Annotated in this window: 63 protein-coding genes and 1 pseudogene (2 of these 64 only partly in view); 61 read left to right on the top strand and 3 right to left on the bottom strand. The window is 51.6% G+C overall.

Features of this window, described 5'->3' with window-relative positions:
* The 18 genes from ffh to AC27IT_RS02700 form a co-directional block, all read left to right on the top strand.
* On the top strand, positions 1-1007 hold the 3' portion of the coding sequence (ffh, locus tag AC27IT_RS02785; RefSeq protein ID WP_007777724.1) for a signal recognition particle protein. The gene continues 409 nt to the left of window position 1, outside the view; 1007 of the gene's 1416 nt are visible here — the last part of the coding sequence; its start codon lies off the left edge, out of view; its stop codon occupies positions 1005-1007.
* A gap of 112 nt (positions 1008-1119) precedes the next feature.
* Entirely contained in the window at positions 1120-1392 is a 273-nt protein-coding gene (gene rpsP / locus AC27IT_RS02780; RefSeq protein ID WP_005834322.1) for a 30S ribosomal protein S16, read from the top strand.
* A 23-nt stretch (positions 1393-1415) separates the two neighbouring features.
* A complete protein-coding gene (locus AC27IT_RS02775; protein WP_005834320.1) occupies positions 1416-1643 on the top strand; it encodes a KH domain-containing protein in 228 nt (75 codons plus the stop codon).
* Positions 1644-1714: 71 nt separating this feature from the next.
* A complete protein-coding gene (locus AC27IT_RS02770) occupies positions 1715-2143 on the top strand; it encodes a YlqD family protein (protein ID WP_005834319.1) in 429 nt (142 codons plus the stop codon).
* Between the two features lie 15 nt (positions 2144-2158).
* Positions 2159-2677 carry a ribosome maturation factor RimM gene (rimM, locus tag AC27IT_RS02765; RefSeq protein ID WP_005834317.1) on the top strand — a complete coding sequence of 173 codons (519 nt, stop codon included), beginning with the start codon at positions 2159-2161 and terminating at the stop codon, positions 2675-2677.
* Positions 2678-2689: 12 nt separating this feature from the next.
* Positions 2690-3436: a tRNA (guanosine(37)-N1)-methyltransferase TrmD gene (trmD, locus tag AC27IT_RS02760; RefSeq protein WP_005834315.1), complete on the top strand. Its 747-nt coding sequence runs from the start codon at positions 2690-2692 to the stop codon at positions 3434-3436.
* 160 nt (positions 3437-3596) lie between these two features.
* Positions 3597-3944 (top strand): 50S ribosomal protein L19, encoded by a 348-nt coding sequence (gene rplS / locus AC27IT_RS02755; protein ID WP_429778485.1) that lies wholly within the window; start codon positions 3597-3599, stop codon positions 3942-3944.
* A gap of 91 nt (positions 3945-4035) precedes the next feature.
* Positions 4036-4599 carry a signal peptidase I gene (gene lepB / locus AC27IT_RS02750; protein WP_005834311.1) on the top strand — a complete coding sequence of 188 codons (564 nt, stop codon included), beginning with the start codon at positions 4036-4038 and terminating at the stop codon, positions 4597-4599.
* Between the two features lie 30 nt (positions 4600-4629).
* Positions 4630-5523, top strand: coding sequence for a ribosome biogenesis GTPase YlqF (ylqF, locus tag AC27IT_RS02745; RefSeq protein WP_025846162.1), 894 nt, complete (start codon positions 4630-4632; stop codon positions 5521-5523).
* An 87-nt stretch (positions 5524-5610) separates the two neighbouring features.
* Entirely contained in the window at positions 5611-6387 is a 777-nt protein-coding gene (locus AC27IT_RS02740) for a ribonuclease HII (RefSeq protein WP_429778483.1), read from the top strand.
* Between the two features lie 34 nt (positions 6388-6421).
* A complete protein-coding gene (locus tag AC27IT_RS02735) occupies positions 6422-8335 on the top strand; it encodes a hypothetical protein (RefSeq protein ID WP_487091568.1) in 1914 nt (637 codons plus the stop codon).
* The gene (locus AC27IT_RS02730) at positions 8332-8622 is read left to right on the top strand and encodes an EscU/YscU/HrcU family type III secretion system export apparatus switch protein (RefSeq protein ID WP_005834305.1); all 291 of its coding nucleotides are present in this window, start codon (positions 8332-8334) and stop codon (positions 8620-8622) included. Before AC27IT_RS02735 ends, AC27IT_RS02730 begins: the two co-directional genes overlap by 4 nt.
* Positions 8619-8993, top strand: a complete 375-nt coding sequence (locus AC27IT_RS02725) for a YraN family protein (RefSeq protein WP_025846155.1) — start codon at positions 8619-8621, stop codon at positions 8991-8993. Before AC27IT_RS02730 ends, AC27IT_RS02725 begins: the two co-directional genes overlap by 4 nt.
* Before the next feature lie 333 nt (positions 8994-9326).
* Positions 9327-10679: an Ig-like domain-containing protein gene (locus tag AC27IT_RS02720; protein WP_283857889.1), complete on the top strand. Its 1353-nt coding sequence runs from the start codon at positions 9327-9329 to the stop codon at positions 10677-10679.
* A gap of 175 nt (positions 10680-10854) precedes the next feature.
* Positions 10855-11628: a nucleotidyltransferase domain-containing protein gene (locus AC27IT_RS02715; protein WP_283857888.1), complete on the top strand. Its 774-nt coding sequence runs from the start codon at positions 10855-10857 to the stop codon at positions 11626-11628.
* Positions 11629-11679: 51 nt separating this feature from the next.
* Positions 11680-12333: a hypothetical protein gene (locus tag AC27IT_RS02710; protein ID WP_283857887.1), complete on the top strand. Its 654-nt coding sequence runs from the start codon at positions 11680-11682 to the stop codon at positions 12331-12333.
* Positions 12334-12455: 122 nt separating this feature from the next.
* Complete coding sequence (locus tag AC27IT_RS02705) at positions 12456-12647, top strand: hypothetical protein (protein ID WP_007777738.1); 192 nt, start codon at positions 12456-12458, stop codon at positions 12645-12647.
* 389 nt (positions 12648-13036) lie between these two features.
* Positions 13037-14584 (top strand): YifB family Mg chelatase-like AAA ATPase, encoded by a 1548-nt coding sequence (locus AC27IT_RS02700; protein ID WP_005834294.1) that lies wholly within the window; start codon positions 13037-13039, stop codon positions 14582-14584.
* A gap of 341 nt (positions 14585-14925) precedes the next feature.
* Here AC27IT_RS02700 and AC27IT_RS02695 read toward each other — a convergent pair whose 3' ends face one another.
* Entirely contained in the window at positions 14926-16179 is a 1254-nt protein-coding gene (locus tag AC27IT_RS02695; protein WP_283857886.1) for a hypothetical protein, read from the bottom strand.
* Between the two features lie 650 nt (positions 16180-16829).
* Positions 16830-17072, bottom strand: a complete 243-nt coding sequence (locus AC27IT_RS02690; protein WP_430640781.1) for a helix-turn-helix domain-containing protein — start codon at positions 17070-17072, stop codon at positions 16830-16832.
* Between the two features lie 128 nt (positions 17073-17200).
* Between AC27IT_RS02690 and AC27IT_RS02685 the strand changes: the two are divergent.
* Positions 17201-17323 (top strand): annotated as a pseudogene (locus AC27IT_RS02685) (ATP-binding protein); the annotation flags it as partial.
* Between the two features lie 33 nt (positions 17324-17356).
* Positions 17357-17680, top strand: a complete 324-nt coding sequence (locus AC27IT_RS02680) for a magnesium chelatase subunit ChlI family protein (RefSeq protein WP_283859300.1) — start codon at positions 17357-17359, stop codon at positions 17678-17680.
* 248 nt (positions 17681-17928) lie between these two features.
* On the opposite strand, the gene AC27IT_RS02675 is transcribed toward AC27IT_RS02680, so the two are convergent.
* Positions 17929-18237, bottom strand: coding sequence for a protease inhibitor I42 family protein (locus tag AC27IT_RS02675; RefSeq protein ID WP_026557325.1), 309 nt, complete (start codon positions 18235-18237; stop codon positions 17929-17931).
* 464 nt (positions 18238-18701) lie between these two features.
* On the opposite strand from AC27IT_RS02675, the gene AC27IT_RS02670 reads away from it, so the two are divergent.
* The 41 genes from AC27IT_RS02670 to AC27IT_RS02470 all read left to right on the top strand — a co-directional run.
* The gene (locus AC27IT_RS02670) at positions 18702-19424 is read left to right on the top strand and encodes an EAL domain-containing protein (protein WP_025846142.1); all 723 of its coding nucleotides are present in this window, start codon (positions 18702-18704) and stop codon (positions 19422-19424) included.
* Between the two features lie 15 nt (positions 19425-19439).
* Positions 19440-19811 carry a hypothetical protein gene (locus tag AC27IT_RS02665; RefSeq protein ID WP_235694688.1) on the top strand — a complete coding sequence of 124 codons (372 nt, stop codon included), beginning with the start codon at positions 19440-19442 and terminating at the stop codon, positions 19809-19811.
* The gene (locus tag AC27IT_RS02660; RefSeq protein WP_005834288.1) at positions 19808-20617 is read left to right on the top strand and encodes a GGDEF domain-containing protein; all 810 of its coding nucleotides are present in this window, start codon (positions 19808-19810) and stop codon (positions 20615-20617) included. The genes AC27IT_RS02665 and AC27IT_RS02660 overlap by 4 nt, the downstream gene beginning before the upstream one ends.
* A 156-nt stretch (positions 20618-20773) precedes the next feature.
* Positions 20774-21088, top strand: a complete 315-nt coding sequence (locus tag AC27IT_RS02655) for a YbjQ family protein (protein ID WP_005834287.1) — start codon at positions 20774-20776, stop codon at positions 21086-21088.
* Between the two features lie 181 nt (positions 21089-21269).
* Complete coding sequence (locus AC27IT_RS02650) at positions 21270-21629, top strand: SCP2 sterol-binding domain-containing protein (RefSeq protein WP_005834285.1); 360 nt, start codon at positions 21270-21272, stop codon at positions 21627-21629.
* Between the two features lie 142 nt (positions 21630-21771).
* A complete protein-coding gene (locus AC27IT_RS02645; RefSeq protein ID WP_007777751.1) occupies positions 21772-22665 on the top strand; it encodes an AlbA family DNA-binding domain-containing protein in 894 nt (297 codons plus the stop codon).
* Between the two features lie 39 nt (positions 22666-22704).
* A complete protein-coding gene (locus AC27IT_RS02640; protein WP_025846138.1) occupies positions 22705-23763 on the top strand; it encodes a hypothetical protein in 1059 nt (352 codons plus the stop codon).
* A 188-nt stretch (positions 23764-23951) separates the two neighbouring features.
* Complete coding sequence (gene sucC, locus AC27IT_RS02635; protein ID WP_122903357.1) at positions 23952-25112, top strand: ADP-forming succinate--CoA ligase subunit beta; 1161 nt, start codon at positions 23952-23954, stop codon at positions 25110-25112.
* 44 nt (positions 25113-25156) lie between these two features.
* Positions 25157-26059 carry a succinate--CoA ligase subunit alpha gene (sucD, locus tag AC27IT_RS02630; protein ID WP_005834278.1) on the top strand — a complete coding sequence of 301 codons (903 nt, stop codon included), beginning with the start codon at positions 25157-25159 and terminating at the stop codon, positions 26057-26059.
* Positions 26060-26190: 131 nt separating this feature from the next.
* Positions 26191-27306, top strand: a complete 1116-nt coding sequence (dprA, locus tag AC27IT_RS02625; protein WP_025846135.1) for a DNA-processing protein DprA — start codon at positions 26191-26193, stop codon at positions 27304-27306.
* Between the two features lie 109 nt (positions 27307-27415).
* Positions 27416-29494: a type I DNA topoisomerase gene (topA, locus tag AC27IT_RS02620; RefSeq protein ID WP_005834274.1), complete on the top strand. Its 2079-nt coding sequence runs from the start codon at positions 27416-27418 to the stop codon at positions 29492-29494.
* A gap of 39 nt (positions 29495-29533) precedes the next feature.
* Positions 29534-30838: an FADH(2)-oxidizing methylenetetrahydrofolate--tRNA-(uracil(54)-C(5))-methyltransferase TrmFO gene (gene trmFO, locus AC27IT_RS02615; protein WP_005834272.1), complete on the top strand. Its 1305-nt coding sequence runs from the start codon at positions 29534-29536 to the stop codon at positions 30836-30838.
* A gap of 73 nt (positions 30839-30911) precedes the next feature.
* Entirely contained in the window at positions 30912-31853 is a 942-nt protein-coding gene (gene xerC, locus AC27IT_RS02610) for a tyrosine recombinase XerC (protein WP_025846129.1), read from the top strand.
* A gap of 15 nt (positions 31854-31868) precedes the next feature.
* Entirely contained in the window at positions 31869-32411 is a 543-nt protein-coding gene (gene hslV, locus AC27IT_RS02605) for an ATP-dependent protease subunit HslV (protein ID WP_005834269.1), read from the top strand.
* A 19-nt stretch (positions 32412-32430) separates the two neighbouring features.
* On the top strand, positions 32431-33828 hold the full coding sequence (gene hslU / locus AC27IT_RS02600) for an ATP-dependent protease ATPase subunit HslU (protein WP_005834268.1): 1398 nt from the start codon (positions 32431-32433) through the stop codon (positions 33826-33828).
* 41 nt (positions 33829-33869) lie between these two features.
* Positions 33870-34649 carry a GTP-sensing pleiotropic transcriptional regulator CodY gene (codY, locus tag AC27IT_RS02595; protein ID WP_005834266.1) on the top strand — a complete coding sequence of 260 codons (780 nt, stop codon included), beginning with the start codon at positions 33870-33872 and terminating at the stop codon, positions 34647-34649.
* 363 nt (positions 34650-35012) lie between these two features.
* A complete protein-coding gene (flgB, locus tag AC27IT_RS02590) occupies positions 35013-35426 on the top strand; it encodes a flagellar basal body rod protein FlgB (RefSeq protein ID WP_007777766.1) in 414 nt (137 codons plus the stop codon).
* Between the two features lie 2 nt (positions 35427-35428).
* The gene (flgC, locus tag AC27IT_RS02585; protein WP_005834262.1) at positions 35429-35887 is read left to right on the top strand and encodes a flagellar basal body rod protein FlgC; all 459 of its coding nucleotides are present in this window, start codon (positions 35429-35431) and stop codon (positions 35885-35887) included.
* A gap of 19 nt (positions 35888-35906) precedes the next feature.
* Complete coding sequence (fliE, locus tag AC27IT_RS02580) at positions 35907-36206, top strand: flagellar hook-basal body complex protein FliE (RefSeq protein ID WP_005834260.1); 300 nt, start codon at positions 35907-35909, stop codon at positions 36204-36206.
* Positions 36207-36235: 29 nt separating this feature from the next.
* The gene (fliF, locus tag AC27IT_RS02575) at positions 36236-37822 is read left to right on the top strand and encodes a flagellar basal-body MS-ring/collar protein FliF (RefSeq protein WP_005834259.1); all 1587 of its coding nucleotides are present in this window, start codon (positions 36236-36238) and stop codon (positions 37820-37822) included.
* A 12-nt stretch (positions 37823-37834) separates the two neighbouring features.
* The gene (gene fliG, locus AC27IT_RS02570; RefSeq protein WP_005834258.1) at positions 37835-38848 is read left to right on the top strand and encodes a flagellar motor switch protein FliG; all 1014 of its coding nucleotides are present in this window, start codon (positions 37835-37837) and stop codon (positions 38846-38848) included.
* Positions 38832-39650 carry a flagellar assembly protein FliH gene (fliH, locus tag AC27IT_RS02565; RefSeq protein WP_487091567.1) on the top strand — a complete coding sequence of 273 codons (819 nt, stop codon included), beginning with the start codon at positions 38832-38834 and terminating at the stop codon, positions 39648-39650. Before fliG ends, fliH begins: the two co-directional genes overlap by 17 nt.
* Entirely contained in the window at positions 39647-40966 is a 1320-nt protein-coding gene (fliI, locus tag AC27IT_RS02560; RefSeq protein WP_007777772.1) for a flagellar protein export ATPase FliI, read from the top strand. The genes fliH and fliI overlap by 4 nt, the downstream gene beginning before the upstream one ends.
* A 1-nt stretch (position 40967) precedes the next feature.
* On the top strand, positions 40968-41414 hold the full coding sequence (gene fliJ / locus AC27IT_RS02555) for a flagellar export protein FliJ (RefSeq protein ID WP_005834253.1): 447 nt from the start codon (positions 40968-40970) through the stop codon (positions 41412-41414).
* A gap of 12 nt (positions 41415-41426) precedes the next feature.
* Complete coding sequence (locus AC27IT_RS02550; protein ID WP_005834251.1) at positions 41427-42341, top strand: MotE family protein; 915 nt, start codon at positions 41427-41429, stop codon at positions 42339-42341.
* A gap of 64 nt (positions 42342-42405) precedes the next feature.
* Positions 42406-43647 carry a flagellar hook-length control protein FliK gene (locus AC27IT_RS02545; protein ID WP_487091566.1) on the top strand — a complete coding sequence of 414 codons (1242 nt, stop codon included), beginning with the start codon at positions 42406-42408 and terminating at the stop codon, positions 43645-43647.
* 24 nt (positions 43648-43671) lie between these two features.
* Entirely contained in the window at positions 43672-44067 is a 396-nt protein-coding gene (locus AC27IT_RS02540) for a TIGR02530 family flagellar biosynthesis protein (protein ID WP_005834248.1), read from the top strand.
* Between the two features lie 102 nt (positions 44068-44169).
* Complete coding sequence (flgG, locus tag AC27IT_RS02535) at positions 44170-44988, top strand: flagellar basal body rod protein FlgG (protein WP_007777776.1); 819 nt, start codon at positions 44170-44172, stop codon at positions 44986-44988.
* 70 nt (positions 44989-45058) lie between these two features.
* Entirely contained in the window at positions 45059-45280 is a 222-nt protein-coding gene (locus tag AC27IT_RS02530) for a flagellar FlbD family protein (protein ID WP_005834244.1), read from the top strand.
* A 14-nt stretch (positions 45281-45294) separates the two neighbouring features.
* On the top strand, positions 45295-45750 hold the full coding sequence (locus AC27IT_RS02525; protein ID WP_005834243.1) for a flagellar basal body-associated FliL family protein: 456 nt from the start codon (positions 45295-45297) through the stop codon (positions 45748-45750).
* Between the two features lie 41 nt (positions 45751-45791).
* Positions 45792-46787 (top strand): flagellar motor switch protein FliM, encoded by a 996-nt coding sequence (gene fliM, locus AC27IT_RS02520; protein WP_005834241.1) that lies wholly within the window; start codon positions 45792-45794, stop codon positions 46785-46787.
* Positions 46780-48141: a flagellar motor switch phosphatase FliY gene (gene fliY, locus AC27IT_RS02515; RefSeq protein WP_005834240.1), complete on the top strand. Its 1362-nt coding sequence runs from the start codon at positions 46780-46782 to the stop codon at positions 48139-48141. Before fliM ends, fliY begins: the two co-directional genes overlap by 8 nt.
* Positions 48142-48179: 38 nt before the next feature.
* On the top strand, positions 48180-48542 hold the full coding sequence (locus tag AC27IT_RS02510; RefSeq protein ID WP_005834238.1) for a response regulator: 363 nt from the start codon (positions 48180-48182) through the stop codon (positions 48540-48542).
* 32 nt (positions 48543-48574) lie between these two features.
* Positions 48575-49222 (top strand): flagellar biosynthetic protein FliO, encoded by a 648-nt coding sequence (locus AC27IT_RS02505; protein WP_309478681.1) that lies wholly within the window; start codon positions 48575-48577, stop codon positions 49220-49222.
* Entirely contained in the window at positions 49219-49980 is a 762-nt protein-coding gene (fliP, locus tag AC27IT_RS02500) for a flagellar type III secretion system pore protein FliP (RefSeq protein WP_005834235.1), read from the top strand. The genes AC27IT_RS02505 and fliP overlap by 4 nt, the downstream gene beginning before the upstream one ends.
* A 31-nt stretch (positions 49981-50011) precedes the next feature.
* Positions 50012-50281, top strand: coding sequence for a flagellar biosynthesis protein FliQ (gene fliQ / locus AC27IT_RS02495; protein WP_005834233.1), 270 nt, complete (start codon positions 50012-50014; stop codon positions 50279-50281).
* A 3-nt stretch (positions 50282-50284) separates the two neighbouring features.
* Positions 50285-51067: a flagellar biosynthetic protein FliR gene (gene fliR / locus AC27IT_RS02490; protein WP_025846110.1), complete on the top strand. Its 783-nt coding sequence runs from the start codon at positions 50285-50287 to the stop codon at positions 51065-51067.
* The gene (gene flhB / locus AC27IT_RS02485; protein WP_005834229.1) at positions 51064-52161 is read left to right on the top strand and encodes a flagellar biosynthesis protein FlhB; all 1098 of its coding nucleotides are present in this window, start codon (positions 51064-51066) and stop codon (positions 52159-52161) included. The genes fliR and flhB overlap by 4 nt, the downstream gene beginning before the upstream one ends.
* A gap of 19 nt (positions 52162-52180) precedes the next feature.
* Positions 52181-54223 carry a flagellar biosynthesis protein FlhA gene (gene flhA / locus AC27IT_RS02480; RefSeq protein WP_005834227.1) on the top strand — a complete coding sequence of 681 codons (2043 nt, stop codon included), beginning with the start codon at positions 52181-52183 and terminating at the stop codon, positions 54221-54223.
* Positions 54220-55566: a flagellar biosynthesis GTPase FlhF gene (flhF, locus tag AC27IT_RS02475; protein ID WP_007777789.1), complete on the top strand. Its 1347-nt coding sequence runs from the start codon at positions 54220-54222 to the stop codon at positions 55564-55566. Before flhA ends, flhF begins: the two co-directional genes overlap by 4 nt.
* A gap of 5 nt (positions 55567-55571) precedes the next feature.
* Positions 55572-55715, top strand: partial view of a MinD/ParA family protein gene (locus tag AC27IT_RS02470; RefSeq protein WP_005834223.1) — the start only. The gene runs 723 nt beyond the window's last position; the window shows 144 of its 867 coding nt (coding positions 1-144); the start codon lies at positions 55572-55574; its stop codon lies beyond the right edge, outside the window.

Below are 55715 nucleotides of genomic sequence, written 5' to 3'. Positions count from 1 at the left end.
CCGACATTTACCGTCCGGCTGCGATCAAGCAGCTACAAGTTTTGGGGGAGCAACTGAATGTTCCCGTCTTCACTCTCGGAGATCAAGTCAGTCCTGTTGACATCGCTCGGCAAGCGATTGAACACGCGAAAGCCAATCACCTCGACGTTGTGATTCTCGATACGGCAGGTCGCCTGCATATTGATGAAGCGTTGATGGACGAGTTGAAGCAAATTCGCGAAGTTGCCAAGCCCGATGAGATTTTGCTCGTCGTGGACGCGATGACAGGTCAGGACGCCGTCAATGTGGCGGAGAGCTTCAACAGCCAGCTCGAACTGACTGGCGTGGTTCTCACCAAGCTCGACGGGGATACCCGAGGCGGTGCGGCACTATCCGTCAAAGCTGTCACTGGCAAGCCGATCAAGTTCGCGGCGATGGGTGAAAAGCTGGATGCGCTCGAACCGTTCCATCCGGATCGCATGGCTTCCCGCATTTTGGGAATGGGTGATGTACTCAGCCTGATCGAAAAGGCGCAGGCGTCCGTGGATGAAGAAAAAGCGCGCGACATGGAGCGCCAGATGCGTCAAGGGGAATTTACCTTCGACATGTTCCTGGATTCCATGCAGCAGTTGCGCAATTTGGGGCCTTTTGAGGACATTCTCGGCATGCTGCCCGGAATGAACAAGATGAAAGGTAAAATGAACGTGGACGAGAAGCAGATTGCCCGCGTGGAAGCAATCGCCAAATCCATGACCAAGGCAGAGCGTGCCAACCCCGATCTCTTGAACGCCAGCCGCCGCAAGCGCATTGCGAGCGGAAGCGGCACGAGCATTCAGGAAGTGAATCGGTTCATCAAGCAGTTCGAGGAAATGAAAAAAATGATGAAGCAATTCACGGGCGTCGCCGACAAGATGGTCAAGAAGTCGAAGAAAAAAGGCGGCTTCGGACTGCCGTTCATGGGCAAAGGCGGAGGAAACAACCAAGGCGGCATGAACTTCCCCTTCAATTTCAAACCACCGTTCAAGTAAAGAGGCATGATCTCTTCGCGCCGCTGACTTGTCAGACAGCGCGATGGTTCAGATATAGTAGCACCAACGCAGATGTTTATCTCGCGTTGATCCATACAGGAGGTGACACAACATGGCAGTTAAAATCCGTCTGAAACGCATGGGTTCCAAGAAAGCTCCTTTCTACCGTGTAGTAGTAGCTGACTCCCGTTCCCCACGCGATGGCCGTTTCATTGAAGAAATCGGTTACTACAATCCGGTTGCTCAACCGGCAGTGGTGAAAATTGATACCGAAAAAGCGGTACAATGGATCCTGAATGGTGCAGCTCCGACTGATACCGTTCGTAACCTTCTCTCCAAAGAAGGCGTTCTCGCAAAAGTGCACGAAACCAAATACGGCAAATAAGTCGGTCATCTGGAGGTCTGATGATGAAAGCGCTGGTCGAAACGATCGCTAAAGCTCTCGTCGATCATCCGAATGAGGTTCGTGTGAATGCAGTGGACAAAGAGCGCACTCTCGTCTTTGAATTGTCGGTGCACCCTGATGATATGGGGAAGATCATCGGCAAGCAAGGACGGATCGCCAAAGCCCTGCGCACTGTCGTGATGGCGGCATCCGTGGAAACGGACAAGCGCGTCACGGTTGAGATTGTTTGACAAAAAGGCTGGGAGCTTTCCCAGTCTTTTTTGGTTGATATGAACTGATACGTCGAAAGGAGTGACAGGACATGCTCACGATTTTTCGGTCGGTACAGGTCAAACTCATCATGACAGAAGCATCCCGCGCTGTGCTGATTGACCAGTACAGCAGACAGCTTCGCCAGCAGCGCGAAGAATGGGAGCAATGGCAGTTCCAATCGAAAAAAATATTGGCCGAAGCGAAGAAAAAGTCTGCGGATACATATGCGCTCGCGCAAGAAAAGATTGCCCAGGAAGAGCGGCGGCGCAAGGAAAAAATCGCCCAGCTCTCTTTTGCCTTGCAGCAGGCGGAGAGTCTTCCCGAAGGCAGTGAGATGGATTATCAGACTGTGCAAAGTCCCGTCACAATCCAAGTAGGCGATGTTTGGGATGAAATCATGGCAGGAACGGAAATCATGATAAAAGATGGACGAGTGCATGAGATTCGACAAACGGCAGGACATGCAGCCGATGAATAGAAGGAGTGAATACGCTTGGGCAACCAAAAGTTTTACACGGTGGGCAAGCTGGTCAATACGCACGGGCTCAAGGGAGAAGTGCGCGTAACCTCGACGACGGATTTTCCCGATCAACGGTTTCGCAAAGGCAGCGAGCTGTTTTTGTTTCACCCGTCTCTTTCCGAGCCAGTGAAGCTGAAAATCGCGACTCGTCGCGCCCATAAAGACTTTGAGATTTTGAGCTTCGAGGGTTATGGACACATTAACGACATCGAAAAATACAAGGGCGGCGAGCTGAAAATTCCGGAAGACGCGCTGATGGAGCTGGAAGAGGACGAGTTTTACATCCATCAGTTGATCGGCTGCGAAGTCGTTACGGACGAAGGGGAAGAGCTCGGAAAAATCGTCGATGTGATGCAGCCGGGAGCAAACGATGTGTGGGTCGTAAAAGGGCGGCGCGGAGAGATTTTGCTGCCGTTTATCGATGATTGCATCAAGGAAGTGGACATCGCCAACAAACGCGTGGTTTGCCATCTGATGGAAGGCTTGCTGTAGGAGGTACTTCTGATGCGGATTGACATTTTTACGCTGTTTCCCGAAATGTTTGCGGGCGTCTTGTCCAGCAGCATTTTGGGAAAAGCCCGCGAGAAGGAGCTGGTCGACTTTCACGTCACCAACTTTCGCGATTTTTCCGAGAGCAAGCATGGCACGGTTGACGATACGCCATACGGCGGCGGCGGGGGCATGGTGCTCAAACCCGAGCCGTTGTTTCGGGCGGTAGAGGCGCTCGCGGGGGAAAAGAAGCCGCGTGTGATCCTCATGTGCCCGCAAGGCGTGCCGTACAACCAAAAGCTGGCCGAGGAGCTGGCCCAGGAGGAGCATCTCGTGTTCATCTGCGGCCATTACGAAGGCTATGACGAGCGCATCCGCGAGCATTTGGTCACGGATGAAATCTCGATTGGCGATTACGTGCTGACAGGCGGCGAGCTGGCCGCGATGGTCGTGATCGACAGTGTCGTGCGCTTGCAGCCGGGTGCTCTGGGAAACCAGACGTCAGCCGTCGAGGATTCGTTTTCGACCGGGTTGCTCGAATACCCGCACTATACGCGGCCGGCGGAGTTTCGCGGCTGGAGGGTCCCGGATATTTTGCTCTCCGGCCACCATGCCAACATCGAGCGCTGGCGCCTGAAAGAATCGTTGCGCCGAACGAAGGCGCGCCGTCCCGATCTCTTGGCGAAGCTTGAGCTGACAGACGAAATGAAAAAGCTGCTGGCAGAGCTTGAGCAGGAGCAAAACATGGAAGGAAAATTGTAGAACAGGCCTTGTAGTTTCCTGCCTACTATGTTAATATACTTCTTGTGGCAATTTTGCCCGCTGACTAAGGCGGTCCGCTACTCGTAATTCGGTCCCTGTTGGGTGACCGGGCCAAACTGGCGAGACGAGTAAGAACGTCTATCGGAAGGAGGGAATTGAAATGAACCAAGTTATCCGTGAATTGGAAAAAGAGCAATTGAAACAGGATATTCCTGCGTTCCGACCTGGTGACACTGTTCGTGTACACGTTAAGGTTATCGAGGGTCAGCGTGAGCGTATTCAGCTGTTCGAAGGCGTAGTGATTCGCCGTCGCGGTACAGGTGTCAGCGAAACATTTACTGTTCGTAAGATTTCTTACGGCGTAGGTGTTGAGCGTACGTTCCCAGTACACACGCCTAAGATCGACAAGATCGAAATCGTGCGTCATGGTAAAGTACGTCGTGCGAAACTGTACTATCTGCGCGATCGCGTAGGTAAAGCAGCTCGTATTAAAGAAATTCGTCGATAAGCGAAGCGCTTAAAAAGGGGACTGGTCTGCTTGCCAGGCCTCTTTTTTCCATTTACAGGGTTGGACGAGCCAGCTTGGGAGGGCGTAAGTGATGAACGAAGAAGTATCCTCCGGTCGCACGAAAAAAAATGAGCTATGGGAATGGACGAAGGCGCTCGGCATTGCCTTGATTCTCGCTTTTCTCATTCGAACCTTTTTGTTTGCCCCGTTTATTGTCGAGGGCGAGTCCATGGAAACGACGTTACATAACAGCGAAAAACTGGTCGTCAACAAGGCCATTTACTATTTGCAGGAGCCGAAGCCGGGTGACATCATCGTGTTTCACGCAGAGAAAACGCGCGACTACATCAAGCGCGTCATCGCTGTGGCGGGAGATACCGTCGAGGTGAAAGGCGATCAGCTCTACATCAACGGCAACATGGTTGAAGAGCCATATCTTGCACAACATAAGGAACAGGCGAAACAACAGGGAGAGCCGTATTTTACGAACGACTTCCCACCCGTCACGGTACCGGCAGGCCACATTTTTGTAATGGGCGACAACCGTCCGAACAGCCATGACAGCCGGGCCATCGGTCCTGTCGCTGTCAGCACGGTGGTTGGCAGAGCGGAGTTTACGTTCTGGCCGATTGCAAGCATTCGCATGACGAGATAATCGCAATAGCTTCAAGGTAGGTGAGACAACATGACGATCCAATGGTTTCCCGGACATATGGCCAAGGCGCGCCGGCAAGTTACGGAAAAGCTGAAATTGATTGATGTGGTGATCGAGCTTCTCGATGCGCGGCTTCCCCTTTCCAGCCGGAATCCGATGATTGACGAGATTGTCAGTGACAAGCCACGATTAATTTTGCTGAACAAAGCCGATCTCGCAGACGAGAAGGCGACAGAAGAATGGATTGCCTATTTCCGCAAAGAGGGCATTCGCACGCTGCCGATTGATGCCTTGAGCGGAAAAGGCGTAAACAAACTGCCTGAGCTGTGCAAGGAGCTGGCGGCAGACATGCTGGCGAAGCGCAGCGAACGCGGAATGCAAGGACGCGCGATCCGCATCATGATTTTAGGAATCCCCAACGTCGGAAAATCGTCGCTGATTAACCGTCTGTCCAAGCGCTCGGTAGCGGCAACGGGCGACCGCCCGGCCGTCACGAAGGCGCAGCAGTGGGTGAAGATGGGCGACACGCTTGAACTGCTCGATACGCCGGGGATTCTCTGGCCCAAGTTTGAAGACCAGATGGTTGGATTGCGCTTGGCGGCGAGCGGTGCGATCAAGGACGAGCTGATTGACTTTACAGAGGTAGCGCTGTTTGTCATCAGCTATATGATGCACTACTATCCGGAACGCTTGATCGAGCGTTTCAAGCTGAAGGAGCTGCCGGACGATCGCGTTGCCATGCTGGAGGAAATCGGGAAAAAGCGCGGCTGCCTCATTTCGGGCGGCAACATCGATTACGACAAAGCGGCGGAAATCTTTTTGCGCGAGCTGCGCTCAGGGAAGCTCGGGCCGATCTCCGTGGAACGCCCGATTGACTGGGAAATGGACGAACCGATCGGCAAGCCGCTCTCGCTTATGGAATAGCGTAACGTTTTGCCGCACACGCACACGAAAAGCCTGTCTATCGATTGCTGATAGACGGTTTTTTTCGTAAGAAGGAGAAATGAGTCAATGAATCTGGCGGATATGTCGATAAAAGAAATACGGATGGCGATCGAAAAATTGGACGAGGTACCTAGTGATTTTTTACAATGTTTGCAAGCGGACAAACGGGCAGGCGTGCAGGCGCTGGCGAAGCAGGTAGAAGCCGCGAAGGCTCGCCAGGCCAAGCTTCAGCAACTGTGGACCGAGATGAGTACATATGAACGCGCACTCTATGCCGACGGGCACCAGCACGTTTTTGGGGTGGACGAGGTAGGGCGCGGGCCTTTGGCCGGGCCTGTCGTGGCGAGTGCCGTTTGCTTGCCGAAAGATTTTTATTTGCCAGGCTTGAACGATTCCAAAAAGGTTCCGGTAGCTACGCGCGAGGCGTTTTACGAGGTGATTATGCGGGATGCCGTTGCGGTCGGAATCGGCATGGTCGATGCTCGGCGGATCGATGCGATCAATATTTTGAACGCTACCAAGGAAGCGATGAAGGCAGCCATCGAAGACGCCGGAGTGCCCGCTGATGTGCTTTTGATTGACGCTGTGCAACTGACAGGGGTGTCCTGCAAGCAAATCCCGATCATTGGCGGCGATGCGAAATGCGTATCGATCGCAGCAGCGTCCATCGTGGCAAAAGTGACGAGAGACAGGATGATGGCTGAGTACGCCAAACAGTACCCGCAGTACGGCTTCGATAAAAACGCGGGCTACGGTACAGCCGAGCATCTCGCAGCGATTGCCGCATACGGGCCGACGCCGCTTCACCGTATAACCTTTACCGGGGTGAAAGAACAAGCCTGACCAACTGCTTAGCACTTTCGAAGGAGGGGAGTCCATGCTATCCACGTCGCAAATCATGTCGTCTTTCGTGCAAAAGACACCTTCGGCAAACGTCAAGCCGGTAGAGCTGACGCCCGGACAAGTATTCAAAGGCACGGTGGTCAAGCATTATCCGGACCAAATGGCGCTGGTCCAGATCGGCGGAATGCAGGTTCAGGCCAAGCTGGAGGCGAATCTCGAAGCGGGTCAAAAGGCGTGGCTGCAGGTTCAGCCTTCGAACGGAGTCGTAACCTTGAAAGTGCTGGACACGTCTGCGGAAGCGACAGGAAAGGAAGCATCGCTGGAAAGCTTGATGCGTTCTCTCGGCATTGCGGAGACAAAAGAAAGCAAGGCAATCGTACAGGCGCTCGTGAACGCCAATTTGCCTGTCACCAAGGAAATCGCCCAGGCTTTTTCGCAGGTGGCGCAGCGCATCGGGATGGATGACAGCACAGTCGATGCGTTTCTCTTGGCGATGAAGCGGAATTTGCCGCTGACGCCAGATTCGGTTTCGGGACTGAAGGCGTTTGTGTCCGGCAAACCGCTGGGCCAGGCGATTCAGCAGTTTTTGCAGGAAGCGACGTTGTTTTTGAACCAGGAGGAAAATGCCGCCAAGCAGCCTGGACAGCCTTCCGCTTCCGGCACAGGGGCACCGTCTGGCGCGATGAGCGCGGATGTTCGGCAAGTGGTCGGCCAACTGAAAGAAAAGCTGGCTGCGCTGCCGTTGTTGCTGCCGACAGCGGAAAGCGCGGAAGGTGCGGCTATCTCCACCAAACCAGTCCCGCAAGGAAATGCAACCAGTCAAGGCACAGCGCAAGCGGCGGCAGGCAATGCCAGCCAGTCCACTCTCCAAGCGCTTTCTTCAAACGCGCAAGGGACGGCGTCCAACGCTTCTGTAGCTCCCGGATCAACCGGACTACAGGCGGCGGGAGCGCAAGTGCCAGCCAGTCAGCCGTCTGACGGTACGGGAAAAGCGACCAGCCTGCCAGGTGCTGTGCCACTCGCAGGGGCGGGTGAAGCGCCTTCCAGCGCAGCTTCGGCAAATGCCATGCGCCAAGCGGGAGCTGTGCCTGAGCAGACAAGCTCCGCTTTTCCAGCGGGAGCAGCTTTGGAAGGGACGAAAAACAGCCAGCAGCCGTCTGGACTTTTTCCCCAGCAAAATCAGTGGCCAAATATCGAGCTTCCCGCTACAGCCAGGCCAATCGCCACCCCCGGCGGACAACAGGCGAATGGCGCAGTGCAGCCGCCTGTGACGGGGACTGTAACAGGCTCGCCCTCCGCCAACCCGCTCGTCGAACTGTTTCGACACTTGGGCATCAACCATGAACGCGAATTGATGGGCCAGGCGCTTGGACAGCAACAAGCCGATCCGGGAGCGCGCAAGCAGCTCGAAACAGTGAAATCGTTGCTTTTGCAGATCAGTCAGGCGCCTGCGCAATCAGTGCCGACTGCGCTGCGCGAGGCAGCCGATCAGTTGCTGCAGCAAGTCACCGGACAGCAGTTGATGATGGTCCAGCCAGGCAGTCACACCTTGTCGCAAATCGTGCTGCAAATTCCGATTCGCCAGGCAGATGGCGAGGAGACGGCTTTTGTGCAGATCGAATCGAAAAAGCAGGGAAGCGGCAAGCTGGACCCGGAAAACTGCCGCTTGTTTTTCCATCTGGAGCTGAAAGGCATGGGGACGACGATGATCGACGTCGGAATTGTGAACCGGATCGTCAACCTGCAAATCTTCAATGATTCTCCTTGGCTGGAAGCACTGGCCCAGGGGACGAAGGAGCAGTTTGCGAAGCAATTGCACGACGTGGGCTATCATTTGTCCGCCATGCGCATTCAGCCAGTTCCCGACAGGCAGAGCAGCAAGCCGGGAGCGAGCCAGGCCAAAGGAGCGATTTTTGCCGATTACAAAGGGATGGATGTGCGCGTATGAACCAATCCGGCACCCCTGACAACAAGCGCAAGCAGGCTGTAGCCCTCAAATACCAGGCTGGCGCCATGGAAGCGCCAAAAGTGGTCGCAAAGGGGAAAGGCTTCGTTGCCGAGAACATGCTGAAAACGGCCAAGGAGCACGACATCCCTATTCAGGAAGACCCTTCTCTCGTAGAAGTGCTGGGGAAGCTGGATTTAGACCAGCAGATTCCCCCTGAGCTGTATCAGGTAGTGGCGGAAGTGCTCGCTTTCGTGTACCGCCTGGACAAAGGGGGAGCCAAAAGATGAGCAACCGCCGCAGACTTCTCGGACAAAAAGGCGAGCAGCTCGCGAAGCGTTATTTGCTGCAAAAAGGGTACGAGATCGTCGCGCAAAATATACGCACGAGACAGGGCGAGATTGACCTGATTGCCCAGGATGGCGAAACGCTTGTCTTTGTAGAGGTGCGCACCAGGAGCAGTCTTGCCTGCGGCACGGCTGCCGAATCCGTGACGTGGAGGAAAAGACAGAAGCTGCGTGAGCTGGCTGTCGCTTATTTGCAGGCACAGTCGCGGCATGTGCCGTCCATTCGCTTTGACGTCGTCGCCATTTTCCAGCCCGCCTCGGCCGATGGCGAGCAAGCAGCGCCGACGATCGAGCATTTTGTGGGGGCTTTTTAAAAAAACGGGCTCCAGGCTACCTGGATAATGGGGATATGTCTACAGCAACGGTCACCGCACCTGCGTACAATGTACTGTACTCGACGCGATGAAACTCCTCCAAGCATCATCATTCGCCTTCCAGGCATAGGCTGGAAGGCATTTTTTCTTTTTCCGGCATAAGCCACAAGTCCGATCAGCCTGTGTTGCCAAACGAAAGAAACGATTGCCTTTCGCGCTAAATTAAAGTTTTTTAGAAAAACAAATGTTTTTCTAAAAAACTTGTGATTCAATGTGACATTTTTCCATTTCATTCGTCTTACTCGGTGAAGGAAACAATGTGGAGGGTAAAACATGAAGCTGACAAAAAGCAATGTAATGAAAAACGTCTCACTCACTGTCGCAGCTATTTGCGCCGTTCAGTTTTCCGTAACGGGCATTGCGTCTGCACAAGTATCCACAGCCCAAGCTGCGAGCAGCTATGTAGCGAAAGCCGATGCAAGCGGCCTTGAGGCAAGCTCGTATTATGCGGAAGTAACCATCGGGCAGCCGCTGACCTTGAAAGTTACATACAATGGCCGCCCGCTGGATGGCGCGCTTGTAAGCTGGACAACTTCCAACAGCTCGATCGCAACGGTTCGCAATGGAGTCGTAACCGGATATAAGACAGGCATGGTCATCATTAATGGGAAATACAACGGCGATTCGATCCGCATCCGCGCTTCCGTCATCAAAGAGCCGACATTGGAAGCATCCAGCACTTCGGTAAGCCTGAAAAAAGGCGACACGAAAACGGTTTCCCTCCAATACGGAGGCAAAGCGCTTTCCGGCCTCGATGCATACTGGGTATCTTCTGATGAATCGGTGGCGACGGTAAAAAGAGGCGAAATTACGGCGAAAGCAAACGGTACCGCAGTTATAACGGCTGAGTACAAAGGAAAGTCCATCAAAATTAACGTGAAAGTGTCCGGCAATCAATCCGGCAAGCTCGAAGCCAATGAGAGCAAAATTTCGCTGAAAAAAGGCGAGAAAGAAACGATCAAGCTCACCTATGACGATGAAAAGCTCGCTGGATCGAAAGCAACCTGGAAAACATCCAAATCTTCCGTAGCAACTGTATCGGATGGGGTCATCACGGCGAAAGCCAAAGGTACGGCAACCATCACAGCGGAATACAAAGGCTACAAGGTAGAGATCGAAGTCAGCGTCGACAACGGCAGCTCGGCTTTGCTGGAAGCAAACGAGACTAAGCTGAAGATGAAAAAAGGCCAGGAAAAAACGATTACCCTCCGCTATGACGACGAAAAGCTCAACGGCTCCAAAGCAGAGTGGAAAACATCCAAATCATCTGTAGCGACTGTTGACGACGATGGCGTTGTCACAGCGAAAAAGAAAGGGACCGCAACGATTACGGCTACGTACAAAGGTGAAAAAGTCGAAATCGAGGTTACGGTAGACGACAAAGGCAGCAGCCTGCTGAAAGCGGACGACACCAGCCTGAGCCTGAAAAAAGGGGATTCGGAAACGATTACGTTGACCTATGATGGAACAAAGCTCACCGGCTCCAAAGCGAGCTGGAGCACGTCCAAGTCTTCCGTAGCTACCGTTTCCACGAGCGGCAAAGTGAAAGCGAAGGCGAAAGGAAAGGCAACGATTACAGCCAAATACAAAGGCGAAGAAGTAGAGATCAAAGTAACGGTAAAATAATAACGCCCGCGAAAACGCTCGCTGAATCCAGACCATCTGGTTCAGCGAGTTTTTTTAGGTCCGCACACAGTAGCCGGATGAAGACGCACTTGCTACAATCAGGAAAGACGGTAAAAATTCGGACGACACGTCAGCGTTTGTTTTGCGCTCGCGACTGTCGGGAGGGGGATGGCAGATGCAGGAACTCATCAGGCAAAAGCTGCTGGAAATCGAAAAAGAACACGAGCTGAAGGTGCTGTTTGCCGTCGAGTCCGGGAGCCGTGCCTGGGGCTTTCCTTCGCAGGATAGCGACTATGATGTACGGTTTGTGTACGTGAAGAAGCCCGAGTGGTATCTTTCCATTGATGACAAGCGGGATGTCGTGGAGCTGCCCATCGATGAAACGCTCGATATAAGCGGCTGGGATATACGAAAGGCGTTGAAGCTGTTTCGCAAATCCAATCCGGCTCTGCACGAATGGCTGGCTTCCGGTATCGTTTATCGGGACGAGCTCGGATTTCGAGCGGAACTGATTCAGATGCGCAACGAGTTGTTCTCGCCAAAAACAGCCTTGCTCCACTATTTGAGCATGGCGAATGGAAACTACCGCAAGGATTTGCAGGGTGACCACGTGCGGATCAAAAAATATTTTTACGTCCTGCGCCCGATCTTGGCTTGCGAATGGATCGAAAAGTACAGGACAAACCCTCCGCTCCTGTTTCAGCAGTTAGTAGCCGAGCTGGTGACAGATGCGGACCTGCGGCGGGAAATAGACGAGCTGCTGCACCGGAAAATGGCGGGAGACGAGCTTGATCTGGAACCGAGGATAGATGTGATTCACGCGTATATCGACGACAGACTGGAAAGACTGAGCGCCTGTGCGAGCGAATACGCAGGCAGCATGCCCGATCAGACGGCCAGGCTGGACGAGCTGTATCGCCGCTATTTGCGCTTGGCCTGGCCGGAGTGATGCGAGTGCCGTAGGAGCAGCGAAAAGAGCACAGGGATGGGGGAGCAGCCAATGACAAAGCTGCCTGAGCATATCCGCGAGGAACTGAAGCGCAAGGACAAGTTGGGCGAGCCTGCAAAGTCCGCAAAGCCCGCAAAGCCCGCAAAGCCCGCATGTGTCCAAGCGACCGCCTTCATGCAGCGAAACACCACTTGCTGGGAGCCAGGCGTGACGGAGAGAGGTTCGGCAGCAGCGTGTTCAAAGCGTTTGCATCCGACAGACTTTCCAGCCTGCAAGCGATTTGTCATTGCTCCTTACGTCGGGGCTGGAGTGATTTTGCTTGGCATGAGCCGGGAGGAAGCGGACGATGCCATGCAGTTCATTCCGCGACCATTTCGCACGTTTCAGCAGCCTTTGGACAGTGACGATTTCTCGTGTTGCTTTGTTTCCTACCAACCTCCCGGCGTTTGTGAGGCGGTGGAATTTCATCCGAATGTTGAAGTTCTTTTTTACGGAAAAAATTTGCTGGGGCAGCCGTATAAGGAAGTAGAAGCGTTCGTTCGGGAGCATGATCCTGATTGGCAGGCGACAGGCGACGGTTTTACTTCGTTTCGCTACGGCTTTGGCGTCTACGCTCCCTATGCGTTTGAAGATGTGTGCCAGCCTGTGGAATCTGTCATCGTCTTTGAAAAAGGCTACTACGCGCAAGCACCTGGAAGCGGCTAGATTGTAGCGGACGCATTGAAAAGCAAGCTCACAGTCGATTGCCCGCCAATTATTTGGTATAATGCCGTAGGTACATACGATCTTTTCCAACCATTATTTTTTCGTGCAAAGTGAGGATTTCCATGATGAAGAAGCTGGTACTCGTATTAGACGTAGAAAAAGCAGACAAAATCGACATGCAAAAGCTGGCCGACTCGATGTCGGAAGCCATTCAAACTGTAGAGGGCATCGTCTTGCACGACCTCGTCATGTTTGACAACGACGAAAACAATGCCGACAAGCTCATTGCCAATGTGAAAAAGGAGCTTTCCTAAAACGAACAGCGCTGCGCCGCGCAAGTGACGGCTTGCCGCCAGGGTGTAGCGGCTGCAGGGACAAAAGAACAGCCATGCCAAGACTCGCGTATTGTGTAGCGGGTCTTTTTGTGTTTGGACAGATTTGTTGCAAGACACAGCCAGTTGCAAGAGAAGGGAGGCAGTCTGTGAGAAACGGATATGCGGCAGGTTTGGAAGATTTTCTGCCGCTGCGATAAACTTTCGTACTCAGCTTGCTTTTCCACTGTTGCGCTAAACCTGCGTGTACCTCGCTTTCATTCTCACTGCTGAGCTAAACCTGCGCACCTCGCGTTTTCATTCCCGCCACTGTAATAAACTTGCACATCCCCGCTATCTTTTCCTACGCTACTAGCAAAGGGGGAGAGAATATGTACGCATGCAGCTTTTCCGGGACTGTTCTCGGCATAGACGGGATGATTGTGAGCGTGGAAACGGACATTGCCAATGGACTGCCGCAGTTCGACCTGGTCGGGCTGGGCGGCTCTGCCGTGAAGGAAGCGAGGGACCGCGTTCGTGCTGCCTTGCGCAATGCAGGCTACGATTACCCGATGCAGCGAATTACGGTCAATCTGGCGCCAGCGGACCAGCGCAAGGAAGGCTCTGGCTTTGACCTGGCCATCGCGTTTGGCATTTTGCTTGCCTCCAAACAAATACTGCCCCGACCAGAGCGAATTTTGATCCTCGGAGAGCTTGCCCTCGATGGCTCCCTGCGTCCCGTGCCGGGCGTTCTCCCCATCCTGCTGGAAGCGACGAAGGCAGGCTTTACCCACGTCATTTTACCCGAGGCAAACGCCGCCGAAGCGCATCTGGTCGAGATTATCGTCTTGCCCGCCGCCAATTTGACGGAAGCGGTGCAGTATTGGAAAGAAGGACTACAGCCCAAAAATCCGCAGGCTGCGGCGTCTGCATCAACGCGGACTAGCCAAACCCCTGTGACCCCGCAGGCACCGGATTTTGCGCATGTGTACGGCCAGCGCTTCGTCAAACGCGGGCTGGAGATCGCGGCAGCCGGTTTTCACAACGTCATTCTGGTCGGACCGCCCGGCTGTGGCAAGACGCTGCTGGCCACCTGTTTGCCAGGCATCATGCCAAAAATGACGACGGACGAATCGTACGAGGTCACGAAAATATACAGCATTGCAGGACAACTGAAGCGCGAGGGCGGACTCATCCAAGAGCGGCCGTTTCGCGCTCCGCATCATACGATTACAGCTACAGCTCTGATCGGGGGAGGGGCACAAATTCCCCGACCGGGCGAATGCAGCCTCTCGCATGGCGGGATTTTGTTTTTGGACGAGATGCCCGAGTTTTCCCGTCACGTCCTTGAGGTGCTGCGCCAGCCACTGGAGGCAGGGATTGTGACGATTGGCCGCGCCAAGCAGGTGTTTTCCTTTCCGGCGAGATTTTTGCTGATCGGCTCGTGCAATCCTTGTCCGTGTGGATTTTTCGGCACCCGGGAGAAGCAGTCGTGCTCCTGCTCCCCGCAACAAATATACAAATACCGCTCCAAGCTGTCCGGGCCGCTTTTGGACCGGATTGACCTGCATATCGAAGTCCCGCGTGTGCCCGTACAACTGTTGCACAACCGCTCCATGGAGGAATCGTCGCGGGACATTCAGGCGCGAGTAGAACGGGCGCGCGCCATTCAATGCGACAGATATCGGCATCGCCCCGCCAGCCCCTTCAATAGCATGATGAACGCCGAAGAGCTGCGCAACTACGCCAAACTGGACAAAGAAGGACAAGAAATGTTGCAGCTTGCGTTTGAGACGCTCGGTCTGAGCGCGAGAGCCTACGACAGAATCGTCAAGGTAGCGCGAACGATTGCAGATTTGGAGGGAGCAGCGAAGATTGAGGCCGCGCACGTCGCGGAGGCGATTCGGTACAGGGCGTTGGACAGAGGGGTGCCGTTTTGACCGCGTGCAGCAGGTGGGCAAGTGCGGTTGAGCGCTTTGGCAGGGAATGTAAATTTTTTTGTGTAAATGGGTTTTTAACAGGCGGATGGTTACGTGGGCGGCTTCACATGGAGGGGCGGGCATGATAGGCTCGTTTGCCATGCGATGCATGGATCAAGGCAAGCAGGTATGGTCGTGGACGCTATGGGAGAATATGCATATGTACGACGAAGCCCTCCTTCTGGATTTTTCTCCAAGGGAGGGCTTTGTTAAATGACAAATTGGTTGGAGGTAAGTCAAACTTGATTGACTGGGTGTAATTAAATTAATCTTGTTGTTCAAACAAATTGTAATTCAGTAAATTAATAATCGTACCTAATACTAATTGATTGATCTGCATCAGTTTCGACATCGATTCCAGCGAAGAAGTAAACAGTATGCTCAATGTCGATAGCAGCGTATGTTCCTGTAGAAGCCCAAGCTGTTACAAATTCATAATCATCTTTGTCGGATTCAAGTTCGCTACCAGTAACTACCCACTCTGAATAATCCTTTTCTTTATTCAGGGTGAGGTCGATCTTTGGTTCTGTTTCAAGTTGGTAACTGTAAGACACACTGAAAGGATACCCTAAAGATATAGTATAAGGGTTCTTGGATCTGTCATTAGGTTCCGCATCGTCAAGTTCGTCACTGCTAAACACTAACTCATGTCTGACACGGAATTCTTCAGCATCCCAAGACCATTCATAGGTCTGAATTGAACTTGTATCCTTAACAAAAAAGTAGTCATATTTATCATCATCTTCATCATTATTCTTATACAGTTTCCAATGGGAATTTATTGATCCTGCTTTTTTTGTTAAATACCATGCAGATGCGGTTATATCATAAGCACTTTTTACAACACGATTAGAAGATGTAGTAAATTCACTTTTATCAATGTCTTTATTTTCGTGTTCTAATATCTCCTGTAAAAATATCTCATCACTGGGTATTGTTTTACCCTTTTCATCATAGCGGTTAATGTCGGAAATAAACAGTTTATATGGGGCATTTTTATCTAGGGTGTAACCGATAATTTCATGTTTGTTGTAGTCTGGCTTCCGCTCCATATCATCTTTTTGTTTCTTTTCCTTTTTCTCATCTCCTTCAATATCATAAAAAGAAACATTTACTGTTTCTTTAGTATCATCCAGTTCCATTTGGGCATTGAGTCTATCTATGTTTAATAATTCGCAGTACTCTTCAAGCGTAAGACCACCATATAAGTATACTTTTTTTCCGTCAGCGAGAGCAGATTGCAATGCTTTTTGTAATTTCTTATCCTTTTTTACATCTTTATAATTGTAAGCAATCGAATCATAGTCGGAAAAGTCATTTGTATCTTTGGGATACGTTGCTACTAATTTGATTTTTCTATTATTAAGTGCACTCATTGAATTCTTATTTGAAGTTACAAATTCATCTAATTCTTCGAGATTGGTTTTTGAAGCAAATAGCAGTTCTCTAGTATCTGATTTTGCATATGTGCTAGATGAGGAGGGGAATGAGATAACTGAAGCGAGTAATCCAACAAATGCGAGACAACCAAATTTTCTTTTGAAACTAATAGACATAACAACACCTCATTTACCACATTTTTGAAAATAAAGAAACTTTAGTATATAATGTAACATATAGATTTGTAGTTGTGAAGAATGAAATGTAAAAAATGTAATTTGGAGGGATGACCTTGTTCAATAACAAAATTTTTGGATGGATCATAACTAGTTGTTTTGTAGTTATTGCAATATGCAATGTTTACATTGCTATAGAATTAGTAGAAATTGTAGATAGGTTAGAAATCATTGCCGAATTCATAGGTAATACTGGGAGCTAACTAACGAAAAAGTTTTTGGGAATTTTCAATTACGGATTCACCAAGTAATTAAGATGAAGGGACTTGGCTTGATCGAGAGCGTTTTGACGCCGAGTTGCTACTGTCACTACTTGTGCCGTATGACCCTGCGCAGATGCGGGCGTATCCAGTATCAGCAATGGTGGGAACCCCAAAGAATGACTCGCCAGATTGTATAAAGGAAATAACTGAACCAGCATAAAAATGCCCGCCTTTACAACTGGTAGAGGCGGGTTCATTTCATATGTTGGATTGGTACCAAATACTAAATGGTTTCGATCAAGATTGAAAGGTAATCGTTTAATAATGGAAAATGCTTATTCGATGGAAGAAACTCGTCTTTTTCCCACCCGAATATCATTCGGCTACTTAAACCCAAAAATCTTGCGAACTCACTCTGTGTATAACCATGATATAACCTTGCTTTTCAATCCTTTGACCGAGAGTATCTTCTGATAGGCTTTCGAAGCAACCAAGGTATGCAACGGATACTCCAAGTACACTTGCTATAATTCTGAGGTTTGTAGGAGTGAGTGATGTCCGGTTCTGCTCTGCAAGTCGTAACGATACGACACTAAGCCCGGTGGCTTTGGCGAGGTCAACGAGACACATGTGTTTTGACAGGCGTGCATGACGGATTCGTCCACCAGGAGTATCGACTTCTGTTGCTGGTAAAGCAGGTGCCAAAGAAGCATCCTTTTTAATAGAAATTCCCAAGGTGCTATCTTCACCCTTGTCCGTGTGGATTTTTCGGCACCCGGGAGAAGCAGTCGTGCTCCTGCTCCCCGCAACAAATATACAAATACCGCTCCAAGCTGTCCGGGCCGCTTTTGGACCGGATTGACCTGCATATCGAAGTCCCGCGTGTGCCCGTACAACTGTTGCACAACCGCTCCATGGAGGAATCGTCGCGGGACATTCAGGCGCGAGTAGAACGGGCGCGCGCCATTCAATGCGACAGATATCGGCATCGCCCCGCCAGCCCCTTCAATAGCATGATGAACGCCGAAGAGCTGCGCAACTACGCCAAACTGGACAAAGAAGGACAAGAAATGTTGCAGCTTGCGTTTGAGACGCTCGGTCTGAGCGCGAGAGCCTACGACAGAATCGTCAAGGTAGCGCGAACGATTGCAGATTTGGAGGGAGCAGCGAAGATTGAGGCCGCGCATGTCGCGGAGGCGATTCGGTACAGGGCGTTGGACAGAGGGCTGCCGTTTTGACCGCGTGCAGTAGGTGGGCAAGTGCGGTTGAGCGCTTTGGCACGCAACCGCTGCAAGCAACTACAACACCTACTGCAAGCACCTACCCAAACATCTAGCTACAAACCTCATTCTGGCAAACAAGCGCAAGCGAATACTCTCTGTACCGCTTGGCAAACGCCTTGCTTAACCCAAGCCTTTTACAAATCGCCTTTTTCTAAGCAACACGAAAACCCAGCTTCACTCACCCCATACCCAACCACTAAAACTCACACAACCGTAACGACATAAAAAACAAAGCTGGCACAATCAGACGGCTCCCACGGACGGCAGTACTTGAACGAAAGCGAAGTCACACCCCGGCGCAGCGCCCGAAAAGTGAACCGCTGCTGACCGCCTTGCCCAATCCGAGCGGGCTGCGAAGGCGGAACAAATTCACTGGATTGCAGAAACAGAAACGTCTCGTCCACCGAATTGGACAGTGCCCACTGGTACCCAGTCGTCGGATTTGCGTCGAGCGTGACCGCAAACGGCTGGCCGCTCTGCACCTGAAGCGTATAAGTCGAGATCATCGCCATTTTCATCATCCTTTCCTCTGCAAAACACCTTTCCCCAAACTGTATGAAAAAAACGGCAAAGTGCCTAAGCAATCCGAGTGGAGAGCGGCGAAAGGAGAGCAACTGGAGAGCGACAAAGCCAAAAATAATTGTTCCATATAGGAAAAAACGGCATGCCTCGCGCAGAAAATTATGCCGAGCTATCCAAAAGCTGCTTTTTTTTCAGCAGAAATTTAGTATGATTTGGAAAGGGATATGCAAAACAATGGCGAATAACTAGGAACAAAGACATATGTTGTCGAATAGACTGGAGATTTTGTGATCTCTTTTACCTAGTTTTCGCGCCGAAAACTTCTAGGGTTTGCGGTCTTACTGGTCGTTGAACTTCCCAGCACTTCCAATGAATTGGGCGTACATCCTATGCACCTCACACTTGGGAAGCTTTCTCTGTGTTCATATTTGCTAGGAAAGGGAAAGGAAAATTGATGGAGAGCATTGCGGAACTATTTGAGAAAAGAGAGTATTATCATGCGTTTCAGCCCATATGCCAATTCCCTGATAAAAAAAGAATAGGGTATGAGGTGCTGCTCCGCAGCAAAGCGGGACTAAACCCGGAACTGTTGTTTTCGATGGCCAAGGAAAAAAGAAAGTTGCCGGAGCTGGATACCCAGTCATTTCGGCATGCGCTTTTGTCTTTTTTTCGTTCATCCAAGGAACACACCCAGGAGCTCCTGTTTGTCAATATTTTTCCGTCCACGATCGTGGAAGATTCGTTTCCGGGATTCATCGAGGAAATCAAGCAAGCTTTTTTTCCGTATTTGAAAAGAATCGTACTGGAAATAAACGAATCGATCATGGAAGGGGAATGCTGGCATGAGCCCGTTTTTACCAATCGCATTGGCGAATTGAAAAAGATGGGTTTTTTGATCGCGTTAGATGATGTAGGGGATGCAGCAAATATTTTTCATAAAATAACTGATCTTTCGCCTGATTTCATCAAAATCGATCGTTTCTATTCCAAGGAGCTTTCGACTTCGCAAGAAAAACAGACAGTCGTCAAGCTGTTTGTTGACTTTTGCAAGTACGAACCTCAACTCATTCTTGAAGGAGTTGAAGAAGAAGAAGATTTTGCTTGCGCCTCTTCATTGGGAATTGCAATGGGACAAGGATACCTTTTTGGGAAACCAGATCGCCTGCGAGAAGATTAAGAGGGGAGAGCAGAATTGGAGGAATTACTGATGTTTGGTGATAGTAGCGTATATTCTAGGAAAGCCACTCTTTCCTTAAAAATATCCGAGTTTGAAGTCCCTCCGATGCAGGATATGCTGATTATCGGCAGAAAAGCGCCGATCGGACCGGAAGCAGTACGGAGGATGGCAGAGGCACTGTCTCCGGAGCAGTTTACCCTGCTGAAAATCGATCATCCGAAGATCGAGGCGGTGTTGCTGAGAAACTCGCTCCTGCAGATGATGGACGAAAAACTGCTGATGAAAATTATTCTTGAGGAATCAGAGCGGATGATTAGCGAATCAATGGTGTTGCGTTCTGAGCTGAAAATTGCGTTGTCTGTACAGCGAGAGGTGGATTTGCTATGAACATCTCCGAAATCATGAACCCGACGATCCATTCCATTTCCTCTGACAAATCCGTTTCCCATGCTGCAAGGCTCATGAGTGAGTATCAGATGGATTCGCTGGTCGTCATTGACCATGGAGAGGTCGTAGGTTTAGTGACTTCCCGAGATGTCCTGACTGCGCATCCAAACCGGATTGTCGCCGATGCGATGTGCAATCAGGTGCATTACCTGCTGGCGGATCAAAACATTTGGGAGGCGCACCATTACTTTCTCAATGAAAATGCCAGACTGGCGATTATCCTGGACGACGAGCAAATAAGCGGGATGATTACGAAAGAAATCGTGGAAATGCAAATTGCCCAATACAAAGACCCGCTGTCCGGTCTGTATCGGGCGCCTTATATCCAGTTTATCGGGGAGAGCTATTTGCAGAAAAAAATTCCGTTTCACCTGCTGTTCATCGATTTGAACGATTTCGGCAGAATTAACAAGCAATACGGGCATCCGTTCGGCGATGACGTCATCCGCACTTATTCGGCTGTGCTTTCCTCGATCGCCGAGGATCAGGGAGATCATCTGTGTCGGTATGCAGGGGATGAATTTGTCTTGATCTCTACTGCTCCTGACGCGCTCGTCGAGCAGTATATCGAGCTGATTTCGCGTCCGACCGACGTGCTGGACATCACGGTTTCGGCCGCAGTCGGCCATGTGAACGGCTACAGTGAGCCTGATTTCTTCGCCCACTCCTGGAGGGAGCTGATCGCGCAAGCAAGCCTTGCCTCGTCTGCGATCAAGGCACAGAAGACGGCGTCTACGTTTTCCTGATCGTTACGTAAGCACGCTGCTGGATAAGGGCATGGTTACAGGCACACACTTTGAGTAAGCCGCCCGCTAAAAAAGGGGCAACTGAAACCGCCGCAAAGTTCATTCGTATTACATATTGTCAGAGTGAAATGAATTCGGTTAGAGGAGGCCTTTTCCATGATTATTACCACAACCAGCACGTTGCAAGGTAAAGAAATTGAAGCCTATTTGGATATCGTCAGCGGAGAAGTCATCATGGGGGCGAACGTGGTTCGCGACTTTTTGGCAGGAATCACGGACATCATCGGTGGCAGAAGCGGCTCCTACGAAAGCAAGCTGGCAGAAGGACGCGAAATGGCGCTGCAAGAAATGAAGGAAAAAGCGCGCGCGCTCGGGGCAAACGCAGTCGTTGGAGTCGACCTCGACTTCGAAACGCTCCGAGAAGGCATGATGATGGTCATCGCGACTGGAACCGCTGTTCGAGTAAAATAAGCCGGCAAATGCCCGGCTTTCTTTTTTTGTGCGAACACTTGCGAGCGCTTCAAGCCAATGAGAGCGAGAGCGAAGCGAGCGACGTTCCCCGACTGGTGTAAACGGTGCTGGTACGAAAAGCTGACGAAAGGGCGCCTCGCCTCTTCGCACGGCGTATAGAGGAAGCGGCGACAAAAGGGTGATGAACGTGTCTGTAGCAGATACACTGATAGAGCTGGCGCAAAAAATCAAAGCGAATCCGAAGCCGATCCGCAACTTTTCTGCCGTCTATCATTTTGTGCTTGCCGGAAAAGAGGGCGGTACGTACGAAATCAAATTTGCCAATGACGAAGCGACCTATCGCCTCGGGGCTACCGAACAGGCGGGCTGTACGCTGGAATTGTCCGATGAAAATTTCATCAAACTTGTCCGTGGTACACTCAATCCTGCCGCAGCTCTTGTCACGGGCAAGCTGAAAATAAAAGGGGACATGGGACTGTCTTTGAAGCTTCAAACATTGCTGTACGCCTACCAGTCCCGCCCTGAAAAAGCAGGAAACTAGACGGCGGCGCCTGTCTTTTGGCGGGCGTTCCGCTGTCGCTTTCCGGGCGATTGCATAAAAAAACTGGTCAACCTCCAAATAGTTGCGTTAAAATTATGACCAAACAATGACAAGGATTCCAAACAAAAGAACGAGGGAAAACATGCGCCATATTTGTTCCTTACTCGCCGTTGTCCATGAACTGACAGAACAATCTGTGCGTTTCGACTTGTACCAGGAGATTCGAAGGTCTACGGTTGACCGAGAGCTGCTGCGGCAAAATGCCCAGTTGCCTAGGCACTATTTTGACTTTTTGTTTCATTCCGGCGTCCTGGAAGTGGAGAACGATCCCCCTTATCAACCAGGGATTACGAAGCCTGCTTCCATCGGAATGAACATTCGATCACTCGGCGGCAACGTATTGTTTGACATGTGCTTCGCTCCACAGACGTATAAATTATGGCAGAATACAGATGCGAGTCTGGAAGACCTGTCTTTGCCGGCTGATATCTTTGAAGAGTACGTATATCGCTTGGGGGCGATCAGCAGGTTTCGCTATCTCGGGCGGGTAGACGATCCGCTCGTGGCAACCTCGCTTGGCGAAAACGACATGATCGAATTCAAGCGCGACTTTTTGCTGTCCAAAGGCGGAATTATTAAAACTGTCGTAGCATTTGCCAACTCGAACAACGGCAATCTCTTTTTGGGGATTACGGATGAAGGTACCATTTGCGGCATCGATCACGAAATCGAGCAATACGGCGACCCGGATAAATACATTTTGGCCATAACACAGTACATTCAGGACAAAACATCGCCATTTTTAACCCCTTTTCCTAAAATCTCCCTGAAAAAAGTGGACGGCAAGCATGTCGTCGCGATTTTTGTGGAGGTTTCCTCCGAGCTGATTTGCGGACTGGATAAAAACGGTGAGAAGTACGTTGTCATCCGCACGAACAATCGCTCGGTTGTGGTCAAAGACCCGCACCAAATAGGCGAAATTTACGTCAAACGAAAACTTGGCAGTGAGATCAGCCGACGATTGGGACTTTTGTAGAATCATCGGGCACGATTGATACTCGAAGGAGGGTGCTGCATGGTATCGTCTTTGCGTGCTTACCTGTTAATTGTGATGGTCGCAAGTATGATGATTTCCGGTTGTGCGCAGCCTGACAAGGTGCCGGCCGACATGAGTAACCGTATCGAGAAAGAGCTTGGTGCGGTAGAAAAGGTAACCGTCATGTCAACAGATGGGCAGGAAGTGATGCTGGATTTGCCGACATTCATGAAGGAGCTGTCTGGGCAAGGCAAAGATTTGCAGCTTTCAGAAACAGCCTTGAAGCAGGAAGACGTGCGCTTTACGCTCGTGCTCTACCGCAAGCAATTAGCCCCTCTCGTCGTGGCCGTCGGAGAAGGAGCCAGCCAGTTTGGCGAAAATACATATCGCGGTGCAGGCGCTGTCGCTTTTTATCACTGGATTCAAAAGCTGACAGGAAAAGGACTGCTGTCGCAAAAAATCGACACGGTCCTGCTCTCGGCTGAGGACCTCGCCAAGACACGGGTGCTTGGCGAGACGGAGATAGAAGACATCCGCAAGACGTTGGCAGCGGCTGTGCCAGAGACGGGAGCGAGCCTCAAGCAGTATCCGCTCTACCCGAATTATCGCTTGCGCATCAATTCAGCAGAAAGGCCGCTGGAAGTGACCGTGCTGACCCCTACCTTAATCAGTGTGCCGTTTGGAAAAGAAACCCACACGTTTCACGTGGACGGCGGGCTGTTTTCCAAGCTGACAGAATGGATTCCGCCAACGGACAAGAAGGAAGAAAAACGGCTTGAGCAGCTATTCAAGGCGAGCCGGATTCGGATTGCCGCAACAGGTGCGATGGCTGTAGAGAGCCTTGAACTGGAAGTCCGAAAAACGACCGTGGAGCAAGGGATTGCGCACCAGGCCGTGCGTCTTTTGCAAACGGCAGAGCTGCTGAAGGAAGCACCGAAAGATCCGGGACCGGAGCAGTATCGCTTGTTCTTTACCGTCAATGGGAAAGAGCGCGAAGTCATTTGGTATGCCAAGTATTTTCAATTGGATGCAAATTGGTTCACTCACAATGAAATGGCCGAAGCGCAGTGGAAATTGTTGCAAAGTCTTAGAAAATGATGGGTTTTCCTCATGAAGTTTCGAAGTTCTGGTCACGATAAAGAGAACATATTACTACCACTTTTGCAATTTTTGTCGTAGAATAGTTACGTTGCACTGATAGTGGAGGCTTTCGACCGGAAGAAGACAGATGTCTTTGTGCCGGTCTAAAAGCTTGCCGATCTTTATCTGCCATAGGAGGATGGAGAATGAACATTCATGAGTATCAAGGTAAAGAGATACTTAAGCAGTACGGTGTAAAAGTTCCTGAAGGTCGCGTAGCTTTCACAGTGGATGAAGCTGTTGAAGCGGCGAAAGAACTGGGCACCCAGGTTGTTGTCGTAAAAGCGCAAATCCACGCTGGTGGCCGCGGTAAAGCTGGCGGTGTAAAAGTGGCGAAAAACCTGGATGAAGTTCGTACATATGCCAGTGAAATTCTTGGCAAAGTGCTGGTAACTCATCAAACAGGTCCGGAAGGCAAAGAAGTAAAACGCCTCTTGATCGAGCAAGGCTGCGATATTAAAAAAGAATACTACGTGGGTGTCGTTGTTGACCGTGCAACAGGTAGCGTTGTCATGATGGCTTCTGAAGAGGGCGGTACGGAGATCGAGGAAGTAGCAGCAAAAACTCCGGAAAAAATCTTCAAAGAAGTGATCGATCCGGTAACTGGCCTGAACGCGTTCCAGGCACGCCGTCTGGCTTATGCAATCAACATCCCGAAAGAACTCATCAACAAAGCAGCGAAGTTCATGATGAGCCTGTACCAGGCATTTGTTGACAAAGACTGCTCTATCGCGGAAATCAACCCGCTTGTTGTTACTGGCGACGGTGAAGTAATGGCACTCGATGCCAAACTGAACTTCGACAGCAACGCTCTCTACCGCCATCCTGACGTTGTAGCTCTGCGCGACCTGGATGAAGAAGACGAGAAAGAAATCGAAGCGTCCAAATACGATCTGTCCTACATTGCTCTCGATGGTAACATCGGCTGCATGGTAAACGGCGCTGGTCTTGCGATGGCTACCATGGACATCGTGAAATTTTACGGTGGAGATCCAGCCAACTTCCTCGATGTAGGTGGCGGTGCGACCGAAGAAAAAGTAACCGAAGCGTTCAAAATCATCCTGCGCGACGAAAAAGTAAAAGGCATTTTCGTCAACATTTTCGGCGGTATCATGAAATGTGACGTTATCGCAAACGGCGTTGTGAATGCAGCGAAACAAATCAAACTGGACAAACCGCTCGTTGTACGTCTCGAAGGTACAAACGTAGACCTCGGCAAGAAAATCCTCAACGAATCCGGTCTGAACATCGTTGCGGCTGAATCCATGGCTGATGGCGCTGAGAAAATCGTATCCTTGGTAAAGTAAGCAATTGCGAGTAGATACGTAAAAAAAGGTGGGAAAAAAACGCGATGAGTATTCTCGTTAATAAAAATACAAAAGTAATTACACAAGGGATTACCGGTGCAACAGGTTTGTTCCACACTCGCGGAGCCGTTGAATACGGTACACAAATGGTTGGCGGCGTGACTCCAGGTAAAGGCGGAACCGAAGTAGACGGTATTCCAATTTTCAACACCGTAGCAGAAGCGGTAGAAAAAACAGGCGCAAATGCTTCCGTTATCTACGTTGCTCCTCCTTTTGCTGCTGACGCGATCATGGAAGCGGTTGACGCTGAACTGGATCTGGTCATCTGCATCACCGAAGGTATTCCTGTCCTCGACATGGTAAAAGTAAAACGTTACATGGAAGGCAAGAAAACCAAGCTGATCGGACCTAACTGCCCAGGCGTTATCACTCCAGGCGAGTGCAAAATCGGTATCATGCCAGGCTACATTCACACCCCTGGTAAAGTGGGTATCGTATCCCGCTCCGGTACCTTGACTTATGAAGCTGTACATCAAACTTCCACTCGCGGCATCGGTCAATCCACTGCTGTAGGTATCGGTGGCGACCCTGTAAAAGGGATGGAGTTCATCGATGTACTGAAAATGTTCAACGAAGACCCAGACACTGAAGCCGTTATCATGATCGGTGAAATCGGCGGTACGGCGGAAGAAGAAGCGGCTGAATGGATCGCGGCGAACATGAAAAAACCAGTAGTAGGCTTCATTGGCGGACAAACTGCTCCTCCAGGAAAACGCATGGGCCACGCTGGTGCGATCATCTCCGGCGGTAAAGGTACAGCCGCTGAGAAAATCGCGAAGCTCGAAGAGTGCGGCGTTCGCGTAGCGAAAACGCCAGCAGTAATCGGTGAAACACTGGTAGAACTGCTGAAAGAGCGCGGCATGCTGGAGAAAGTGTTGAACAAGTAATCGTTTTGATAGCAGAAGTGGACAGGCAGATGCTTGTCCACTTTTTCTTTTTTTGAAAGAGGCCGCTGTCTTTCGCTACAATAGCACTCGAAGCCGTCCAAGGTAACGCTTGGATGCAAGGAGGGTGTTTGATGGGCAAACCGCAAATCAGTGAGCGAGATTGGCTGTATGTACTGGCGATGACACCGGGGTTGGGACGTCGAACAATCAGGAAAATTAGCGAAACAGCAGGGTCTTTTCAGAATGCTGTCGATCATTGGCTTTTGATCGGGGAAGAGTTGGGGCTTTCTGTCGAGCTTGTGCAACAAGTTGATATGCAAACAAATGCCGCGGCTGTCATGCACCTGTTAGCAAAACGGGAGGCGAGTCGGACTCGCTTTCTTTGCATCTTTGACGAAGACTATCCCTCCTTGCTGCGGCATATTCCTGACCAGCCGCTGACGCTGTTTTGCCGAGGCGATCGCAAGCTGCTTGCAGAGGCGGCCATCGGTGTTGTCGGCTCGCGCAAGCCAACGCCGTACGGCCGGGCGAGCTGCGCGTATTTGGTGAAAGAGCTGGTGCAGGCGGGGCTTGCGATTGTATCCGGTCTGGCCTATGGCATAGATGGCGAAGCGCATCAGACGGCGCTTGCGGCTGGAGGAAAGACCATCGCCGTATTGGGCTGCGGGCTGAATCATGTGTACCCGCCAAGGCATCGCATGCTCTACGAAAAAATTGAATCTTTTGGACTACTTTTGTCCGAATACCCGCCAGATACTCCGCCCGTCCCAGGGCTGTTCCCCGAGCGAAACCGCATTATCAGTGGACTCAGTTTGGGCGTAGTAGTCGTGGAAGCAGCAGAAAAAAGCGGATCGCTGATTACAGCGGACTGTGCGCTGGAGCAAGGACGCGACGTTTTTGCCGTTCCAGGCCCGATTTTTTCCTTGATGAGCGCAGGGCCGCATAACTTGCTCAAACAAGGAGCAAAGCTAGTAACAAGACCCTGCGATATCTTGGAGGAGTTGCCGCGGGCTTATGCGAGCGGTGCTGAATCAGCGTCTGTCGCCGGAAAAGGCAGCAGTTCCATGACGCTTACCGCAGAGGAAAGCGTGATTGTGGAGGCGATCACTTACGAAGGCGTGCACGTGGATGAGCTTGTACAGCAACTGGAGCCTGACCGGCGCAAAAACGTGCACCAATTGCTTGTCCGACTGGAGGCAAAAGGGGTGCTTGCGGCACTGCCAGGGGGGTATTTCGCGCGGCGCTAAGGCATGTTTGACCTTTCCCGGGAATCCCCTAAAGCTTGCAAGTGTTTGACAAATCGGATAAGCATATTTAATAATAGGGAAGATTCCTTACTAAAAGGGGAGGAAAAAAATGGCTGATACGCTCGTAATCGTAGAATCCCCTGCGAAAGCGAAAACCATTGGAAAATATCTGGGTAGCAAATATATCGTGAAAGCGTCCATGGGACATGTGCGCGACCTCCCGAAAAGTCAGATGGGGGTAGATGTCAATCATGGCTTTGAACCCAAATACATAACCATTCGCGGCAAGGGCGATGTACTCAAGGGCCTGAAGGATGCCGCCAAAAAAGTAAAGAAAGTCTATCTGGCAGCCGACCCGGATCGCGAAGGGGAAGCAATTGCCTGGCATCTGGCCCAATATCTCGGACTCGATTTGAACCAGCCGCTTCGCGTGGTGTTCAACGAGATTACCAAAGACGCGATCAAGGAAGCGTTCAAGCATCCGCGCCATATCAACATGGATTTGGTGAACGCCCAACAGGCGCGGCGTATTTTGGACCGGCTGGTCGGCTACAACATCAGCCCGATCCTGTGGAAAAAAGTGCGCAAAGGTTTGAGCGCCGGACGCGTCCAGTCTGTCACCGTCAAGCTGATTATGGATCGGGAGCGCGAAATCCAGCAATTCATTCCCGAAGAGTACTGGACGATTGCCACCAAGCTCGCTAGCAACGGCAAAGAGTTTGAGGCGAAGTTTTACGGCTATGAGGATGAAAAAGTCGAGCTGAAGTCGGAAGAGGACGTCAAGCGCGTGCTGGACAAAATGAAGGATCAGTCGTTTGTCGTGCAAAAGGTAACAAAGCGCGAGCGCAAACGCAATCCTGCACCGCCGTTTATCACCAGCTCTCTGCAACAGGAAGCCGCGCGCAAGCTCAATTTCCGTACCGCCAAGACGATGCGGATCGCCCAGGAGCTGTACGAGGGGATTGACGTCGGCAACAAGGAAGGCGCAGTCGGTTTGATTACGTATATGCGTACAGACTCCACCCGCGTATCCGAAACCGCGCAAAATGAGGCGAAAGAGTACATACTGGAAAAATTCGGCGCTGACTACATACCGGCAGAACCTCGTGTCCAGGTCAAAAAAGAAAACGCTCAGGACGCGCACGAGGCGATCCGCCCAACTTCGGTCGCACGTACGCCGGATGAGATCAAGGAATTTTTGTCGAGAGATCAACTGCGCTTGTATCGACTCATTTGGGAGCGGTTTCTGGCGAGCCAGATGTCTTCCGCTGTACTCGATACCATGAGTGTAGATATTGATGCAGGGGGCGTCATGTTCCGGGCGACTGGCTCGAAAGTGAAGTTCCCTGGATTTATGAAGGTTTATATAGAAGGAAATGATGACGGCACGGAAGAAGAGAGCTTCCTGCCGCCAATCGCTGAAGGCCAGACGCTGGAACAGCGAGAAATAACGCCGGCGCAACATTTTACCCAGCCGCCGCCGCGTTACTCGGAGGCGCGTCTCATCAAGACGCTCGAAGAAGGCGGCATCGGCCGTCCCTCTACGTACGCTCCAACGCTGGAAACTATTCAGAAGCGCGGCTATGTCGCGCTGGAGGAAAAGCGGTTCATCCCGACAGAGCTGGGCGAAATCGTCATTACGCTGATCGAGGAGTTTTTTCCGGAAATTCTCAATGCGGAGTTTACCGCCCATATGGAGTCCGATCTCGACGAAATCGAGGAAGGCACAGCGAACTGGGTTCAAATTCTCGATGCGTTTTACGGTGACTTTGCCAAGCGAGTGGCCGTAGCGGAAGAAGAAATGAAGGAAGTCGAGCTGAAAGACGAAGAGTCTGACGAGACTTGCGAGCTGTGCGGCCGCGTGATGGTCTACAAGCTCGGGCGCTTCGGCAAGTTCCTCGCTTGTTCCGGGTTCCCGGAATGCCGCAACACGAAACCGATCGTCAAAGAAACAGGGGTAAAGTGCCCGCAATGTGAAACTGGACACATTATCGAACGTAAATCTAAGAAGAGCCGTATTTTTTACGGCTGCAACCGATATCCGGAATGCGATTTTGTATCGTGGGACAAACCGATTGCCCGTCCTTGCCCGAAATGCGCAAGCCTACTCGTGGAGAAAAAGCGCAAGAAGCAAGGGGTTAGCGTTGTCTGCACCAAATGCGACTATCAGGAAGAAGCAGACTCCTGATTGGACGAGGTAGAATTTGTAGCTTGGAGGAAGAACAGCATGACAACACCAACTATTACTGTAGTAGGCGCGGGTTTGGCCGGAAGCGAGGCTGCCTGGCAAATTGCCAAGGCAGGCATTCCCGTCAAGCTGTACGAAATGCGGCCTAAGACCCAGACACCTGCCCATCATACCGACAAATTCGCGGAACTGGTCTGCAGCAACTCCTTGCGCGCGAACTCCTTGGCCAATGCCGTCGGCGTATTAAAGGAAGAAATGCGCCGTCTAGGCTCGGTCATTATCGAGGCTGCTGACCGTTGCGCCGTTCCGGCAGGGGGAGCGCTTGCGGTAGACCGGCATGAGTTTGCTGGCTATGTCACGGATGCTGTGAAAAATCATCCGCTGATCGAGGTTATCACCGACGAGATCACCGACATTCCCGCGGATGGCATCGTCGTCATTGCGACAGGACCACTGACATCGCCAGCGCTTTCCCAAAAGCTCAAGGAGCTGACTGGGGAAGAATACCTATATTTTTATGATGCTGCAGCACCAATTATCGAAAAAGACTCGATCGACATGAACAAAGTCTTCGTGGCGTCCAGGTACGATAAAGGGGAGGCTGCTTACCTGAACTGCCCGATGACGGAGGAAGAATTTAATCGCTTTTACGATGAGCTGATTGCCGCCGAAGCGGTTCCGCTGAAGGAGTTTGAAAAAGAAATTTTCTTCGAGGGCTGCATGCCGATCGAAGTCATGGCAAAACGCGGACGCCAAACGATGCTGTTCGGCCCGATGAAGCCTGTCGGTCTGACAGACCCGCGCACAGGCAAAAAGCCGTACGCAGTCGTTCAGCTTCGCCAGGACAACGGCGCGGCTACCTTGTACAACATCGTCGGCTTCCAGACCCATCTGAAATGGCCGGAGCAAAAGCGGGTGTTCTCGCTGATCCCTGGCCTGGAAAACTGCGAAATCGTCCGTTACGGCGTCATGCACCGCAATACGTTCATTAATTCGCCGAAGCTGCTGCGCCCTACGTATCAGTACAGGGAGCGGGACACCTTGTTTTTTGCAGGCCAAATGACAGGGGTGGAAGGCTACGTGGAATCTGCCGCTTCCGGACTGCTCGCAGGCATCAATGCCGCGCGTCTGGCAAAAGGCGAAGAGCTGATCGTGCTCCCGCCGGAAACGGTCATGGGCAGCATGGCGCGCTATATTACGACGGCGGATCCGAAACATTTTCAGCCGATGAACGCGAATTTCGGGCTGGTTCCCGAGTGGCCAGAGCGCATTCGCAACAAGCGTGAGAAAAACGAAAAGCTTGCTGAGCGGGCGCTAGATACAATTCAGAATTTTACACAATAACGACACAATTAGCGTTGATATCCGAATTTCGTCTGTGTTACTATATAGGTGCTTCGAGGAGGGTGCATCCCATATGGACATTTCGCAACAAATTTCTGCGGATCTTGCGATGTTTACCCGTTATTTGCGAGTCGAAAAAAACGCCTCTCCTCATACGGTAAAGCAGTATTTGGCAGATATCAGCGAATTTGTCTCCTTTATGGAACAGCACCAAATCTCTGTATTTGCTGCTGTTTCTTATTTGCATGGTCGCTCCTTTCTCGCGCACTTGGCGGGCAGGGGGTTATCCCGGCGAAGTATTGCGCGCAAGCTCTCGAGTTTGCGAAGCTTGTATCGATTTTTGTTGCGTGAAGGTCAACTGGAGCAAAATCCGTTCCAACTCGTTTCCACTCCGAAGATGGAGAAGAAACTCCCTTCCTTTTTGTATCCACAAGAAGTTCAAGCGTTTTTTGATCTGCCAGATACATCAACGCCTTTAGGAATACGCGATCGGCTGATATTTGAACTGTTGTACGCGAGCGGCATGCGAGTTTCTGAGCTGGTTACCTTGTCAGTCGACGATGTGAATCCGAGCATGGGCGTCGCGCTTGTATATGGAAAAGGGGCAAAAGAGCGGTATGTGCCTGTGGGAAGTTATGCCTGCGACGTTCTTAGGCAATACCTAGAGTATGGAAGAGAAAAACTGTTGGCCGGCAGAGTAGATCACGGCAACCTGCTGCTTAACTATCGCGGAGAGCCGTTGTCCGACCGCAGCGTCCGCCGGATTGTAGACAAATACGTAGATATGTGCGCTTCTCATTTGCGTGCTTCACCTCACACCTTTCGTCACACGTTTGCGACCCACATGTTGAATGGAGGAGCTGACCTCCGGACGGTCCAAGAGCTGCTGGGACATGTCAATGTCTCTACGACGCAGGTTTACACGCATGTGACCAAGGAGCGACTTCGCCATGTATATGACACCGCTCACCCGCGGGCTAACCCGAATAGTACAGGTTCCGCCAATCGGACATAACGGGAGGAATCAGTGATGGAACAGTTTCACGCAACAACCATATTCGCTATTACGCATAACGGGGCAACCGCGATGGCCGGTGACGGTCAGGTTACCTTTGGAAACAGCATGGTCATGAAGCATGGGGCCAAAAAAGTGAGAAGGCTCTATCGCGGAGAAGTTTTGGCAGGATTTGCAGGCTCAGTTGCCGACGCAATTACGCTGTTTGAAAAGTTCGAAGGCAAGCTCGAGGAATACCATGGAAACCTTCAGCGGGCTGCTGTTGAGCTGGCGAAGGAGTGGCGTTTGGACAAAGTTTTGCACCGCCTGGAAGCGATGATGATTGTCGGCAACAAGGATCACCTGCTGCTGATCTCCGGCAACGGAGAAATCATCGAGCCAGATGACGGGATTTTGGCGATCGGCTCTGGCGGAAGTTTTGCCCTGGCTGCCGGTCGCGCTCTGAAAATATACGCGCCGCACCTGAGTGCCCGGGAAATTGCAGAAGCATCACTTCGAACCGCTGCGGAGATTTGCGTGTTCACGAACAACAATCTTGTGGTGGATGAGTTGAATTGAGCAAAAGGGAGGAACTTCTGTGCTGAATCTTGAGCAATTAACTCCGCGTAAGATCGTAGAGCATTTGGACAAATACATCGTCGGGCAGGCACAAGCCAAGAAAGCCATCGCTGTGGCGCTTCGCAATCGCTATCGTCGGAGCCTTTTGCCGGAGCAGATGATTGACGAAGTGGTTCCCAAAAATATTTTGATGATCGGACCGACCGGGGTGGGGAAAACCGAGATTGCCCGCCGGATCGCCAAGCTGACCGGCGCGCCGTTTATCAAAGTAGAGGCGACCAAGTTCACCGAGGTTGGCTATGTAGGACGAGATGTTGAGTCGATGGTGCGCGATCTGGTGGAAGCCTCCATCCGAACTGTGAAGCAGGAAAAAGTGGAATCCGTCAAAGAAAAAGCGGAAAAGCTCGCCAACGAGGCGATCGTAAACGCATTGGTTCCATCCCGGAAACAGCAAAGCTCGTTCAAAAATCCGCTGGAAATGCTGTTCGGCGGACAACAGCAGCAAGAGCAAACGTCGCATGACCAGGAAGAAGCTTCCGTTCTGCAACAGCGCAGACAGGTGGCTTGGCAACTAGCGAATGGACAGTTGGAAGAACAAATGATCGAGATAGAGGTAGAAGATCAATCGCCAACGATGTTCGACATGTTCCAGGTTCCGGGTACAGAACAAATGGGGATGCAAATGCAGGATATGCTCGGCAGCTTGATGCCTAAACGGACGAAGAAGCGAAAATTGCGAATTAAAGATGCCCGAAAGGTATTAATTCAGCAGGAAGCGCAAAAACTGGTGGATATGGACGAAGTTACGCAAGAGTCGATTCGTCGGGCAGAGCAGCATGGCATTATCTTTATCGACGAGATCGACAAGATTGCAGGCAAGGACGGCCGTGGACCGGATGTATCCCGCGAAGGCGTGCAACGAGATATTTTGCCGATCGTGGAAGGTTCTACGGTTATGACGAAATACGGTCCGGTAAAAACCGATTACGTCCTGTTTATCGCGGCTGGAGCGTTTCACATGGCCAAACCGTCTGATTTGATTCCTGAGCTGCAGGGGCGTTTTCCGATCCGGGTTGAGCTGACGAGCTTGCGCGTCGAGGATTTTGTGCGAATTTTGACGGAACCGAAAAATGCGCTGCTCAAGCAGTATGTGGCTTTGCTGGAAACAGAAGGCGTGCGGGTAGAATTTACGCAGGAAGCGATCCAGGAGCTCGCGAAAATGGCTGCGGAAGTCAATCAGAGCACAGACAACATCGGTGCTAGACGCTTGCACACCATCCTGGAAAAGCTGCTGGAGGATCTCTCGTTTGAAGCCCCGGAAATTCATCTGGAAGTTGTGCAAATCACCCCTGATTACGTCCGGCAAAAGCTCGGATCGATCGCGGGGAACAAAGACTTGAGTCAATACATTTTGTAATGATTGGGTAGGTAGTACACATACATTGGGAGGAAATACAGATGGATCTACTGTCGAAAACAAGAAGAATTAACCGCATGTTGCAAAAATCTGCGGGCCATGCTGTTAATTTTAACGAAATGGCGCAAGTGCTGAGTGACGTAATTGAAGCGAATACATTTGTCGTAAGTCGCAAAGGCAAGCTGCTTGGTTTTGCCATCCACCAGGAAATGGACAATGGCCGCATGCGCAAAATGCTGGAAGAGCGCCGTTTTCCAGAGGAGTACAGCCAAGGTCTTCTGAAAGTGGAAGAAACGTCCGCAAACCTGGACGTAGAAAGCCCTTACACTATTTTCCCGGTGGAGATGAAAGACGTATTCCGTTCCGGCTGGACGACTCTCGTTCCGATCATGGGTGGCGGAGACCGTTTGGGTACACTGATTCTCGGACGCATCAACGACCAGTTTGTGGACGATGACCTGATCCTCGCGGAAGTGGGCGCGACCGTAGTAGGAATGGAGATCCTGCGCGAGCGTTCGGAAGCGATTGAGGAAGAAGCGCGCAGCAAGGCTGTCGTGCAAATGGCAATCGGTTCCTTGTCCTACAGCGAGCTGGAAGCGGTTGAGCACATTTTTGAAGAGCTCGAAGGCAAAGAAGGCTTGCTCGTCGCTTCGAAAATTGCCGATCGCGTAGGCATTACCCGCTCCGTTATCGTAAACGCACTGCGCAAGCTGGAGAGTGCGGGGGTCATTGAATCCCGTTCCTTGGGAATGAAAGGAACTTTTATCAAAGTTTTGAACGAAAAACTGCTGCCTGAGCTGGAAAAGCTCAAAACTTCGTAAGGAAAATTGCAATAAAAGTTTAGTCAAAGTGAACTAAAAGGTATAGCGACATCGGTTGCTATACCTTTTTTCATGGGTATTTATACCCAGTTTCAACAATGTCCGACAAACCGCTTCCAGAAATTATCTATTGATTTTTTAGTGCTAGCCCACTTGTGACGCATTGAATATGGATTGCATGTCAAAACAAGTAAAAAACAGGGATTTAGTGCCATTGAATCATTTTGAAAGTCGCCATCAATAGGGGCTTTTTTCACTATTACGATTTTGCTATGATTGAATCGTAAATTGGATGTCGAAAATACAGGAATTATAGGCAGTTTTGTGGAAATGAATTGACACATAATTGGGGGAGAAGGCTATATGCTGGAGAGCTATCATCTGCAGGTCCTAGAGAGAGCGATGAATGCCGCGACGTTGCGGCACCGGACGATCGCGAACAATCTTGCCAACATCGATACCCCTCAATTCAAAAGTCAACAGGTAATTTTTGAGGGCTATCTGCAAGAGGAACTAAATGGGCAAATAGGAAATGGGAAGCTTGCGGCTTATCGCACCGATCAACGCCATATTCCATTTGGCAATGCCGGCGGGTTTGCAATGCCTCAAGTCGTTTCCAATCCGAATAGCTACGTGCAGAACAGCGGGAATGATGTCGATCTGGAAGCAGAGACAACAGAGCTGGCGAAAAACCAGATCTGGTACAGCGGCTTAACACAACTGACAGCAGGGCATTTCCAGAAGCTGCGCAGTGTCATTGAGGGTGGAGGGAAATAACGATGAGCTTGTTTCAAGGAATTAATACGAGTGCCTCTGCATTGACTGCCAATCGCTTGCGCCTGGATACGATCGCGTCGAATATTGCGAACGCAGAAACGACACGCGCGAGTTTTGTCGATGGCAAGTGGCAGCCGTACCGTCGAAAAATGGTCGAATTGTCACCCCGCTCGACCCAATCGTTCGACAGCTTTCTGCAGGCGGCAGTGGGAACTGTTTCTGGCAGTGGCGGAGAACAAGGGGTAAGAGTCACGGCCATTCAGGAGGACACCACGCCATTTAAACGCGTATATGACCCTGCTCATCCCGATGCGGATCAAGAGGGCTACGTGCTTTTGCCGAATGTCGATCCGATGAAGGAAATGGTCGACCTGATCTCGGCATCACGATCCTATGAGGCCAACGTGACAGCTTTAAACGCAAGCAAGGCGATGATGTTGAAAGCATTGGAAATCAAATAAAGCAGGTGAACAATAAAAGATGGACATAAACGCACTTTCCCAAACGGTTCCGGTTCGGACGCCTGTCGCAAACAAACTGCCAACGCCTGCCGAAGTGACAAAAGACTTTTCGTCGTACTTGACGGACGCGCTAAGCCAGGTGAATCAGGCTCAAGTAGAATCGGCAAATCTCGCAGATCGATTCGCTGCCGGAGAAATTACGGATGTGCATCAATTGACAGTCGCCGGACAAAAAGCTTCCGTGATGCTGCAATTGACTATGCAAGTCCGGAATAAAATGATCGAGTCCTACCAAGAAATCATGCGAATGCCGATTTGATTGTCGTTTTATCCAGTGAGAGGTGAATCATGAACGAACGTTTAGCTTTATACAGAAATCAGCTTACGTCTAAATGGAACCAGTTTTCCAAGAAACAAAAATGGATGATTGCCGGAATCTCGCTTTTTCTGCTAATTTCGCTGGGCTTATACATATACATCGCTTCTCAGCCGGTCTACAAGCCACTCTACGATCAGAGACTGAGCGAGCAAGAAATCGGCGCAATCAAAAAAGAACTTGAAGGCCAGCAGATTCCGTACCGGATTACGGGAAATGGGACAAGCATTGAAGTACCGGAAAAAATGGCACAGGATGTCATCGTCGATCTGGCCGCACAAGGAATCCCCAGCCAGGCAGGCATCAACTCTGAGATTTTTTCCAATACGCTCGGTGTTACCGACAGGCAATTCGATGTGATGAAAAAAGAAGCGTTGCAACAAGAGCTGCGCAAAATGCTCGAACGTGTGAAAGGCGTGCGCTCGGCACAAGTGATGATTACACTGCCGCAGGAAAGTGTTTGGGTGACAGAGACACCGGATACGGCAACGGCATCGGTCATCGTCGACGTGGAACCGGGTACGACGCTCGATCAAAAGCAGATTAACTCGCTGTATTTGCTCGTTTCCCGAAGCGTTCCGAAATTGCCGATGGACGCCATCGCGATTACGGACCAATACTCGAATCCGCTGGAACGCGCGGAAGGCAACGAAGCAGAAGGAACATTAAGCAGCTTCAAACAGCAAGAAGCAATCAAGTCCGAGGTTGAGAAGAAGATTCAACAAAACCTGTACAACTTGCTTGGAACGATTATGGGCCGAGACAAAGTGATTGTGCACGCATTTATCAAAATGAATTTTGATAAGGAAAACCGCGTGGAAAATCTCGTGGAGGCGCCCGACAAAGAGAACAACGAAGGACTTATCATCTCTTCTCAAAAATTATCAAAAGCTTTCTCGGGTCAAGGCCAACCGCCGGGGGGCATCGCCGGAACAGGCGCGAATGCAGTCCCCAACTACCCAGGGAACAATCCTCAGGGCAGCAACAGTCAGTATGAAGAACTGAATGATACCATTAACCGCGAAGTCAATCGAATCACGCGAAATGTTACACTAAGCCCGTACAAGATTGAAGATTTGACGATCAACGTAGGGGTCGAACCGCCGACTGGCGGAGAATTAGATGCTGCTACAATCGAAAGTATCAAACAGGTACTGCGCAATGTCGTCCGTGTGACACTGAGCGACAGAGCGACCGATTTGAGCGAAGAAGAACTGGACAAACACATTTCCGTTCTCCCACGTCAATTTTCTGGCAAAGTGGCTGTCGAAGAATCCAGTGCACTCAGCCCGGCTGTATTGTGGACCGTTGGTGGTATTGCCGTGCTGGCTCTCGCCGCTGTAGCCTTCCTCATCATCCGCAGACGCAACCAAGCGAAGCAGGAACAGGAAGAAGAGATGTCAGACTTGCTGGCTCCAAACCAACCTGCCGAAATTCCTGACTTGATCTATCAGGAAGATGGAGACCAGGTCGTGGTCAGAAAACAGCTTGAAAAATTGGCGCGAAGCAAGCCGGATGAATTTGTTGTTCTGCTTCGTACTTGGCTAGCAGAAGATTAAGGAGTGAAAGATATGGCTCGCGGCGCTAAAGAGTTGTCGGGAAGACAGAAGGCGGCTATCCTCCTCATCTCACTAGGGCCGGAAATCTCTGCCCAGGTGTTCAAGCATTTGCGTGAGGATGAGATTGAGCAGTTGACATTGGAAATTGCCAATGTGCGAAAAGTAGATACTGATGAAAAAGATAAAATCTTGGCTGAATTTCACCAAATCGCCGTAGCGAAGGAAGTCATTTCGCAAGGCGGCATTACGTACGCAAAAGAAATTTTGCAAAAAGCGCTGGGCGAGACGAAAGCGATGGATATCATCAATCGCTTGACGGCAAACCTGCAAGTGCGGCCGTTCGATTTTGCCAGGAAGGCAGATCCTGGTCAAATTTTAAACTTCATCCAAAACGAGCATCCGCAGACCATTGCACTGGTGCTTTCTTATCTCGAACCGCAGCAGGCTGCGATGATTTTGTCGGCTTTGCCGCAAGAGCGCCAGGCTGAGGTAGCGAAGCGGATTGCGACGATGGACAGCACTTCTCCGGAAGTGATCGCCCAGGTGGAGCAAGTCCTCGAGCAGAAGCTCTCGGCAACGGTGACACAGGATTATACGCAAGCTGGCGGGATCGAGGCAATCGTGGCAGTTCTCAATGGTGTCGATCGTGGGACGGAGCGCACGATTCTCGATTCTCTCGAAATTCAGGACCCCGAATTGGCCGAAGAAATCAAGAAGCGCATGTTTGTATTCGAAGATATCGCCACACTGGACAACCGCTCCATTCAGCGCGTCATCCGCGACGTGGAAAATGCGGATTTGCAGCTTTCGCTCAAAGTGTCCAGCGAAGAAGTTCGCGAAGTTATTTTCCGCAACATGTCCAAACGGATGGCGGACACTTTCAGAGAAGAAATGGAGTTCATGGGACCAGTTCGTCTGCGCGACGTCGAAGAAGCACAATCTCGTATCGTTGCGATTATCCGTCGCTTAGAGGAGGCTGGTGAGATCATCATCGCCCGCGGTGGAGGAGATGATATCATTGTCTAGGATCATTAAAGTGGCGAATTATCGGCCTTCAGAGGACTCTGTCCTCCTCTCGGTGACGCCTGTACCACCTAAGACGGAAAGTGATCCCGAAAGGTTGCAAAAAAATCTACAAATTTTTCAAGAAGCTGAAATAGAGGCCAAAACGATTCTGGCAGACGCGGAAGAAACCGCGCAAACCATTCTCCGCCAAGCGATAGAAGAGGCCGAGCAACTGAAGCAGGAAGCCTCGCTGGAGATTCAGCAATGGTGGGAGCAGAAACAGCAGGAGGCTGCCCAGTTGTTCAGCTCGACGCAGGAGCAAGCGACGGCCGAAGGACACGAAAAAGGCTTTGCGGAAGGCAAGCAGCAAGCGTACGAGGAAGAGACGCAAGCACTCGCCGAGGCGCGTGCGATTCTGGAGCAGGCATACAGCAGCAAGCAGCAGATCATCGCGGAAGCAGAGCCGTTTTTGGTAGAGCTGGCCCTGGAAATCGCCAAAAAAATTATCGGACAGGAACTGCAGCAAAATCCGGAGCAGGTGCTGGAAATTGCGAAAAAAGCGCTGCGGCGCTCGCGAGTCCACGGCGAGATCACGATCTGCGTCAACCACAACTACTTCCATTACGTTTCCGAGCATCGCGCCCAACTGCTGGCGTTGCTGGAAGGACAGGCGGAGCTTTCCATCTATCCGGACTACACGATAGCAGATGGCGGCTGTGTCATTCGCACACAGCTCGGAAGCGTGGACGCACGGGTGGATACACAACTAGAAGAGATCAAACAAGCATTGCTTGCGATTGCCGGAGGAAGTGAGTCCCGATGAGCATCCTGGACATATCCAAGTACAGACAGGCGCTGTATGAGCTCGATCCGCTACGCGTGAACGGGAAAGTGACACAGGTGGTCGGCCTGACCATCGAGTCGCAAGGACCCGAAGTGAAGCTCGGCGAGATTTGCCATCTGTACCCGACGAACAGCAAAGAGCCGATTATCGCCGAAGTGGTTGGTTTTCGGGAAAACAAAGTGCTGCTGATGCCGCTTGGCGAGCTGACAGCCATCGGACCGGGCTGCGACGTTGTGGCGACGGGCCGATCGCTGGAAGTAAAAGTAGGGCCGGAAATACTCGGCTCGGTGCTGGATGGACTGGGCAGGCCGTATCAAGGGACGCTGCCGCTCGGACTGGCTTCCTATCCGACGAACAACCTCCCGCCGAACCCGATCCTGCGCCCGCGCATCAAGGAGCCGCTCAGCGTCGGCGTACGCGCCATAGACGGACTTTTGACGGTCGGAAAAGGACAACGTGTCGGCATCTTTGCCGGATCAGGGGTAGGGAAAAGTACTCTGATGGGGATGATCGCCCGCAATACGACGGCGGACATCAACGTCATCGGGCTGATCGGGGAGCGCGGACGCGAAGTCATGGAGTTTATAGAACGCGATCTGGGGGAAGAAGGGCTAAAGAGGTCTGTCGTCGTCGTCGCCACTTCCGACCAGCCGGCCATGATTCGCATCAAGGGAGCCTTGATTGCGACCTCGATCGCCGAATATTTCCGGGATCGCGGACTGAATGTGATGCTGATGATGGATTCTGTCACCCGGTTTGCCATGGCGCAGCGGGAAGTGGGACTAGCCATCGGAGAGCCTCCAGCCACACGCGGCTACACCCCGTCCGTGTTCGCCCTGATGCCGAAGCTGATGGAGCGGGCAGGAACGGCCGACAAAGGCAGCATCACGGCGTTTTACACGGTACTCGTCGACTCGGATGACATGAACGATCCGATTGCGGATACGGCGAGGGGAATTTTGGACGGACACATTGTCCTCGACCGGAAAATCGCACAAAAAGGCCATTTTCCTGCCATTGATGTGATGGCAAGCGTCAGCCGCGTCATGTCGGAAATCGTCTCGGACGAGCACAAGGAAGCCGCCAGACAGTTGAAAAAGCATCTGGCGACATTCCGGGAAGCGGAAGACTTGATTAACATCGGAGCGTACAAGCCAGGATCAAACCGCGACATTGATGCCGCGATCCGCTATAAAGACATCATTTCTGAGTTTACGGCCCAAGGCACACATGAGCCCTCGACCCTTCAAAGCGCAATCAAGGCGCTGTTAGCCCATTTCGGAGGAGTGAACTAGAGTGAAAGTGTTTCAGTTTCATCTCCAAAAAGTTCTGGATCTGAAGGAAAAAGAGAAAGAGCAGGCAGAGTGGGCATTTGGGAAATCGATTCAGCGCAAAAACGAAGAAGAGTGGAAACTTGTGCAATTGACTGAACAGCATGATGAGATGACCCATATGCTTGAGGAAGCGCAAATGCAGACGTGCAGCGCGGCGCAGCTTATCTCTATCGCGCAGTACCAGCAAGCGGTAGCCCGCTCGATTACGAGGCAGCAACGAACCTTGCGCGGGTGTGAGCAGGACGTGGAGCGCTGTCAGTCCCATTTGACCGAGAGAATGAAAGAGTCCCAGTTGTGGCAACGACTGCGGGAAAAATCTCTCCATCAATTTCTCGACGAGCAGAGACAGCGTGAGCAAAAAGAAATGGATGAGATCGGCACGCAGCTCTATCTTCGCCGCAGCAACTAAGGGAGGTACCAGATGGAAGAAATCCAAGAAGAACGGGAATACGGCAGGTTGGAATGGTTTTTTTACATGATCGTCATTCCTGCACTGTTTGCCAGCCTCCTTGGCGGCGTTCTCCTGAGCTTGCTGGGAGTGAACGTGCTAGGGAATGTTCTCCACTGGGCTAACTCCATACCGTACGTGGAAAAGCTCGTCCCGGACGAATACGACACGCTGTCCGGTGAGGAGGAAAAGAAAGAACCAGACACGGAGAAGCAAGTGGCGACCCTGCAGCAAGACCAGGCGAAAAATCAGCAGCAAATTTCCGCGCTGAAAGAAGAAGCAGCGAAAAAAGACGCCACGATTCAAGCGCTGGAAAAGCAGGTGCAAGACTTGAACAAGCTCATGGAGGAACAAAGAGCCAGCGAAGAGGAGCGGCAAAAGCAGTTTACGGACCTCGCCAAAGTGTACACGACGATGTCAGCGAAAAACGCAGCAGCCATCATCGAAAATTTGAGCCTGGACGAGTCTGTCGCGGTCATGACCAAAATGAAGCCCAATCAGCGCGCAGACATTTTGGCAAAGATGGACCCGAAAAAAGCGGCAGACATTTCGATACTGCTGAAAGATTCTGTTGTCAACAAGGACGACGACATTGCGGCCTTGCAACAGCGGGTTCAGGTGCTGACAAAGGCGCTTAGCGAGACACGCAGCGGCTCTTCCTCCAGCGCAAACGACCAGGCACTGAGCGAGACATTCGCGCAGATGCCGGCAGAAGATTCTGCTGCGGTCATTCGCTCGCTCATGAGTACGAACAAGAGCAGAGCGCTTACCCTCTTAAAAGAAATGCCTGCGGACAAGCGGGCGCAAACACTCTCTGCGATCGCCAAGGAAGACAAAAAAGAGAAAGACAATCTGGCGGCACGCATCACAGAAGAGTTGCTTCGATAACAAAAAGCATGGCTTTTCGTTGTCGTTTCCATAAGCAACAAATCTAAAAGAGGAGGTGAACGAGATGAATGTAGCCAATCTGACTCCGCCAGTAGGTTCAGCCGGGAGCGTCACATCTGTCGGTGCTGCCACAGGCAATGGAGATGCTGGCATGGGGCAGTTGTTCTCTTTGCAAATGCTGCAAACTTTTGAAACGATGCTAGACTCCAAAGGGGTAGTTGCTTCTCCGGCAGGCTTGTCAGAGGAAGACCAGAAATTGCTCGATGAACTGATGGCGTTGATCGCTCAACTGCTTGCCGCAGGACAGCAAGGAAACGCAGAACTGAACGAGCAAGTAGGCGAAAAGGCAGCAGCGGTTGAACAGCTTTTGGGCAAAGTGTCCGGACAAGGCATGGAGCTTGCCTCGCAGGCTGGAGTGGATCTCAAGCAACTTTTGTCCAAGCTTTCGCAAAAGGAAGCATCTGCCGATGAGATGGACAAGCTGGCCGCACTTCTCGAAGCACTGAAGAACCAAAAAGGCAATGAAAGCAAAGCGAAGCATGGCGCGCTGCCGCTGCGCTCCGAGACGATTCCCAATCTAAATGCATCGCAGCAAGAAGCGTTCAAGACGATTTCGCCTTTGCGGATGAACCTCGGCCTGGCTGCCTACAAGCTGGAAGCGGGAGTATCTTCCCAACCGATCCAGCCGACGCTTTCCGGCAGTCTGCTGAATCAGGAAGGAAACCCGGAGGAATCGCTGCTGACGACAGCGAACCAAATTTCGGTTGTTTCCCAGCAAGCGCCTCAGACGCAAAGCGTGGCAAGTTTTCAACAGGCAGTCGGACAGACGCACCATGTGAACGCGAACAAATTGCCGCAGCAGCTTACCCAGCTTTTCGTTTCCAAGCTGCAACTAAGCGGCCATAACGGTGTGCATGAAGCACGGCTGATCTTGAATCCGCAGTCGCTCGGGCAGGTGGACGTGACGATTACTTCGCACAACGGGGTAATTACCGCCCAGTTCCACGCCGAGACACAGGCCGGAAAAGATTTGCTCGACAACCAGCTTCCGCAATTGCGGCTGGCTTTGACGCAGCAAGGCTTGCAGGTCGATCGTCTGGAGGTCAATCAACAGCAGGACACGGCATTCAGCTTCCAGCAACAGCGCGAGCAAGCCGGACAGCAGCGGGACAATCAGCAGCAACAGCAACAAAAACAGGCTGAACAAGAGTTTGCGCTAGAGGCGCTCGTAGACAGCAGTGAAACGAGCGAGTCGCTATGGAATCGCCTGCGGGAATCAGCCCGTGGAGTGGACGATCTCGTCTAGGGATGGAATGAAGGAGGAAGCAGCATGAACCATTTTCGTGTCGCGCAGCCCTATTTCCCTCCGAAACCGAATCACGTCACCAAAGCGGCTGCCCAGACAGCGCCGGGAGCCAGCAAAACGTTTCAACAGTACTTGACCGAATCGACGACTCCACATGCCAAAGCACAGCCACTTTCGTTCAGTCAGCATGCCATGAGCCGCCTGCAGCAACGTGGAATCGCGCTTGGAGGGCATCAGTTGGAACGTTTGGAGTCAGCGGTTCAAAAGGCAGCCTCCAAAGGGGCCAGAGAATCTCTCATCATTATGGATAACGTGGCTTATGTCGTGAGCATCGTAAATCGGAAAATCATTACCGCTGTGGACGATGGCAGCATGAAGGACAATGTATTTACCAACATCGACAGCGCCATCTTCGTATAAATGGCCTGTACGAGCGGGCTGGACCTCTCCGGAGGAAGCCTACGGGTTACCGAACGACAGAGGTAATCCAGACTTGTAAGAGAGCAGAGGAGGAGACAGATCATGCTTCGTTCCATGTATTCAGGTATCTCAGGTATGCGCGGCTTTCAAACAAAGCTTGATGTCATTGGGAACAACATTGCGAACGTAAATACGGTTGGCTTCAAAAAAAGCCGTGTCATGTTTCAAGATATTTTGAGCCAAAATGTGCAAGGTGCCGGCGCTCCGACCGACGGTGGAAAAGGCGGTACCAACCCGACCCAGATCGGTCTCGGTTCCTCGATCGCATCGATTGATACCGTGTTTTCGGCGGGAAGCCCGATGACGACAAACTTGCCGACAGACCTTTCCATTGAAGGCGACGCCTTTTTCATGGTGAGCCCGGATGACGGCGCGACGATCTACTACACGCGCGCAGGCAACTTCACCCGCGACTCCCAAGGCTTCCTGGTTAACCCGCAAGGACTGAAACTGTTGAACAGCGATGCTGCTCCGATCCAGATCAGCCAGGCTGACGGTGTCGTCTCCTACTCCATCGGCAAAGACGGCGTCATTACGACCGTAGACGATGCGGGCGCGCTTGCAGCCGACAACACGATTGGCGTCATGACGTTCAACAACCCGAGCGGTCTGAAAAAAGTCGGCAATTCGCTCTATGAAAACACGGTGAACGCCGGTGCTCGTGACGAAGACCCAATGACACCAGTTACTCCAGCAGATGCACGCGTGAGCATCATTGCCGGTCAACTGGAAATGTCCAACGTCGACCTCTCTGAAGAGTTCACGGAAATGATCGTGGCGCAGCGCGGCTTCCAGGCGAACTCGCGGATCATTACGACGTCCGATTCCGTTCTCGAGGAACTGGTGAATCTGAAACGATAACTTCTTGCAGTGGATTAGGCGGGGAAGCGATTTACTCCTTCCCCTGTTTAATCCCGAAAAGGAGCACACGATGATTAAACTGACCCGTTTTAACGGCACTGCGTTTTATCTGAACATCACTCACATCGAAACGGTTGAAGCAACACCCGATACCGTGATTACGTTGTTCAACGACAGGAAGTACATCGTGAAGGATTCCGTAGAGTCCATCGCTGAACGTGTTCAGGCTTTTTATCAAAACGCTCATCCGATAGCGACTGCACCCAAGCTGCCGGACGATTTAAATGAATAGCGGGAGGCATTGCGATGTTTCAAAATCGTTTGTTTAACATGGCTCTAATTATCATCATCGCGATTTCGCTACTGGGAGTCATCTCGTTTGTGCTCTGGCAAACGTATCTCTCTCCGGCCGCGCAGACGGCCAGCTCTGAAGAAAAAGAAGTGAAGCCTTTGTCAGCGAAAGAAATGCAGGAGTACTCCGTAGATACTGGCGAGATCACAACCAATTTGCTGACGAACAATTACATGATTGTGCGCTTCAGCATTACAGCGGACAGTGCAGATGCCAAAACGGAACTGGAGCAGCGATTGCCACAGGTCAATCAGGTGATTATTAAAACGTTGGCTGGCCTGACACCAGAAGACATAAAAGGAACCGAAGGCGTAAACAAGCTGGAAGCGAAAATCATGAATGAAATCAGCTCCCTGATGCAAGAAGGCAAAATCGTGCAAGTCGTGACGACCAAGCGGGTCTTGTCCTAAGGAAGCGATCACACGGATACATAGCAAGGAGGTGACGACATATGGCCGAGGTTCTCTCACAAAGTGAGATTGACGCGTTGTTGGCCGCTCTATCATCTGGTGAGATGGATGCCAACGAGCTGAAAAAAGAAGAGACTGAGCGCAAAGTCAAAGTGTATGATTTCAAACGCGCGTTGCGGTTCTCCAAAGACCAGATCCGTGGCTTGACACGAATCCATGAGAACTATGCGAGGCTGTTGACTACTTATTTTTCAGCTCAGCTCCGTACCTTCGTGCAAATTACGGTTGCCTCCGTCGATCAATTGCCGTATGACGAATTTATACGCTCCATTCCCAAGATGACCATCTTGAACATCTTCGAAGCTCCTCCTTTGGAAGGACGAATGGTCTTGGAGGTCAATCCAAACATCGCCTATACCATGCTGGATCGGCTTCTTGGTGGCCAGGGTGCAATCCCGGAAAAAATGGGTGCACTTACGGAAATTGAAACAACGGTGATGGAGCGAGTATTCGGCAAGGCGCTGGATACATTCCACGAGGCATGGAAGCAAATTATTGAGCTTGATCCGTACCAGGAAGGACTGGAAATGAATCCCCAGTTCATGCAGATTGTCTCGCCAAACGAGATTGTCGTCGTAATCTCGTTCAGTACGAAAATCGGGGACACGACAGGAATGATTAACCTTTGTCTGCCTCACGTCGTACTGGAGCCGATCATGACCAAGCTTTCCGGTCAGTACTGGTTCTCCAAGCAGAAAAAGACACGGGATGAAGATGAACGCCTGCGTGTCGAAGAACGAGTAAAGGTGGCCAAACTGCCGATCATTGCGGAAATGGGGACGGCTACGATTACCGTCGGCGATTTTCTGGCGCTGCAAAAAGGCGATGTCATCCAGTTGGATCAGTCGCTTGACAGCAAGCTGAAGATCAAGATAGGCGATCAGTTGAAGTTCCTGGGGCAACCGGGTACGCTCAAAGGCAGAATGGCCGTGCAGATTGATGAAGTCATAGAGGAGGGGGAGGACCAAAATGAGTAGAGATATGCTTTCTCAAGACGAGATTGACGCGCTACTTCGCGCGAACAACTTGGTTGAGGACGAAGAGGAAGCAAAGCCCGCGGAGAGTCAGAATGTGGCTGATTTTCTTTCCCCGTTTGAACAGGACGCGCTTGGCGAAATCGGAAATATCTCCTTCGGCAGCGCCGCAACCGCGTTATCCACTTTGTTAAGCCAGAAAGTCGACATTACCACGCCGACCGTTTCCGTTGTCAACGTGGATGAGTTGGAAAGCGAGTTTCCAATTCCTCATGTGGCGGTCCACGTCGAGTACACGGATGGCTTCAAAGGGATCAACCTGTTGGTCATTCGGATGGAAGATGCGGCGGTAATCGCAGACCTGATGATGGGGGGAGATGGCAAGCCTGCCGATACGGAAATGTCCGAGCTGCACATCAGCGCAGTCCAGGAAGCGATGAACCAAATGATGGGTTCAGCGGCGACATCCATGTCCACGATCTTCAACCAGTTCATCAACATTACACCTCCGGGCATCGACGTGATGGACTTGGCGCAGGGCAAGGGCGGAGACAGCTTCTCCGACGATGACAGCCCGCTGGTGAAAGTCTCCTTCCGCTTGAAAGTCGGCGAACATGGCGAGTTGATTGACTCGAATATCATGCAGCTTTTGCCGCTTTCTTTTGCGAAGAAAATGATCGACCGACTGGTGGGAGGCTCGGATGACGAGGCAGCCGCAGCACTTGTAGCCGAGACGGAAATGCCGTCTATTCCGGCCCCGAGCGCGTCCGCTCCACCGCCAGCCCAGCCTGTGCAGCAGGAGCCTGTACAGAGCCACGTACCTCCTGTAGCGCCGCCGCCTCCTGCACAGCAGCCGATGCAGCAGCCACCGGCTGGATATGCTCCGCCGATGGGTTATCCGGGGCAACCGATGTATCCGGACCCATACGCGCAATATGCGATGCCGCCGGGGTATGCTCCGTATCCGGGCGTTTACCAGCAACCGCCTATGGCTCCGCCAGCGCCGCAGCATTTCGGAAGCCCGGCAGCCAACCAGGCAAATGTCGTGCCAGCGCAGTTTGCACCGCTTGGCGCGTCCCCGATGTACACAGGAGAACTGCAAAATTTGAATCTCTTGCAAGACATTCCGCTGCAAGTAACGGTGGAGCTGGGACGTACCAAAAAGTTGATTAGAGAAATTCTTGACTTGTCTGCCGGATCCATCATACAGTTGGACAAGCTGGCAGGTGAGCATGTAGACATTTTGGTCAATAACAAGTTGATTGCCAAAGGCGAGGTTGTCGTCATCGACGAGAATTTCGGTGTCCGCGTCACCGATATCATCAGCCAGTTTGATCGTGTTCAAAAATTGCAATAAACCACAAATCAAGAGCAAGTATTGGGGAGGATCTATTCATGTCAAACAAAGTATTGATCGTTGATGATGCAGCATTCATGCGTATGATGATTAAGGAGATTTTGTCCAAAAACGGCTACAGCGTCGTAGGGGAAGCAAGCGATGGAGCACAGGCGGTTGAGAAGTACAAGGAATTGGGACCAGATTTGGTGACAATGGACATTACCATGCCGGAAATGGATGGCATTTCTGCTCTGAAAGAAATCAAAAAGCTCGATCCGAACGCACGCGTCATCATGTGCTCCGCGATGGGACAACAGGCCATGGTTATTGATGCGATTCAGGCGGGCGCGAAAGATTTCATCGTAAAACCATTCCAGGCAGATCGCGTGCTGGAAGCGATCAAAAAGACTTTGAGCTAATGATGAAGATCCGGAATGCAGGGACGAGGCTTTTGTGGATCTTCAGTCTGATCCTCGTGCTGTTTGTCTCCGCCCTGCCCATTGCCGTCCATGCGGAAGGTACTGTAGCCGATGCGTACAACCAAGGGAATACAGACAAGAGCAATGCGCCCGCCGGCGGCGAACAGCCGGCGGCCATTCCGGGCAGCGGAACAGGCAGCATGATCGGTTATTTGGTGCAAGTCATTTTTTCACTCGGCTTTATCGCTGTTCTTATCTTTTTCCTGCTCCGTTTTCTCGGGCGACGCCAAGTCGGGCAAAGCCAAGGACCGATCAAAATTATCAGTGCGGCAGCCCTTGGCAACGGGAAGACGCTGCAGGTGGTCATGATCGGAGAGTCCTTGTACATTGTGGGAGTGGGAGAGAATGTCCAACTGCTTCGCCGCATCGAACCGGGGGAAGAGGTGGACCTGATCTTGGCCGATGCGGAAATCGCACCGATCAAAAACCCGTTATCGCTGAACTGGCTGCCATTCAGCAAAAAGAAGCAGGCTGACGAAGAGTTGCTGTTTTCTTCGGATGTGGACGGAAAAACCTTTCAGGAGCTTTTGAAAGGGCAGTGGGACAACGTGAAAAATCGACCACTCAACTCCGACTTGTGGGACAAAGAGGAAGTTTCCGACAGAGGGGACCGAAAATGAAATATTTTTTACAGGTGCTTGTGCTTGTTGCCGCAGTGCTCGCCGTACCGGAGATGGCGGCAGCCGCGCCAGGAGGAACACCGCTAATTCCGAGCATTGACTTGCAAATCGGCGGCGGCACTGGGACACCACAGGAGACATCCTCAGCGATTCAGTTGTTGCTGATCTTGACTGTGCTCTCAGTGGCACCAGCTATCTTGTTGTTGATGACGAGTTTTACGCGAATTGTCATTGTCTTGTCGTTTGTGCGAAATGCCTTGGCGACCCAGCAAATGCCGCCCAACCAGGTGCTGGTGGCGCTCGCTTTGTTTCTGACGTTTTTCATCATGGCCCCGACTTTGGGCAAAGTGAATGAAACGGCCGTGCAACCATTTATGCAGGGCAAGCTGACGCAGCAGCAGGCATTCGATGCGGCGGTCATTCCGTTCAAGGAATTTATGGCCAAGCAGACGCGCGAAAAAGATTTGGCGCTGTTTTTGGAATTTACGAAAGCGGAGCGACCGAAGACGATTCAGGATATTCCGCTTACTGTTCTCGTACCTGCCTATGCGATCAGCGAGCTGAAAACGGCCTTTCAGATCGGCTTTATGATCTTCATCCCGTTTCTGGTCATCGACATGATTATCTCCAGCATTTTGATGGGGATGGGGATGATGATGCTGCCGCCGGTCATGATTTCGCTGCCGTTCAAAATTTTGCTGTTCATTATGGTAGACGGCTGGTACTTAGTAGTGAAATCCCTTTTGACCAGTTTTTAGCGACATTCCGAAGGGACCAGGAGGTTAGAGCATGACACAGGAATTACTGATGCAAATTGCCCAAAGCTCTGTTTACACCATCCTGCTGGTTTCGGCGCCCGCGCTCGGGATCGCCTTACTGGTCGGGTTGATGGTCAGCGTTTTTCAGGCAACCACGCAAATTCAGGAGCAGACGCTCGCATTCATTCCGAAGATCGTCGCCGTGTTTATTATCATTTTGGCGGTAGGACCGTGGATGCTGCGCGTCATGCTAGATTTTACGATGGGGATCTTCGGAAACCTGCATCGTTTTGTCGGATAGCGTATGAGCCTTTATCTCACGTATTTGCCTGTTTTCTTGCTGGTGTTTGTCAGAATGAGCGCCTTTTTTGTAGTGGCTCCCTTTTTCGCGATCAGGGGCGTGCCTGCCCAGTTCAAAATCGGCTTGGCCTTCATCGTCGCCTTGATTAGCTTTCAAGCGTTGCCGGTGCAAGGACAGATTCCGCTGGATTTGACGTTTATGCTCTATGTGATAAAGGAAGCGCTCGTAGGCTTGATTCTCGGCTATATTTGCGAGCTGATGTTTGTCGCTGTCCAGGTTGCCGGAGGGCTGATGGACATGCAAATGGGCCTGGCCATGGCGAACGTGATCGACCCGAAAACGGGCGCCTACATCCCTGTGACGGGGAACTTCAAGAATATCTTGGCGATTTTGTATTTTTTTAGCATCAATGGACATCACATGCTGCTGCGCGGGATCATGAGCAGCTACCAGGCGATTCCGGTGGATCGCATGTGGGCCGCTTTTGGCAGTGAAAGCGCGATGATGACAGCGGTCAAAGTGTTTCAGAACATGTTTTTGAGCGCGTTTTTGATGGCGGCGCCAATCGTGGTCGCGCTGTTTTTGGTAGACCTCTCTCTTGGTATTATCGCCAAATCTGTCCCGCAGTTTAATATTTTTGTGGTCGGCTTGCCGATCAAACTGCTTGCCAGCTTTCTGCTCTTGATCGTTGTCATGCCCGCCTTTTTACTGACGTTAAACGGACTGTTTGACAACATGTTCCGGGCACTCGCAGAAATGATGAAATCGCTCGGAGGATCACCATGACGCAGATGAGGTTCCTTTACCCCGTAGACCTGCAGTTTTTTAGCGGCGAAAAAACGGAGAAGGCGACTCCCAAGAAAAAGGAGGATGCCCGAAAAAAGGGGCAGGTGGCGAAAAGCCAGGATCTCTCTCCTTCCATCGTATTGACTTCGTTCTTTTTTTTGCTGATGATGCTCGGGCCTTCCATGCTCAGTACGTTCCAGAACCTGATGCGAGAAGCGCTTATCACGTTTACGAGCTGGCAGTTGAACGAAGAGAATCTGAAAGTCATCGTCATGTCGATGGCCTTCGAGGCGCTGAAAATCGTGGGCCCTGTACTGGGGCTGGCCTTTCTGGTCGCCTTCGCCGTCAATTACATGCAGGTGGGCTGGATGATTAGTACGGAGCCGCTGCAGATGAAGCTGGAGAAGCTGGACCCGATCAAAGGAGCCAAACGCATTTTCTCCATGCGCTCCCTCGTCGAATTGCTGAAATCGCTATTGAAAATCAGTGCTTGCATGTATGTGGCTTACGTCATTTTATGGAGTGCCAAAGAACAAGTCACCCAGCTTTCCTTGCTCTCGCTGGGGAGCGTCCTGTCTTTTACAGGAACTGAAGTAACCAAACTCGGAATTTACATCGGTTTGCTGCTGTTCATTCTGGCGATTATGGATTACGCCTATCAACGGTATGAACATGAAAAGAATTTGCGGATGTCCAAACAGGACATTAAAGACGAGCACAAGCAGGCGGAAGGGGACCCGCTAATCAAAGGGAAAATTCGCGAGAGGCAGCGGAGCATGGCGCTGCGTCGGATGATGCAAGAGCTGCCGAAAGCGGACGTCATCATTACGAACCCGACCCACTTTGCCGTCGCAATCCGCTACGATGCCAGTGCAATGAGCGCCCCTACGGTAGTGGCAAAAGGCCAGGATTACCTGGCGCTGAAAATCAGAGAGGTGGCCAAGAAGCACCGGATTGTTACGATGGAAAACAAGCCCCTGGCCCGGGCTCTCTATAGTCAGGTTGAAATTGGACAACAAATTCCCGAAGAGATGTTTAAAGCGGTCGCGGAAGTCCTCGCGTACGTCTACAAGCTGCAAGGGAAAGTGAAATAACGAGGAAGGAGGATGAACGGTGGGATTTCGATTCAAGGAAATTGGTACGATTCTATTTGTGATAAGCATTGTTGTCATGATGGTAATCCCACTCCCTTCTGGGCTTCTTGATTTGCTGCTCATTTTGAATATCTCCCTTGCGTTGACCATTTTGCTTGTGTCGATGTACACAAAAGAAACGCTGGAGTTCTCCATTTTTCCGACAGTGCTTTTGATTACGACGTTGTTTCGGCTCGCTTTGAACGTGTCCACGACGCGGAACATTTTGTCGCATGGGGAAGGCGGACAAGTGATCGAGACGTTTGGCAGCTTTGTCGTCGGTGGGAACCAGGTAGTCGGATTCGTCGTGTTTCTGATTCTGATCGTCATTCAGTTCATCGTCATTACAAAAGGCTCCGAGCGTGTCGCAGAAGTAGCCGCACGCTTTACGCTCGACGCGATGCCAGGGAAGCAAATGAGTATCGACGCGGACTTGAATGCAGGGATGATTACAGAAGCAGAAGCGCGTGTACGGAGAAAAAAGATCGAAAATGAGGCAGACTTTTACGGGGCCATGGATGGTGCCAGCAAATTCGTCAAAGGGGACGCCATCGCAGGAATTATCATCTTTATTGTGAACATCATCGGCGGATTCATCATCGGGATGCTTGTTCATGGCTTCAGCTTTCAAGAATCTGCTTCCCGATTTACCACCATGTCGGTCGGGGATGCACTCGTCAGCCAGATTCCTGCGCTGCTCATCTCGACCGCAGCCGGGATCATCGTCACTCGCTCCACCTCCGGGGAAGGGCTGGGCGACGACATCGCCCGGCAAATGTTCTCCTTTCCGCGCCTTTTGTACATCGTAGCTGGCTGCATGCTGCTGCTTGGCCTGTTCACCCCAATCGGGCTGCTGCCTGTTTTGCCGGTGTCCGGGATCATGGGTTACGCAGCGTGGCGGATGGACAAGAAGCAGAAGATCGAGATTCAGGAATCGGCAGACAAGGTGGAGGAGCAGCAAATCGAAGAAGTGCGCAGTCCGGAAAGCGTGGTCAACCTTTTGCAAGTGGACCCGATCGAGTTCGAATTTGGCTACGGCCTGATTCCGCTCGCTGACGTAAAGCAAGGCGGGGACCTGCTGGATCGCGTCATCATGATTCGCAGACAGATCGCGCTGGAAATGGGGATCGTCGTTCCCGTCATCCGCATCCGCGACAATATTCAGTTGCGGCCAAACGAATACATGATAAAAATCAAAGGCAACCAGGTCGCCAAAGGGGAAATTCTGCTCGATCACTACCTCGCCATGAGCCCTGGAATTGACGATGATTCCATTGTCGGGATCGAAACAGTAGAGCCTGCGTTTGGATTGCCTGCATTATGGGTAACAGAAGAAAATAAGGAGATTGCCGAGCTGTCTGGCTACACGGTAGTCGATCCGCCGTCTGTCGTAGCGACGCATCTCACAGAAGTGGTCAAGCGCCACGCGCATGAGCTGCTCGGCCGACAAGAAACGCGGGCGCTTATCGACAACGTGCGAGAAGTGGCCCCGGTACTGGTGGACGAGCTCATTCCAGGACTTTTGTCGATTGGCGATGTGCAAAAAGTACTGCAGAAGCTGTTGCGTGAAAAAGTGTCGGTTCGCAATCTGCAAGTCATTCTCGAAGCGTTGGCGGACCACGCCATGTTTACAAAAGACCCGGAAGTGCTGACCGAGTACGTAAGACAGGCGATGTCCAGACAGATTACGCTGCAGTTTACAGAGCCCGGACAGCCTTTGCGGGTGCTGACAGCAGGCGCCGGCTTGGAAAAAGCAATCTCCGAGCGGGTGGAACAGTCTGAGCAGGGAAGCTACCTGGCGATGGACCCAGAGACGTCGCAACGGATCTTCCAAAGCATGTCGGCGGAAGTGAGCAAAATGATTAACTCCGGCCAGCAGCCGATCATCCTCGCGTCACCGGCCATTCGCATGTACCTGCGTCAGTTGGTGGAGCGAATGATGCCTGATATTCCTGTATTGTCGTACAGCGAGCTAGAGCCAAATGTTGAAGTGCAAAGCGTAGGGATGGTGAACATTTCGTGAGGGTAAAACGTTACATTGTCGATTCGATGCCAGAGGCGATGGAAAAAATCAGGCTCGATCTGGGAATAGACGCAGTCATCCTGAACTCCAAATCGATCAAGACAGGCGGATTGTTCGGTATGTTTGGCAAACAGAAAATCGAAGTAATCGCTGCTGTCGATGAAAAGGCAACGGAACGCGAGAGTGCTCCGGTCGCGGATGAGCATCGGTCGAAGGACGTTTTCTCCACTGGGCAGACGGGTACCTACACGGCTCAGCAAGCTTATCGCAGAGCCAACCAGGCAAAAGAAGCCGCTGAGCGAGCGGTGCCGCAACGAAGCGAGCCAAGGACGCCGGACAATCCGGCATCTGCCCCGGCTGCTGTGGCGACGCGCGCGGAGGCGGCACAGCCGGCCAGCCGGCAGAGGGAAGTTGCGGTCAAAGAAGCTCCCGCCGAGCAGGCAAAGGAAAGCGCGGCAGCTCCCAGCAGCACGACGCACGATGCCCTCGCGAACGAAGTCCGCGACATGCGGCAAATGTTCCAGAAGCTGTTGGTCAACGATCTCAGCCAGCAACTGCCGCCCGCCGTACAGGAAGTACGCAGCCGGCTGGTCAGGCAGGAGACGGCGGAAGAGGTGACGGCGGAAATCATCCGCAAGCTGATGGAGCAGGCGCAACCTCAGGGCGGATGGAGCGAGGAAGCGGCTTTTCGCGAGACGCGCAAGATCATTGCGTCGATGCTTGCGCCCTACGCACCAAAGTCAGCAGGCATCCCGCGAAATGTCCAGTTCGCCTTCTTTTTCGGGCCTACGGGCGTAGGCAAGACGACCACGATCGCCAAGCTGGCAGCCAGCAGCATGCTGAAGGAAAAGCGCCGGATCGGGTTTATTACTGCAGATACGTACCGGATGGCAGCCGTGGAGCAGTTGAAGACGTACGCCAACATCTTGAATGTGCCGCTGGAGGTTGTGTTTTCTCCGAAAGAAATGGCCCCGGCTATGGAGCGTCTCAGCGACTGCGATCTCATTTTTGTCGACACGGCTGGCCGCAATTTCCGCAACGATGAATACGTGCAAGGGATTCGCGAGCTGGTCGAGCATGGGAAGAACAGCGTGAATTACCTCGTGCTGAGTCTCGGCTCGAAGTACAACGACATGAAAACCATCGTGGAAAACTTTGCGGAGGTCCCTGCCAAGCAGGTCATTTTCACCAAGGCAGACGAGACGAACAGCTACGGCTCGATCTTGAACATTTGCTATGAGAGCAAGCTTGCCCTCTCTTACTTCACGACGGGACAAAACGTGCCAGACGATATCGTGGCAGCCTCACCAGAGCTTGCGGCGACGATGATTATGGGAGATTGACTTAGATGAGAGACCAAGCAGAACAACTTCGCGTGCGCATGCAGCAATCCGGCGCAAGAGAAAAAACGACCCGGCTGGTGACCGTGACCAGTGGAAAAGGCGGGGTTGGCAAGTCCAATTTCAGCTTGAATTTTGGGCTTGGATTGCTC

The sequence above is a fragment of the Brevibacillus sp. YAE8 genome (assembly GCF_057543335.1).
This window is presented reverse-complemented; position numbering and strand designations above follow the sequence as displayed.

What these genes read in the sequence shown, in the direction of transcription:
- rpsP (WP_005834322.1), top strand. Translation starts at nt 1,120, where the DNA reads ATGGCAGTTAAAATCCGTCTGAAACGCATGGGTTCCAAGAAAGCTCCT.
- AC27IT_RS02775 (WP_005834320.1), top strand. Translation starts at nt 1,416, where the DNA reads ATGAAAGCGCTGGTCGAAACGATCGCTAAAGCTCTCGTCGATCATCCG.
- AC27IT_RS02770 (WP_005834319.1), top strand. Translation starts at nt 1,715, where the DNA reads ATGCTCACGATTTTTCGGTCGGTACAGGTCAAACTCATCATGACAGAA.
- trmD (WP_005834315.1), top strand. Translation starts at nt 2,690, where the DNA reads ATGCGGATTGACATTTTTACGCTGTTTCCCGAAATGTTTGCGGGCGTC.
- rplS (WP_429778485.1), top strand. Translation starts at nt 3,597, where the DNA reads ATGAACCAAGTTATCCGTGAATTGGAAAAAGAGCAATTGAAACAGGAT.
- lepB (WP_005834311.1), top strand. Translation starts at nt 4,036, where the DNA reads ATGAACGAAGAAGTATCCTCCGGTCGCACGAAAAAAAATGAGCTATGG.
- ylqF (WP_025846162.1), top strand. Translation starts at nt 4,630, where the DNA reads ATGACGATCCAATGGTTTCCCGGACATATGGCCAAGGCGCGCCGGCAA.
- AC27IT_RS02740 (WP_429778483.1), top strand. Translation starts at nt 5,611, where the DNA reads ATGAATCTGGCGGATATGTCGATAAAAGAAATACGGATGGCGATCGAA.
- AC27IT_RS02735 (WP_487091568.1), top strand. Translation starts at nt 6,422, where the DNA reads ATGCTATCCACGTCGCAAATCATGTCGTCTTTCGTGCAAAAGACACCT.
- AC27IT_RS02730 (WP_005834305.1), top strand. Translation starts at nt 8,332, where the DNA reads ATGAACCAATCCGGCACCCCTGACAACAAGCGCAAGCAGGCTGTAGCC.
- AC27IT_RS02725 (WP_025846155.1), top strand. Translation starts at nt 8,619, where the DNA reads ATGAGCAACCGCCGCAGACTTCTCGGACAAAAAGGCGAGCAGCTCGCG.
- AC27IT_RS02720 (WP_283857889.1), top strand. Translation starts at nt 9,327, where the DNA reads ATGAAGCTGACAAAAAGCAATGTAATGAAAAACGTCTCACTCACTGTC.
- AC27IT_RS02715 (WP_283857888.1), top strand. Translation starts at nt 10,855, where the DNA reads ATGCAGGAACTCATCAGGCAAAAGCTGCTGGAAATCGAAAAAGAACAC.
- AC27IT_RS02710 (WP_283857887.1), top strand. Translation starts at nt 11,680, where the DNA reads ATGACAAAGCTGCCTGAGCATATCCGCGAGGAACTGAAGCGCAAGGAC.
- AC27IT_RS02705 (WP_007777738.1), top strand. Translation starts at nt 12,456, where the DNA reads ATGATGAAGAAGCTGGTACTCGTATTAGACGTAGAAAAAGCAGACAAA.
- AC27IT_RS02700 (WP_005834294.1), top strand. Translation starts at nt 13,037, where the DNA reads ATGTACGCATGCAGCTTTTCCGGGACTGTTCTCGGCATAGACGGGATG.
- AC27IT_RS02695 (WP_283857886.1), bottom strand. Translation starts at nt 16,179, where the DNA reads ATGTCTATTAGTTTCAAAAGAAAATTTGGTTGTCTCGCATTTGTTGGA.
- AC27IT_RS02690 (WP_430640781.1), bottom strand. Translation starts at nt 17,072, where the DNA reads ATGTGTCTCGTTGACCTCGCCAAAGCCACCGGGCTTAGTGTCGTATCG.
- AC27IT_RS02680 (WP_283859300.1), top strand. Translation starts at nt 17,357, where the DNA reads ATGGAGGAATCGTCGCGGGACATTCAGGCGCGAGTAGAACGGGCGCGC.
- AC27IT_RS02675 (WP_026557325.1), bottom strand. Translation starts at nt 18,237, where the DNA reads ATGGCGATGATCTCGACTTATACGCTTCAGGTGCAGAGCGGCCAGCCG.
- AC27IT_RS02670 (WP_025846142.1), top strand. Translation starts at nt 18,702, where the DNA reads ATGGAGAGCATTGCGGAACTATTTGAGAAAAGAGAGTATTATCATGCG.
- AC27IT_RS02660 (WP_005834288.1), top strand. Translation starts at nt 19,808, where the DNA reads ATGAACATCTCCGAAATCATGAACCCGACGATCCATTCCATTTCCTCT.
- AC27IT_RS02655 (WP_005834287.1), top strand. Translation starts at nt 20,774, where the DNA reads ATGATTATTACCACAACCAGCACGTTGCAAGGTAAAGAAATTGAAGCC.
- AC27IT_RS02650 (WP_005834285.1), top strand. Translation starts at nt 21,270, where the DNA reads ATGAACGTGTCTGTAGCAGATACACTGATAGAGCTGGCGCAAAAAATC.
- AC27IT_RS02645 (WP_007777751.1), top strand. Translation starts at nt 21,772, where the DNA reads ATGCGCCATATTTGTTCCTTACTCGCCGTTGTCCATGAACTGACAGAA.
- AC27IT_RS02640 (WP_025846138.1), top strand. Translation starts at nt 22,705, where the DNA reads ATGGTATCGTCTTTGCGTGCTTACCTGTTAATTGTGATGGTCGCAAGT.
- sucC (WP_122903357.1), top strand. Translation starts at nt 23,952, where the DNA reads ATGAACATTCATGAGTATCAAGGTAAAGAGATACTTAAGCAGTACGGT.
- sucD (WP_005834278.1), top strand. Translation starts at nt 25,157, where the DNA reads ATGAGTATTCTCGTTAATAAAAATACAAAAGTAATTACACAAGGGATT.
- dprA (WP_025846135.1), top strand. Translation starts at nt 26,191, where the DNA reads ATGGGCAAACCGCAAATCAGTGAGCGAGATTGGCTGTATGTACTGGCG.
- topA (WP_005834274.1), top strand. Translation starts at nt 27,416, where the DNA reads ATGGCTGATACGCTCGTAATCGTAGAATCCCCTGCGAAAGCGAAAACC.
- trmFO (WP_005834272.1), top strand. Translation starts at nt 29,534, where the DNA reads ATGACAACACCAACTATTACTGTAGTAGGCGCGGGTTTGGCCGGAAGC.
- xerC (WP_025846129.1), top strand. Translation starts at nt 30,912, where the DNA reads ATGGACATTTCGCAACAAATTTCTGCGGATCTTGCGATGTTTACCCGT.
- hslV (WP_005834269.1), top strand. Translation starts at nt 31,869, where the DNA reads ATGGAACAGTTTCACGCAACAACCATATTCGCTATTACGCATAACGGG.
- codY (WP_005834266.1), top strand. Translation starts at nt 33,870, where the DNA reads ATGGATCTACTGTCGAAAACAAGAAGAATTAACCGCATGTTGCAAAAA.
- flgB (WP_007777766.1), top strand. Translation starts at nt 35,013, where the DNA reads ATGCTGGAGAGCTATCATCTGCAGGTCCTAGAGAGAGCGATGAATGCC.
- flgC (WP_005834262.1), top strand. Translation starts at nt 35,429, where the DNA reads ATGAGCTTGTTTCAAGGAATTAATACGAGTGCCTCTGCATTGACTGCC.
- fliE (WP_005834260.1), top strand. Translation starts at nt 35,907, where the DNA reads ATGGACATAAACGCACTTTCCCAAACGGTTCCGGTTCGGACGCCTGTC.
- fliF (WP_005834259.1), top strand. Translation starts at nt 36,236, where the DNA reads ATGAACGAACGTTTAGCTTTATACAGAAATCAGCTTACGTCTAAATGG.
- fliG (WP_005834258.1), top strand. Translation starts at nt 37,835, where the DNA reads ATGGCTCGCGGCGCTAAAGAGTTGTCGGGAAGACAGAAGGCGGCTATC.
- fliH (WP_487091567.1), top strand. Translation starts at nt 38,832, where the DNA reads ATGATATCATTGTCTAGGATCATTAAAGTGGCGAATTATCGGCCTTCA.
- fliI (WP_007777772.1), top strand. Translation starts at nt 39,647, where the DNA reads ATGAGCATCCTGGACATATCCAAGTACAGACAGGCGCTGTATGAGCTC.
- AC27IT_RS02550 (WP_005834251.1), top strand. Translation starts at nt 41,427, where the DNA reads ATGGAAGAAATCCAAGAAGAACGGGAATACGGCAGGTTGGAATGGTTT.
- AC27IT_RS02545 (WP_487091566.1), top strand. Translation starts at nt 42,406, where the DNA reads ATGAATGTAGCCAATCTGACTCCGCCAGTAGGTTCAGCCGGGAGCGTC.
- AC27IT_RS02540 (WP_005834248.1), top strand. Translation starts at nt 43,672, where the DNA reads ATGAACCATTTTCGTGTCGCGCAGCCCTATTTCCCTCCGAAACCGAAT.
- flgG (WP_007777776.1), top strand. Translation starts at nt 44,170, where the DNA reads ATGCTTCGTTCCATGTATTCAGGTATCTCAGGTATGCGCGGCTTTCAA.
- AC27IT_RS02530 (WP_005834244.1), top strand. Translation starts at nt 45,059, where the DNA reads ATGATTAAACTGACCCGTTTTAACGGCACTGCGTTTTATCTGAACATC.
- AC27IT_RS02525 (WP_005834243.1), top strand. Translation starts at nt 45,295, where the DNA reads ATGTTTCAAAATCGTTTGTTTAACATGGCTCTAATTATCATCATCGCG.
- fliM (WP_005834241.1), top strand. Translation starts at nt 45,792, where the DNA reads ATGGCCGAGGTTCTCTCACAAAGTGAGATTGACGCGTTGTTGGCCGCT.
- fliY (WP_005834240.1), top strand. Translation starts at nt 46,780, where the DNA reads ATGAGTAGAGATATGCTTTCTCAAGACGAGATTGACGCGCTACTTCGC.
- AC27IT_RS02510 (WP_005834238.1), top strand. Translation starts at nt 48,180, where the DNA reads ATGTCAAACAAAGTATTGATCGTTGATGATGCAGCATTCATGCGTATG.
- fliP (WP_005834235.1), top strand. Translation starts at nt 49,219, where the DNA reads ATGAAATATTTTTTACAGGTGCTTGTGCTTGTTGCCGCAGTGCTCGCC.
- fliQ (WP_005834233.1), top strand. Translation starts at nt 50,012, where the DNA reads ATGACACAGGAATTACTGATGCAAATTGCCCAAAGCTCTGTTTACACC.
- fliR (WP_025846110.1), top strand. Translation starts at nt 50,285, where the DNA reads ATGAGCCTTTATCTCACGTATTTGCCTGTTTTCTTGCTGGTGTTTGTC.
- flhB (WP_005834229.1), top strand. Translation starts at nt 51,064, where the DNA reads ATGACGCAGATGAGGTTCCTTTACCCCGTAGACCTGCAGTTTTTTAGC.